Raw genomic sequence first — 57671 nt, 5'->3', positions numbered from 1 at the left:
GGGGACCTCTGCGAGGGCGTCCGTGCCGGGGAGCGCTCCTCCCTGGCCTAGGGCCTTGGCTGTCCGACTCGCCCGTCCCGTACCGCCCGCGCGCATCGTGCCGGGCGGTACTTCGTGATGCTCTGCAAATGTGGGGAGTTGTCGCCCGGTTGTTGCGTTCAAGGCGCGAAATTGATCGCTGTTGACCGGTCCGGCGTCACACAAAATCCTTATAGTGAACATGCGTTGATCGCATGATCATGACGCGTGCAGCTGTCGCCACAGGAGTCAGGACTCATGACGCGCCCTTCTTCCACAGAGCCCGCGCCGCCCTCTCCGTCTCCTCCTCCCGGCTGTCCGGCGCACGCCGCCTCCGGAGCCGTGCCGCTCAGCGGGCCCGGCTTCCAGACCGAGCCGCAGGCCGTCTACCGCGGCATGCGGCGGGATCACGGGCCCGTCGTCCCGGTGGAACTGCCCGGCGGGTTCCCCGCCTGGCTGGTCATCGGGTACCGCGAGCTCCACCAAGTCACCAGCGACGGCGAGCTGTTCCCCCGCGACGTCGGTCTGTGGAACCAGTGGCCGCACATCCCCGACGACTGGCCGCTGCTGCCGATGGTGGGGCGGCCCCTGCCGTCCATCTACTTCAGTGCGGGGGAGGAGCACCGGCGGCACGCGCGCATGGTGGGGCCGGCCCTCGAAGCCGCCGATCCGTTCGAGATCCGGCGCCACTGCGAGGAGTTGGCGGACCGTCTGATCGACGACGTGTGCAGCAGGGGGACCGCCGACCTCGTCTCCGACTTCTGTGAACCCCTGCCCGTCCTCGTCCTCGCCCGCCTCGTCGGCTTCCCCGACGACGAAGGCGCCGACATCGCCCAGGTGTTGAGGGACCTCGCCGACGGCGGACCGGGTGCGCAGAGCGCCCATCTGCGGTTCGGGGAGCACATGGCGCGGCTGGTGGCCGCGAAGCGGGCCGTGCCGGGGGACGACGTGACCTCCCGCATGCTCGCGTTCCCCGAGGTGTTCACCGACGAGGAGTACATGCTCGACCTGATGGCCATCACGGCCGCCGGGCACCTCACCACCGCCGACTGGATCAGCAACTCCCTGCGGCTGATGCTCACCGAGGACGAGTTCGCCGACTCCATGGCCCGCGGCCGGCGCAGCATCGGCGAGGCCATGAACGAGGTGCTCTGGGAGGACACGCCCACCCAGATCCTCTCCGGCCGCTGGGCCGTACGGGACACCCAGCTCGGCGGACAGCGGATCAAGGCAGGCGACATGCTGCTGCTCGGGCTCGGCGCCGCCAACACCGATCCGCTGATCCGGCAGAGCATGTCCGGCAGCGGCGCCCCGGCCCAGGGCGGCAACGGCGCGCACCTGGCCTTCAGCCACGGCGAGTACCGGTGCCCGTTCGCCGCCCAGGAGATCGCCGAGATCATCGCCCGTACCGGCATCGAGGTGCTGCTCGACCGGCTGCCCGACCTCCAGCTCGGCGTCGCCGTCCAGGACCTCGTACGGCGGCCCTCCGCCTTTCTGCGGGGCACCACCTCGCTCCCCGTCCGGTTCACCCCCGTTCGCACGACAGGAGACTTCTAGTGAACTGCCCTCACGCCGCCGCCCAGGAAGCCGCCCAGGCCGCCGCTCAGGACGGCGGGACCGTCGTCGTCATCGACCCGATGGTCCAGGACCTCGACGGTGAGACGGCACGGCTGCGCGACGCCGGGCCGCTGGCCCGTATCGAGCTGCTCGGGGTTCCCGCCTGGACCCTCACCCGGCACGCCGACGCCCGGCAGCTCCTCGTCGACCCGCGGCTGGTGAAGGACCTCGACGCCTGGAGCCTGTGGCAGAGCGGCGAGGTGACGCACGCGTGGCCGCTCATCGGGATGATCGACGCCGGCCGGTCGATGTTCACCGTCGACGGTGCCGAGCACCGCCGGCTCCGCACCAAGACCTCCCAGGCGCTCACGCCCCGCCGCCTGGAGGCGATACGCCCCGACATCGAGAAGTTCACCTCGGAACTGCTGGACGCGCTCGCCGAGGGCGGGCGGGACGGGGCCGTCGTCGACCTGAAGTCCGTGTTCGCGCAGCCGCTGCCCATGCGGGTCGTCGGCATGCTGATGGGCGTGGACCCCGCCGAGAACGCCATGCTGACCCGTCAGTACAAGGCCTTCTTCTCCATGCTCACGCCGCAGGACGAGCGGCTGGCCCTCCTCGCCGACCTGGACGTCTTCTACGCCGGGCTCGTACGCGAGAAGACCGCGCGGCCCACCGACGACCTGACGTCCGCGCTGATCCTCGCCGACGAGGGCGGCGAGCCGCTGACCGAGGAAGAGGTGGTCGGCAACCTGAAGGCGATGGTCGCGGCCGGGCACGAGACCACGATCGGGCTCATCCTCAACGCCGTGCGCGCCCTCCTGTCCCACCCCGAGCAGCTGCGGATGGTCCTCGACGGGGAGGTCTCCTGGGAGACCGTGATCGAGGAGACCCTGCGGTGGGACACCCCGACCACCCATCTGCTGATGCGGTTCGCCACCGAGGACATCCAGGTCGGTGACGGGGTCATCGCCAAGGGCGAAGGTGTCGTCATCTCCTACCGGGTGATCGGCCGGGACACCGAGCAGCACGGCCCGGACGCGGACGCGTTCGACATCACCCGCGCCACCCCGATCCGGCACATGACGTTCGGCCACGGACCGCACATCTGCCCCGGCGCGGCGCTCTCCCGGGTCGAGGCGGGGATCGCCCTGCCCGCCCTCTTCGCGCGCTTCCCCGGTCTGCGGCTCGCGGTGCCGGACGCGGACATCCGCAAGCTGCCCGTGATGACGCAGAACGACATGGAGGCCTTTCCCGTACTGCTCGGTGCCTGAGGCAGGCTGACGGACCGCCAGTTCACCGCGCGCGGGTGCTCCGCGCGTATCGTGGGAGCCATGAAGATCCGTTTCGGAGTAGGGCTCGGAGCCGGTCCGTCCTTGTCGGACTTCAGCCGCACCGTCGACCGTCTCGAAGGCGCCGGGATCGATTCGCTGTGGCTGTCCGAGCAGGTGTACTCCGACGCGGTCGACCCCTTCATCGGCATGGCCCACGCGCTGTCGCGGACCAGCCGGCTGAAGGTCGGGACGTCCGTCGCGGTCCTCCCGGGGCGGCACCCGGTCCTGGTCGCCAAGCAACTGGCTTCCCTGGCCGCGCTGTCGCCCCGGCGCGTGCTTCCCGTGTTCGGGCTCCAGCCCGCCCGGCCCGGCGAGCGTGAGCTGTTCCCGGCACCGGAGGGCCGGCGCGGGGCGCTGTTCGACGAGTCGCTGGAGCTGCTGCGGGCCTCGCTCAGGGGGGAGGCCGCCGGATTCGACGGTGAGTTCCACACGGTCGGATCCGCGCGCATCGGGCCGCTGCCCGCCAGGCCCCTGGACATCTGGCTCGGGGGCAGCGCGCCCGCGGGGCTGCGCAGGGCCGGGCGGTACGGGGACGGGTGGCTCGGCTCCTTCCTCACGCCCGAGGCCGCCGGGCGCGCCCGGGAGACGATTCAGGCCGCGGCGGCGCAGGCGGGGCGGGAGATCGAACCCGACCACTTCGGGATCAGCCTCGTCCTCGCCCAGGACGGCATTCCGGATGACCTCGCCCTGACGATGCGCCGGCGCGACCCGGAGAGCGACCCGCGCGATCTCGTCGCCACGGACTGGCCCGGCCTCCACCGGCTGCTCGACGCCCACATCGAGGCCGGGCTCACCAAATTCGTGATCTACTCCGCCGGGTCCCAGCCCTTCGACACCTTCCTCGACCGGTTCGAGGCGGAGCTGCTGCCCCGGCAGAACTGACCTGCCGGGGCCTGCGTTGCGGTGCGGTCCGTGGCGGTGAGGTCCGGGGTACGCCCGGCCGGCCCCCGGACCGGAGGCCCCGGACGGCGGGCCCCCGGACCGGTGGTCAGTGGGTGCGGTGGACGGCGAACTCGCCCAGTGCCGCCAGGGCGGCGGCGGCCGGACCGTCGACCGCTGTCCGGTGGATGAGGCTCTGTGCCCGGCACAGATGGCGCTGCGCGGAGTCGGCGGCGAGGGCGCGCCCGCCCGCCTCCTCGATCAGGTCGGCGGCCTTGCGCAGGTCCTCCTCGGAGCGCACACCGTCGGCCTCCGGACCGTCCGGGGTGCCGGGGGCGGCCGCCAGCAGCTCGACCAGCCGGCGGGCGGCCGGGGTGTCCTCGGCGAGCACCGAGACGATCGGCAGGGTCTTCTTGCGCTGCCGGAGGTCGCTGTAGACCGGCTTGCCGGTGACCGACGGGTCGCCCCAGATCCCGAGCAGGTCGTCCACCGCCTGGAACGCCAGGCCCAGATGGCGCCCCATCGCGGTCAGGTCCGCCACCGCGGCCGGGCCCGCCCCGCCGAGCAGCGCGCCGAGGCCGGTCGCGCAGCCGAGCAGCGAGCCCGTCTTGCGGCCCGCCATGGCCGTGTACTGCGCGACGGTGACGGCCTGCGGGCCCGTCCACGGCCGCAGTTCGAAGGAGACGTCCTCGGCCTGGCCGTTGACCAGCTCCACCAGAGCGGTCGAGAGGGCCTTCATGGCCGCCGCGCCGGTGTCTCCCGAGGCCGCCCGGGACAGGGCGTCCAGCGCGAGCGCCAGCAGCGCGTCGCCCGCGAGGACGGCCGTGCCGACTCCGTACGCCTTCCACACCGTGTCACGGTGTCTGCGCTGTTCGTCGCCGTCGATGATGTCGTCGTGCACCAGCGAGAAGGTGTGCACCAGTTCGACGGCGAGGGCGCCGGCGACCGCCGACTCCGGGGCGGCGCCCACGGCCTGCGCGGTCAGCATGGCGAGCGCGGGGCGCAGCCCCTTGCCGCTGCCGCCGCTGCGGGGACTGCCGTCGGCGTCGCGCCAGCCGAGGGTGAACTCGACCGTGGTGCCGATCTCCGGCGGAAGCCTGCGCACGGTCTCCCGCAGGGCCGGGGTGACCAGTTCACGGAAGTGGGCGAGGGTCGCCAGGACGTCCGTCGTCCCGGCCGCCTCGGCGGCGGGCCGCACGGGGGCCCCGGTGGACTGCTGTGTCATCGGATGCTCTCCTGGCGTGAGGTCCTGCGTCCGGTGCTCACCGGGCGCTCGACAGCGTGAGGCCGGCCGGACCGGAGACCCGGTCGCGGCGCTCGGGCACCATGGGCAGCGGGCCGGTCCCGAGCGAGGCCCGGGGGACCGCGGTGCCCGCCTTGGTGCCGGGGACGGTCCGCAGCCGCCAGCGGGCGGCGATGCCCGCGAGCGTGATGGTGGTCTCCGCGGCGCCCAGCGTGTCGCCGATGCACTTGCGGCTGCCGCCGCCGAAGGGCAGGTTGAAGCCGCGCGGCAGACCCTCGGCGCGCTCGGGCAGCCAGCGGTCCGGGTCGAAGGTGTCCGGGTCGGCGTATATCGCCGGGTTGTGCCCCAGCGCGTACGGGCTGTACAGGACGATGGTCCCCGCGTCGATGGACCGCCCCGCCAGCTCGGTCGCCCGCGTCGTGGCCCGGGTCAGCAGCCACGCCGGCGGGTACATGCGCAGGGTCTCGGTGATGACCCGGCCCGTGTACGGCAGCCGGTGCAGGTCCCCGAATCCGGGCACCCGGCCCGCCAGCACGGTGTCGAGCTCCTCGTGGAGCCGCTCCTCGATGTGCGGGTGGGTCGCGAGCGTGTGGAAGACCCAGGCCATGGTGTTGCCGGTGGTCTCGGTGCCCCCGATGAGCAGGGTCATGACCTGGTCGTGGATCTCCTCGTCGCTCAGCCCCTCCCCGGTCTCCTCGTCGCGGGTGTTGACGAGGATGGACATCAGGTCGCCGGTGTCCTCGGAGTCCCCGGTGCGGTACGCCTCGACGGTCTCCCGGATCAGCCGGCGCATCCGTACCCGCACCTGCTCGAAGTCCCGGTTGTGGGCGGTGGGCAGCTTCTCCTGGAGTCCGGTCGGGGCGATCATCCGCTTGTAGACGCCGCGCATGATGACCGGCATGCAGTACGCGACCTCGTCGATCGCCCGCCGGTCCGCGGTGGTCGCGAACATGGTCCGCGCGGTGATCTTGAGGGTGAGCCCGTGCATCGTGTCGCTGACGTCCAGCGCCTTTCCGGGCTCCCACGCGGCGAGCTCCTCCTCCAGCTCCTCGCCCATCAGGCCGATGTAGCCCGGCACCCGGCTCGGGTGGAACGCGGGCTGGAGCAGCCGGCGCTGACGCTTGTGCGGCGCCCACTCGGAGCTCACGAGGCCGTTGCCGACGAGCAGCCTGGCCTTCTCGAAGAGCGGACCGCCCTTGTCGAACGTGCGCGAGTCGGTGAGCACCTGCTGGGCGAGTTCGGGGCTGTGCGCGAGGTAGGCCTTCTTCGGGCCGAGCCTGATCTCGACGAGGTCGGCGTCGGTGGGCAGCCCGCCGAGGAACTCCAGCGGCCGCCTCCAGAGCGGGAGCGCGTGGCCGAGCACCGGCAGGGCGCCGGGCGCGGTGACCACCTTCCAGGGCTCGGTGCGGGTGGCGCCCCGGGCGGGGCGCCGGGCCGGTCCGCCGGCCTCGGAGGCGTCCGGCTCCTGGCCGTCGCCCCCGGACCTGCGCTCGGTCCCCGGCGAGACGATCGACCGCAGTCGCGCGATGGCCGCCCGGTCGTCGGCCGTGGGCTGCGCGGCGGCGGCTCCGGAGTCCGGAGCTGCGTCCTCGGCGACGGCGTTGACGCCCTCCGGTTCCGGGGCCGTCGCGTGGCCGGTGTCGCCCGGGCCGGCTGTCCCGGCGCCGTCGGCGTCCTCCGCCGGGGTGTGCGGGCGGTCCCGGAAGCGGGTGACCTCCGCGTTCAGGTCCACCCAGCCGGACGTCGTACCGTCCCAGACCGATCCGTCGCCGAAGTAGCGGGGCGTCAGGTACTCGAACTCCTGGCTGCCGCCCATCAGATGGTCGAGGCCGCGCAGATAGCGCCGTACGTCCTCGCGCTCCCCGAGCGCTCCGCCGAGGATCTCGTCGCGGGCGGCGATGTACGCCTTCTCGTGCTCCTCCACCAGATCGCAGAGGCGGTCCACCGCCTGCTGCAGACTGAGGCCCTCGCCCTCGGTGAGGACCCTGACCACCGTCATCTTGTCGTCCTGGGCGTGCTCCTTGCGCCAGGACAGCAGGTCGTTGATGATGATCATCTGGCGGCGGCAGTGCAGATGGACCTCGGTGAACTCCGGGATCAGCTCCGTCATGTCGACCTCGGCGCCGTACTCCGTCATCAGCTCGATGAAGTCGCACCCGAAGCTCTCCAGACGTACCGTCAGGCAGTCCTCGTAGTCCGGCACCCGGTCGGTCAGCTTGGCGTGGATCTCGGTGGCGCAGCCGCGGAGGAAGGCCTCCAGGCTCGCTCCGAAGCGGCCGATCTGCGCGGGGCTCAGCCCGGGGCTGATGCGCCGCCACAGGTCCTGGCCCGCCCGGCCGTAGGGGAACGCCTCGTCCGCCTCGACGTCGGTGTCGAAGTCACCGAGGATGCGGGCGAACACGGCCCGTGCGGCGTCCGCGCTCGCACCCAGGGCGGAGCGGTCCGAGACGAAGCTGTCGATCACCGTGACGTACTGGTACCAGTCGGCGATGTCGAGCGCCCGCTGGTCCGTGGCCTCCGGCACGGTGAGGGGCCCGTAGATGCCGTTGCGCTGGCGCAGGAAGTACAGCAGGTCCTCCTCGCCGGCGAAGGTGTCGCCCAGCTGGCGGCGTACCCAGCCGTTCGAGGCGATCTCCAGCTTGGCCGCCTGGGGGTGGTAGACGTAGGGGAGGAGGCGGGGGAGTTCCGGCAGGAAGAACTCGGTGATCTCCGGATCCGATGACTCCGGCACAGTGAATCCTTTCTTCGGGCGCACTGGACGTCAGCGCGCCGGTGGAACCGGCGCAGGCGTTCGCGGGCGACGAGCAGGCGGCGGCGTGGGAGGAGGGATGGCGGGAGCCTCCCCGGTGGCCCGCAGCGGCCGGGGGAGCGAAGAAGGACAGGAGGACCGGCAGGGACGCGGACGGCACGGCGGTACGGAAGGCACGGAGGCGCGGATCGTCCGGCCCGTGCGAGGGGCGTCGTGGAGCGGCGGGATCAGCGGGCGGTGCAACACCGGCGACGGCCGCGGACGGCCGTCCGGCACGGGCTCTGAGCTGTCAAGGAATGCGCCAGCATGATCCGAACTCCCCCTTCGCGGAACCTTCCGACGTCCGGGATGCTAAGTGCGATGCTCGGCGGCTGTACACGCGCGCGTCCCGCCGGGCGGAACGGCCGGGCCGGTGCGGCGACCCGGCGCCCGGCACCTGATCACGGCGCTGTCCGGGCGGGGGCGCCCCGGACGCGGACGCGAGGCGTGCGGCAACCTCCCGCCCCGCGGCGGCAACTGCCTTACGCGTGCACGCACTCCACTTCCCCCGGTGCACGGTCCGCTCCGAGCCGAACGCAGGAGGCCCCCCCATGAGCCGCACCTTCCGCCGCAGGACCCTCGCCGCCCTCCCCGCCGCGCTCCTCCTGGCCCTGGTGCCGGGCAGCGCGTCCGCCTACCCCAACCCCGGGACCGTCACCGGCGACGTCGTCGTCCACGACCCCTCGATGGTCCGGACGGCCTCCGGGCAGTACCTGCTCTACTCGACGGGCGACGGCCTCCAGCTGCGCACCTCCACGGACCGCACCGCCTTCGGCCGCTCCGGATCGGCCTTCGCCACCCCGCCGGCCTGGTGGAGGAACTACTCCGCGGACTCCGATCCCTGGGCGCCGGACATCTCGTTCCACGGCGGCAAGTACCTGATGTACTACGCGGTCTCGTCCTTCGGCTCGAACACCTCGGCCATCGGGCTGGCCGGCTCCGCCACCGGGCAGCCGGGCAGCTGGACCGACTACGGCACGGTGTACACCTCCACCGCGTCGAGCGACTACAACGCCATCGACCCCAGCCTCTTCGTGGACGACGACGGGAAGTGGTGGCTGTCCTTCGGTTCTTGGTGGACCGGGATCAAGATGATCCGGATCGACCCGTCCACCGGCAAACAGGACGCCGGTGACACCGCCCGCCGCTCGCTGGCCTCCCGCCCCACGGGGACCAAGGCCGTCGAGGCACCGACCGTGGTGAAGCGGAACGGCTCCTACTACCTGTTCGCCTCGTACGACACCTGCTGCGCGGGCACGAGCTCCACGTACAAGGTCAGGGTCGGCCGCGCCACGAGCGTGACGGGGCCGTACTACGACCGCGACGGCGTGAACATGCTCAACAACGGCGGGACCGCGGTGCTGGAGTCGCACGGCCGCTACATCGGACCGGGCGGACAGTCGGTGCTGGCCGACTCCGACGGCGACCTGCTCGTCTACCACTACTACGACGGTCAGGACGGCGGGACCCCGAAGCTCGGCGTCAACCTCCTGAACTGGAGCAGCGGCTGGCCCGTCGCGTACTGACCACCCGCGCGCACCGGGTGCCCGGCCCCGGCAACCCCGCGGTCTCCGGCGGCAACCAGTACCTGAACGCCACAACTCCTCAACGGGAACGGTTCAGGTCATGACAGCGGATCGCCGAACGGCACAGCACGCCCCCCACAGGCCGGCAGGCAGCGGCCACCGCAGAACCCGACTGGCGCTTGCGGCAGCGGTAGCCACCGCCCTCGTGGCCGGATTCACCGCCACCTCGGCGGCCGGCCGGCCCGTGGCGCAGAGCGCTCCGGGTCCCGCCGCGGCCGCCTCCACGGTCCGGGCAGACGAGGCGGCCGACGGATTCGCCTCGGTCGACGCCCTGGGACAGGACGGCACGTACGGCGGGCGCGGCGGTGCGACCGTCACCGTGCGCACCCTCGCTGACCTGGAGAAGTACGCGACGGCGGCGCAGCCGTACGTCATCGTCGTCGCGGCGGCCATCACCATGGACCCCAAGGGCAAGGAGATCAAGGTCGCATCGGACAAGACGATCATCGGCTCCGGCACCTCCGGACACATCGTCGGCGGCGGGTTCTTCCTCGGCCAGGGGGTGCACAACGTCATCATCCGCAATCTGACGATCCGGGACTCCTACGCCGGCACCTGGAACGACAAGGACCACGACTGGGACGCCATCCAGATGGACGGCGCCCACCACGTGTGGATCGACCACAACGACCTGCGGAACATGGCCGACGGCCTGATCGACAGCCGCAAGGACACCACGTACCTCACCGTGTCCTGGAACCGCCTCCAGCACGACAACAAGGCCTTCGGCATCGGCTGGACCGAGAACACCACCGCCGACATCACGATCCACCACAACTGGTTCCACGAGACCGAGCAGCGCAACCCGTCCACCGACAACGTGGCCCACGCCCACCTCTACAACAACCTCCTCCAGGACGACCCGGGCACCGACATCACCAGCAGCTACGGCAACTACGCCCGGGGCCGCACGAACATGGTCCTGGAGAACAGCTGGTTCGAGGGGCTGAACAACCCCGTCACCCGGGACGGCACCGCGACCCTCGTCCAGCGCGGCAGCGTCTTCAGCGGCACGAGCGGACGCAACGAGAGCGGCGGCGGCACCTCCTTCGACCCGCACACCTTCTACCCGTACGCCCTCGACAGTGCCGCCGACGTGCCCGCGCTGGTGAAGGCGGGGGCGGGGCCGCGCGCCACGACCGCGGCCGCCGCGGCGGCCGCCGCGGCCACGCTCACCGTCGCCCAGGACGGCAGTGGTCAGTACCGCACCGTGCAGGCCGCAGTGAACGCGGTGCCCGCCGGCAACACCTCCCGGGTCGTCATCGCCATCGCGCCCGGCACCTACCGCGAACTTGTCAAGATCCCCTCGACCAAGAAGAACGTCACCCTCCAGGGCACCGGCCCCAGCCGCAGGAGCACCGTCATCGTGTACGACAACGCCTCCGGTACCCAGAAGCCCGACGGATCGGGGACGTACGGAACGAGCGGCAGCGCGACCGTGGCCGCCGAGGCGGACGGCTTCCAGGCCCGCAACCTCACCATCGCCAACGACTTCGACGAGGCCGCCCACCAGGACCTGAACGGACTGCAGGCGGTCGCGCTGCGCACCGCGGCCGACCAGGTGTTCCTCGACTCGATCATCACCGAGGGCGACCAGGACACGCTGCTGCTCGACACCGCGGCCAAGGACAGGCTGGGCCGGGTCTACATGACCGACTCCTATGTCGTCGGCAACGTCGACTTCGTCTTCGGCAGGGCGAGCGCCGTCATCGACGCCTCGGTCATCACCCTGAAGAAGCGCTGGGACGGCAGTTCCGCGGGATACATCACCGCCCCGAGCACCGCCGCAGGCCGCAAGGGCTTCCTCATCAACGACTCCACGGTCAACGGCGACGTCTCCGCGGCCACCTTCTACCTCGGGCGTCCCTGGCACGCCGGGGGCGACGCCACGCTCGACCCGATGACCACCGTCCGCGACACCACCCTGAGCGCCGCGATCCGGCCGGCGCCCTGGACGGACATGAGCGGCTTCTCCTGGAAGGACGACCGGTTCGCGGAGTACCGCAACGACGGACCGGGCGCCGGGACGGCAGGCAGCGACCGGCCGCAGCTCGGCGACGGCGAAGCGGCCGGGCAGGAGATCGCCGACTGGCTGGGCGGCTGGACCCCTTCGGCCTCCTGAGCCGGGGAAACCTCCGGTCCCGCCGATGTTGCGGGCGGGGCGGCGGGCATATCGTGGCGGTAGCCGGGACGGTTGCCGCCACTGCCGTCCCCGGGCGGCCGACGGTCGGGACTCCCAGTGAGTCGAAGCGCTTCGACAGTGCTCTGGACACGCTGTGCGAGCAGGTCTAGGCTCGCATCATCCGTGCATGTCACAGGCGGATCGAGCGAAGTCGAAGCGCTTCGCCACATCTGACCGAGATTGCCGGTGCAGGCCGATTTCCGCGCCGGTGTCCCCGCCGGTGTCCGACGACGTCCCTTGATGGAGAGCTGAATGGTCACCCTTGCCGAGGTCGCCCAGCACGCCGGAGTCTCCGCGAGCACGGTGAGCTACGTCCTCAGCGGGAAGCGGTCCATCTCGGTGTCCACCCGGGAGCGGGTGGAGCTGAGCATCCAGCAGCTCGGCTACCACCCGAACGCGGGCGCGCGGGCGCTCGCGAGCAGCCGGTCGAACATCATCGCGCTCATGGTGCCGCTGCGGACCGACATGTACGTCCCCGTGATGATGGAGATCGCCATCGCGGTCGCCACCACGGCCCGCACCCACGGCTACGACGTCCTGCTCCTCACCGGCGAGGAGGGCCCCGCGGCGGTGCGGCGCATCGCCGGCAGCTCGCTGGCCGACGCGATGATCCTCATGGACGTCGAACTGCACGACGAGCGGCTGCCGTTGCTGCGCGAGACGGACCGGGCCGCCGTGCTCATCGGGCTGCCCGCCGACACCGACGGGCTGACCTGTGTGGACCTCGACTTCGAGGCGACCGGCGCCCTGTGCGTGGAACACCTCGCGGACCTCGGCCACCGGGAGGTCGCCGTGATCGGCGAGGCCGCCGCGGTGTACGAGCGGCACACCGGGTTCGCCGAGCGGACGGTCGACGGCATACGCGCCAAGGCGCGGGAGACCGGAGTGCGCGTGCTGCACCGCCCCTGCGAGGGCGGCTATCCCGCGATGGCGCAGACCCTGGCGCGGATCTTCGACGAGCGCCCCGGCACCACCGGGTTCATCGTGCAGAACGAGTCGGCGGTGGAACCCCTGCTCAACCTGTTGCGCCAGCAGGGCCGGGCGGTGCCCGAGGATGTGTCGGTGGTCGCGATCTGCCCCGAACAGGTGGCCTCGCAGGCCTCCGTGCGGCTCACCTCCGTCGCCATTCCCGCGCAGGAGATGGGGCGCCGCTCGGTCGAGCAGGTCGTCGCCAAGCTCTCCGGCCGCGGAACGGACGAAGTCGAGCTGCTGGCACCGGAACTGACGGTGCGCGAGAGCACGGGACCCGCACCGAAGTAGCCCCGGTACACGTGTGCGCGTGAGCCGGTCCCCGCGCGGGGACCGGCTCACGCGCGCGTACGGATCAGCTGGAGGAGACACCGAATCCGTTGGTCGTGAAGTCGAGGCCGCCCGGTGACGAGGTGATCTCGTAGCCGAACTGGACGTCACCGATGGTCTCGTCGCCCCACCAGCCCTTGGTGTCCTTGATCCACTTCAGGATCGGCAGGATGTCCACTGTGCCCGCGGTGGAGTCCGAGGTGCGCAGGAACGAGAAGACCTGGTTGGCCCCGTTGTCGCCCTTGTAGACGGTCCAGGTGTGACCGCCGAGCGTGAGGTTCCCCTGCGGGGTGCCGAGCGGGCCCACGGCGCCGTTGTAGTTGACCCAGAGCATGACCTCGTAGTCGTAGTCGCTGTCCCAGATGTCGTACGAGGTGTTGTAGGCACCCGTCGACGGGACGGTGACGTTGTACGTGCTGGTGAGCGACGACAGCGAGGTGAGGGACTTGCCGACGACCTTCTTGGCGTTGGGGTACGACTTGATGCCGCCGGTGTCCGGGTGGTTCGCCGACACCCCCCAGTTCGCCGCTGAGTTGGCCCAGATGGACTGCGAACCCGCGCCGGATCCCCAGATGTTGTTGTAGAGGGTGTAGCCGTCGGAGGTGGTGTAGTTGCCCCACTGGTCCGACGAGGACCAGATCGCGGCCTGGGCGGGGGCGGCGGCGAAACCGATGAGGGCGGCCACCGCAGTGGCCGGGGCCAGTACGAACCTGCTGAGTGTGCGGGTACGTCGTGCCATGGTTGTCCCTTTCCATGGTGGGGGGATGGGGTGGGGGGAGTGCTACCGCGGCCCCAGTTCGAGGACGCGGTCCACGCCGGCCGTCAGCTCCAGCGGGGCCGAGGGGGTTCCGGCGGAGGAACCGGTGAGGGTGCTGCCATGGCCCGTACGGACGTCCACGCGGGCGTCACGGGTGGGGTGGAGCACCGCGGTCGCGGTGCCGTCGGCGGACCAGCGCAGGTCCAGTCCGGCGCCGAACCGTGTCCGCACACCGCGCAGTTCGCCGCTCGGGCAGCCGGCCGGAGGGGCCGGGAGCAGGACCAGCCGGTGCGGTGTCGACTGGACCAGCGACTCGATCACCGCGGCGGGCAGGGCGTGAGCCGCGTCCGCGTTGTAGACGTTGCGGGACGGATAGTGCGCGCTCATCAGCGAGTCGTGGAAGAAGTCGCCCGCGAGCACGGCGTCCAGGGCCGCCGAGGCCCGGGCGCCGTCCCGCAGCCGTGCGGCGATCAGCGCATGGTGCAGATGGCCGTGGGCGGAGTCGTTCTCCGACCCGCGCAGCTCCAGTGCGCGGTGCGCGGCGGCCGAGAGTTCCGGGGTGTCGTACGGATTGATCGCGTCCAGCGGCCACACCGGGTAGAGGTGGCTGAGATGACGGTGGTCGTAGGTCTCCGCCAGGCCCGGCCACGCCCACTCGGCGAGCGCCCCGTCCTCGTTGACCCGGTACGCCGGGAGCCGGGCGGCGAGCGCCCGCCGCCGTGCGGAGGCCGGATGGGTGGGGGAGCGGCCGGCCGACGCGGTGAGCGCGTGCCGGGCCGCCGCGATGTCCATCGTCGCGTTCACCGTCCCCCAGCTCGCGTTGGCCGGACGGTTCTCCGGCGAGTACGACGGCACGACGGCCACCGTGCCGTCCGGGGCGGTACGGGTCAGGAAGTCCTCGTAGAACAGGGCGGCTTCGTGCAGCGCGTCGACCAGCCGCGGGTCCGTCACCCCGCTCGTCTCGGCGTCCTCGATCAGCGGTTCCAGGAGCCAGTCCGCGCCCGCCGTCCACAGATGCAGCGGGTAGGCGCGCTGGTAGTGACGGGTGTGCCCGGACTCGCCGTCGGTGTGGGAGGGGGCGACGATGCCCCGCGCCCCGAAGATCGCCCGGGCGTTGTCCCGCCAGTCGGCCAGCTGCCCGTACACCAGGGCGGCATGGGCCCGGGACACCTCGGGCAGCGCGGCAGCGGCCGCCGAGGCGATCTGGAGGTTGAGGTTGGCGTTGGTGGTGAACGCCCCCGACCAGGCGGTGTTCCAGTCACCCGTCCACAGACCGGTCAGCCGGGGCGGCAGCACACCCGAAGAAGAGAGCAGGTGGTAGCGCCCCGCCGCGAACAGCCGCTCCAGAAGGGCGGGGCTGCCGGGCCGGCGCAGCAACTCGCTCCCGGGCAAGGCGCGTTCGGCCGGATCGGCGTCCAGGGTCAGGGTGGACCGCTCGAAGGCCGGGCGGTGCAGGGCGCGGTGCCGGGCGAGCAGCGCCGGGTAGTCGTCCTGCGGCAGCGCGGCGGACTTCGCGGCCGGGTCAGGCCCGCTCGCGTGACGGTGCACCCGGGTGAGGAGCAGCAGACTGCGGGCCCCCTCGATCCGGATGCCCTCGCCCGCGACCGTCACCCGGCCGCCGTCCGCCCGCACCACCGTCTCCCCGGTGTAGGCGAGGTCGCTGTCCGGGTAGCCCACCCGCAGCGCCAGCCGGCCGCCGCCCGGCGTCAGCGCGGTGCCGCGCCCGATGGCCAGCCGGGGCGGGGCGCCGGGCAGCGTGTGGTCCAGGGTCAGATCCACCGCGAGGCCGGGGCCGGTGACCCGCTGGACGATGACGTCGTCGGCGCGGGAGACGAAGACCTGGCTGCGCCGGCCCTCGCACACGGCCGTGATCTCGCCCGTAGTGAAGTCGACCGTGCGCCGGTAGCCCGCCGGCGGACCCCCGTCCTCGGACCCGGCCGACGCGCCGGGTGTGGGGCGGATCCGGGTCTGGAACGCCGGGTGGAAGGGCTGGACCCACACCAGCGGCCGCCCCGCCCCGAACCGTTCGGCGGCCGTGGTGTCCCCGGTGAGCAGGGCGCTCTGCATCTGGTGCAGCCGGTCCGCGAGCTCCGGCGGGCGGGCGTGTTCGCTGCCGTTGGGCCGGACCAGCGAGTGGTGGTTGACGATGACCCGGTCGTCGGCCGGATCCCCGTACACCATCGCGCCGTGCCGGCCGTTGCCGCCGAGGAAGGCGTCCTCCCAGCGGGTCGCGGGGCTCGGCTCCCACGTGCCGTCGATGTCCGCGCGCAGGGTCATGGCGCGGCGCTCCGCAGCACGGCCACGCCGTAGCGGCCCAGCTCGACCCGGTCCTCGACGGTCCGTCCCGTCAGCAGGTCCTCGTGCGTGCCCGGCACCTCCACGGTGACGGTCTCGCGGCCGTGGTGCAGCAGGAAGAGGAGACCGCCGCGGCGCACCGCCTCCACGCCCGCGGGCAGACCGGCGAGCACCGGCTCCGCGCCGGCCTCCCGCACCACGTCACCGAGCAGCGCCCGCAGCGCCGCCGGTTCCGGCAGCGTCGACAGGTAGTGGGCCCGGCCCCTGCGCAGCACCGCGGGCAGCCCGGCCAGCTCGCCGTCACGGTAGGAGGCGACCACCTCGGTGCCCTCCGACGCCTCCAGTTCCTCCGACCACAGGCTGCCCTCGAAGCCGTCGCAGGCCACGGTCGCACCGGCGTCCAGCGGCCACCACTCGTGCAGGGTGCGGATGCCGAACAGCTCACGCAGCCGGACGTCCATGCCGCCCGGCCTGATGCGGTCGTCCACGTCCGCGATCCCGCTGAAGAAGCCGCAGACCAGCCGCCCGCCGCCCTGCGCGTACGCGACCAGGTTGTCGACCGCGGCGTCGTCGAGCAGGTACAGGTGCGGGACGGCGACCGCCTTGAACCGGCTCAGGTCCGCGTCGGGGCGGGCGAACTCCGTGACCACGCCGTTCTCCCACAGCGCCCGGTGCCAGCGCTGCACCACCTCGGTGTAGTCCAGCAGCGAGGACGGCCTGCCCTCCTGGGCGCCCGCCCACCAGGAGTCCCAGTCGTGCAGGACGGCCACATCGGCGGGCACGTCGCCGCCGCCGACGGCCGGTCCGAGCAGGGCGAGTTCCGCCCCCAGCCGCCTGATCTCGCGGAACGTGCGGCCGTGTTCACCGGCGTGGGTGAGCATCCCGGAGTGGAACTTCTCGGAGCCCTGCCGGGACTGCCGCCACTGGAAGTAGCAGACGGCGTCGGCGCCGCGCGCCACGGACTGCAGCGACCAGAGCCGGTTCAGGCCCTCGGGCTTGGGGTGGTTGACGCCCCGCCAGTTGACGGGCCCCGCCGCCTGCTCCATCAGCATCCACGGACCGCCGGCCTGCGAGCGCGTCATGTCGGCGAGCATCGCGTTGTACTGACCGGCCTGCGGGTCCCGGGGGTCCGGATAGATGTCGACGGAGACGATGTCCTCCTGCGCCGACCAGGCCCAGGCGTCCTGACCCGACCACAGCGGCATGAAGTTCGTCGTGACCGGGATGTGCGGGGTGTGCCGGGCGACGATGTCCCGCTCGGCGACGTAGCACTCCATCAGCGCGTCGGAGGTGAACCGCTTGAAGTCCAGCACCTGCGCCGGGTTCTTCATGTACTGCGCCTTGCGCGGCGGCAGGATCTCCGTCCAGGAGTCGTAGCGCTGGCTCCAGAAGGCGGTGCCCCAGGCCTCGTTGAGCGCGTCCACCGTGCCGTACCTGCTGCGCAGCCAGCGGCGGAAGTGGGCGCCCGTCTCGTCGCACCAGCAGTGCGTGCAGTACTCGTTGTTGATGTGCCACACGGTGAGCGCCGGATGGTCCGCGTACCGTGCGGCGAGGTCCTCGGTGAGCGCGGCGGCGTAGCGCCGGTAGACGGGTGAGCTGGCGCAGAACTGCTGGCGCGAGCCGTACCAGACGACCGAGCCGTCCTCCGCGCGCGGCAGCGTCTCCGGGTGCCGCGCCCCCATCCAGGGCGGCGGGGACGCGGTGGGGGTGGCGAGCACCACGCCGATGCCGTTCGCGTGCATCAGGTCCATCAGCCGGTCCAGCCAGCCGAACTCCCTCGCTCCCGGGCGCGGTTCGATCTTGGCCCAGGAGAAGACGCCGAGGGTGACGGAGTTGACCCCGGCCTCCTTCATCAGCCGGGCATCGTCCTCCCACACCTCCTCGGGCCACTGCTCGGGGTTGTAGTCGCCTCCGAAGAGGATGCGGCCACGGGCCGCGTCGCGCAGGGACGGCATGGCGTCTCTCGTTCCTTCGTGCCTATTCGGGTTCTGCGTACTGGATGCCGCGGCCGTTGGTGCCCAGGTGGACACGGCCGTGGACGCGGGGGTCGCCGGTGATCACCTCACCGGTCCACCCCCACTGGTGGGAGTCGTCGTTGATCCGGACCCAGGTGGCGCCCGCATCGTCCGAACGCAGCACGGCCACGCCGTCGTGCGTCGCGGAGACCCGTCCCGTCTGGAAGACCGCCGGATAGCCGGCACCGGCCCGCTTTCGCCCCTTCACCGGCGCCGCCCTGCCGAATCCCAGCGCGTGCGAGGCCTGGCAGCCGGCCACCGCCGTGAACGTGAGCCCGCCGTCCGTCGAGCGGAACAGTCCGTTGTCCTTCGCGGAGAGCCACAGGTCACCGCTGCGGCCGGGCGCCGCCGCCACCTTGAACTGCACGTCCCCGGAGGGGAGTCCGGACGCGCCGCGGGCGAAGGTCGCACCGGCGTCGGCGGAGTGGAAGACCGCGCCGGTGTCGGTGTCGTAGACGTAGAAGCGCCGCGGGTCGAGCGGATCGGCGACCGGGGCGGCGCCCTTCGGGAAGGTGGCGACCTCGGTCCAGGTCGCTCCGCCGTCCGTGGACCGGTGGGCCGGGTACTTGGTGCCGTCCCAGTGGACGAACGACCAGAGCAGCACCGAACCGTCCGCCGAGACCGCGACCGGCCCGGGGGCCGACGCGGCGATCTCCGGCTGGGCCGCGAACGGCCGCCAGGTCCTGCCGCCGTCGTCCGAGGACGCCCCGGCCGCCGTGGAGCCCGACGGCCAGCCCGTCCGTACGACGTACGAGGGTTTCAGCGCGGCGAGCGCGAGACCCGTGGCCGTGCCGAAGACCGGGTTCGACGCCATGCCCCGCGACGGGGACGCGGTCAGCGAGTCGTGGTACATCACCCCGATGTCGCCCAGGCCGCTCAGCAGCCGGGCGCCCTTGCCCGGCGGGGCGATCAGGAACCGTACGGACGACTCCTCGAGACCCCGGATCTCCGGGGCCCAGTGGACCAGGTCCCGCGTCCCGAAGACCGTCGCGCCCGTCCCGAAGACGATGTGGCGCGAGTCGAACGGGTCGACGGCCACGGTCTGGATCCACCAGCCGAACTTCGCCGAATCCCCGCCCCAGCGCAGATAGGGGGTCTCCGCGACATCGAGGACCGCGGTGTCCTTGAGCGACGCCCAGGTGGCGCCGGCGTCGGTGGAGCGGAACACCGTGTCGATCCGCGACCAGCGGTTGTTCGTCGTGACGACGAGCGTCCCGGCCCGGCGCGCGTCGACGGCGACACCGCCGTAGCCGAAGCCGTCACCGGCCGCCGCGTCCGGAGCCACCGGGGTGACCTCGCGCCAGGTGTCCGTCACGGTGTCGAGCCGGTGCACCGAACCGTCGGACTGGCCGTTGGGGCCCGGGGCGTCCGCGTAAGTGACGTACAGCGCCCGGTCGCGGGCGTCGTACGCCGCCCGGACCGGCACCTTCACCGCCGCGCTCCCGGACGGCTGCCCGGGCACGGCCTCCCAGCCGCCTGAACCGTCCGTACGGTGCAGCGCGGCGCCCCCGTCGCCCCAGCCCGCGTAGACCACCCGGCCCGCGGCGGCGAGGAACATCACGCCCTGCCCGTTCGCGGACGCGGTGGCCGGGAAGTCGACGGGCGCCCAGGTCGCACCCCGGTCGGCGGAGCGCAGCAGCCCGTCGTGCCGGGTGCCGAGCCACAGCGTGTCGCTGTCCCGCGGATCGACGAGCAGCCGCTCGCCGGCCCCGCGCCCGTCCTCGTTGGCGCCCAGCCGCACCGTCAGGTCGCTCCGCCGCCAGGTCGCGCCCCGGTCCTCGGAGCGGAGCACCGCGCCGGGGCCGGCCCAGTCCTGGGCGTACGTACCGCAGGCCAGGTAGAGACGGTCCGGGTGCGCCGGGTCGACGGCGAGCGCCTCGATGCCGAGGAGGTTCCAGTCGTCCCAGCCGAGGTGGTCGGTGAGCGCGGTCCACCGGGCCTTCGCCCCGTCCCAGCGGTAGGCGCCGCCGATGTCGGTGCGGGCGTACGCCAGTCCCTTCACGGAGGGGTGGAACAGCAGCCCGGTGACGAAACCCGTCCCGCCGATCGCCGCGGTCCGCCAGCGGTGCGGTTCGGCGCCGCCGTCCGCGTGGTGGTGCCCCGCCGAGGCCGAGGCGGGGCCGGCGGCCGGCAGGGCGGCCGCGGCCGCGGCGACGGCCGCCCCCGCGAGCACGGTTCTGCGACGGGGCGTGGGCGCGCTGGAATCGCGCATGGCGAGAACACCTTCCGGACGGGGGGAGGGGAGACAGGGGGGGGGCCGGGGCCGCGGGGCGGATCAGCCCTTCACGGCGCCGGTGAGCATGCCCTTCTGGAAGTGCTTCTGGACGAACGGCGACAGGATCGCGACCGGGATCAGGGCGAGGATCATGACGGCCATCTGCACGGCCAGGCTGTTGATCGACCCGTTGCTGACCGCCGCGCCCATGGCACCCGGCGGCACCTGGTGCTGGAGGACCAGCTGACGCAGGATCATCTGCAGCGGGTACTTCTCGCTGTCCTGGATGTAGAGCATCGCGTTGAACCACTGGCTCCAGTAACCCACCGCGTAGAAAAGCGAGATCACGGCGATCACCGCACGCGACAGCGGCATGATGATCTGGAGCAGGATCCGCCACTCGCCGGCCCCGTCGATGCGGGCCGCGTCGATGAGTTCGGGCGCGGTGTCCATGAAGAAGCCGCGCAGGACCAGCACGTTGAAGACGCTGATCGCGCTGGGCAGGATCATCGACCAGTAGCTGTCGCTCAGCCCGATGCCGGTGACCAGCAGATAGGTCGGGATGAGGCCGGCGCCGAAGAACATCGTCGCCATCAGCGTCATCAGCAGCGGCCGGTGGGCGTAAGAGTCGCGGCGGCTCAGCCCGTACGCGCACAGGATCGAGACCACCATGCTGACCGCGGTGCCGACGACGGTGAGGCCCACGCTCACGGCCGCCGCACGCGTCACCGCACCCCCGCTGAGGAGCTCCTTGTACGCGACGAAGGTGATGCTCCTGGGCCAGACGACCAGTCCGCCCGCGTCGTTGATGGCCTTGGTGTCGGAGAGGCTGGTGACGAGCACCACCCAGATCGGGACGATCACGACCGCGCAGATCGCGACGAGGCCGAAGCCCTTGAAGGCGAGGCCCGCCTTGGTGGGCTCCTCCTCCCACACCGGACGCGGCTCCGTCCGGAGGGCACGCTGGAGCGGGGTCTCCGCGCGCGGCGCGGGTCCGGCCGGGTCCTTCTCGAGTTCCAGGAGAGTTGTCATTTCTTGGAGTACACCCCCTGCTCGCCCAGCATGTGGGCGACCTTGTTGGCACCCAGCACCATGGCGACGCTGAACAGCCCCTTGAAGATGCCGGCGGCGGCCGCGTAGCCGAAGTCGCCGGTCTTGATGCCCGTCCACCAGATGTAGGTGTCGAGGATCTCGGACGCTCCGGCGCCGACCTGGTCGCGCTGGAGCAGGATCTGCTCGAAGTCGAGGTTGAGCGCGCTGCCGACCCGCAGGACGAGCAGGAGCGCGATGACCGGACGCAGCGCGGGCAGCGTGACGTGCCACATGCGGCGCCACCGGCCGGCGCCGTCCACGGCCGCGGCCTCGTACAGATCGGTGTTGACGGCGGCGAGCGCGGCGAGGAAGACGATCACACCCCAGCCCGCGTCCTTCCAGACCGCCTGGGCGGAGACCAGGAACTTGAAGAACCCTGGGTTGGTCATCAGGTCGAAGCCTTCGTGGCCGTGCTCGCGCAGCCACTGGGCGACCAGCCCGGCGCCGCCGAACATCTGCTGGAAGACGGTGACGACGAGCACCCAGGAGAAGAAGTGCGGCAGATAGACGACCGCCTGGACCCAGGCCCGCACCCGTGCGCTCATGATCGTGTTGACCAGCAGTGCGATGGCGATCGGGATGGGGAAGAACAGGACGAGCTGGGTGACGAAGATGACCAGGGTGTTGATGAGGACTTCCCAGAAGCGGTAGTCCTCGAAGATCCGGGTGAAGTTGTCGAAGCCGACGAAGGGACTGCCGGTGATGCCCAGGTCGTACACGTCGTAGTCCTGGAAGGCCACGATGTTCCCGAGCAGCGGGATGTAGTTGAAGATCAGCAGCAGGGCGATGGCCGGCAGGGTCATCAGCACCAGGGTGCGGTCGCGCCGCAGCCGTTGCCGCCAGGTGATGCCGCCCGCCTGCGGTCCGGATCCGGTCCCGGCCCTCGCCGGTCCGCTCCTCGGCGAACGGGTACGGCGGCTGCGGGTCGTCCGCGCCCCGCCCGCCCTTCCGACGCTGTCTTCCCTGCCGCTTTTTCCGTCTCCGTCACCGCCGCCGCCGGCCGGGGCGTCGGCCCCGTCGGCGGTGCGGTCCGGGTCGGTCGCGACCGTGGCCCGTGGCTTCACCGTGTGCTCCCCATGTCGTGCTCTCCGCCCTGGCCGCCGGGGGTCGTGCGCCCGGCGGCCCTCGTGCTGTCCTGCGTACGGCTGCTGTGCCTGGTACGCGTCAGTTGCCGGAGCCGTTCTTGTCGAGGATGTCCTGGTACCAGTCGCGCAGCTTGTCGCCGCCGCTCTTCTTCCAGGTATTGACGGCCTCGTCGATGTCGCTGACCTTCTTGCGCCCCCGGCGGATGTCCTTCTGGAGGTCGTCGAAGGGGGTGTACAGGGAGGCGTACCGCTGAGGTTCGACGACCTGCATGCCGAAGAAGAGCGGCTTCTTGATGTTCGGGGCCTGGCGCGCCATCCAGCCCGCGTAGTCCTTGGCCAGCTGCGGCTGGTCCGGGTAGGCGATGGAGGTCGGGGGCGAGGCGAGGAAGAGGAAGGTGGAGGGCTGCGCCTCCTGGACACCCTGCGGGGTGAAGGTCGGCGCACCGTCCTTCAGCGTGTAGTGGGTGCCCTTCACGCCGTAGTTGGTGAGCATGAACTCCTCGGTGCCGTACGGCGCCGCCGCGTAGTCGGCGATCGCGAGGAACTCCTCGATCTGCGCCTTGGAGAGCTTCTTGCTGAGGAAGGTGAAGATGCCGGCAGGGTCGTCCTGCCACAGGACCGGCTTGCCGCCGTCCTGGTTGAAGAAGTCCAGTGCCTGCATGTCGAACTTCGGGTTGGCGGTGGCCTGTTCGGTGACCATGCCCTTCCAGCCGCCGGTGCCGTCGTTGTACATGACCACGTGGCCGCTGGTGAAGCGGATCTTGGCGTCGGCGTCCTTGTTGGCCTCGGCGTCCGGGTGGACGTACCCGCCGTCGTGGAGCTTGCGGGCGAAGGCGAGTGCCTCGCGGTACTCCTTCGTCTCGATCTTGTGGACCAGCTTGCCGTTCTCCAGCTGCCAGTAGTGCGGCGCGTCGGGCAGCAGGCCGTAGATCTTCTGGATGCAGGTCCAGAGGTCGTCGAAGGCCCACACCTTCTTCTTGGGAGCGGTGTACTCCTTGCCGAAGGCCAGCAGGTCGTCCGCGCTGGCCGGCACGGGGCCGGAGCCGATCAGGTCCTTGCGGTAGAAGATCGCGTTGCCGATGACCGGCGTCGGCATGGGCAGGCCGCGCAGCTTGCCGCCGAAGACGGAGTACTGCCAGGCGCCCGTCGGGATGTTCGCCAGGTTCGGGTACTTCTTGACGGCGTCGCCCGCCAGGAAGGGGGACAGGTCCGCGAACTTGGCGCTGATCGCGTTGCGGATCTGGCCCACCATGTTCCAGCCCGGGATGGTCATGACGTCCGGGATGTCGGAACCGGCGAGGACCGCGCCGATCTTGTCCTGGTAGGTGTTGCCGTCCTGCGGGTCGAAGTCGAGCGTGGCGCCGACGGCCTTGTTCACGGCCGTGTAGTACGGGTTGTTCTTCTTCGGGACCGTTCCCCACAGCGGCGTCATGACCCGGAACTTCGAGCCCTTGCCGGGGACCGACTTCACCGAGACGACCAGCGGGTCGGGCAGCTTGGTGAAGCCGGGGCTCGAACCGTTGACGCTCGCGACATCGGGCTGGACCAGGTTCAGCGGGGCGTAGGACGGCACAACCTTCTTGAGGGCCTTGCCCGTTGTCGCGCCCTCCTTGCTCCCGGAACCGGAGCCGGAGCCGCCGCACGCGGCGAGCAGCGGTACCCCGCCGGCCACGGCGACGGCGGCGACCGCGCCCGTGGCGAGGAAGCTTCTCCGGCTCGGAGCCGTGGAGGAGGGGGAGGAATTCGGCGTCATTGCGTCAACCCTTCGAGGCGCACCAGGACGACACGTGGCGGGCGACCGCCGTTCGGTTCCTGTGTCTGAGGTGGGGCGTTGCTGGCTGGGCCGGTGTGACCGGCCCCAGGTGAAGCGGTTCAACAGCCGGGCGGCAGAACCTGTCGCCGTCCCGGGAAATCACGGGCGCCGGGCGCCCCATCGAAACTCTGTCGAAGCGCTTCGATGTTGCAGCGAGGTTAAGTGAAGGTCCCTTGCCGCACAAGAGTCCGTTTCGAGATTCCTCCGACCTGTTTCCGAACCGTTTCCCGGCGCAATGGGGGCGTGCGGCGTACGGAGGTCAGGTGCGAGGCCTTGACACGTGCGGGGTTGGCCACAGAGCATCGAAGCGCTTCGAAAGATCTTCCGAGGCTCCTCGGCCGCTCGCACGAGGCACTGGCACCGGAAAACCTCCCACCTCTCCAAGGGGACCCGCACGTGACGGAACAACCGCAGCCCTTCCGCGACCCGCAGCTGCCCTTCGCCAAGCGCGTCGACGATCTGCTTCAGCGGCTCACGCTCGACGAGCGCATCGCGATGCTGCACCAGTTCGCACCCGCGGTCGGCCGGCTCGGGCTCGGCGCCTTCCGGACCGGGCAGGAGGCCCTGCACGGCGTCGCCTGGATGGGGCCGGCGACGATGTTCCCGCAGGCCGTCGGGCTGGGCGCCACCTGGAACGGCGAACTGGTGCGCCGCGTCGGCGAGGCGGTCGGCAACGAGGTCCGCGCCAAGCGCGCCCAGGACGACCGCGTCGGCCTCAACGTCTGGGCCCCTACCGTGAATCTGCTGCGCCACCCGCTGTGGGGGCGCGGCGAGGAGGGGTACTCGGAGGACGCCGGACTGACCTCCGCCATCGCGGTCGCGTACACCCGGGGACTGCGCGGCGACCATCCGCTCTACTGGCGGACCGCCCCCGTCCTCAAGCACTGGCTCGCCCACAACAACGAGACCGACCGCGACACCGCCTCGTCCTCCGTCCGCCCGCGGGTCCTGCACGAGTACGACCTCAAGGCCTTCCGCGACGCCGTGCGGGCGGGCGCGGTGGCCGGGGTCATGCCGGCGTACAACCTGGTCAACGGGCGGCCCAACCACCTCTCGCCGCTCCTGTCCCAGCAGCTGCGCGCCTGGACCGACCGGTCCCTCGTGGTCTGCTCGGACGCCGGGGCGCCGTCCAACCTCGTCGACTCCGAGCACTACTTCGACACCCACGAGGAGGCCACGGCCGCCTCGCTGCGCGCGGGTGTCGACAGCTTCACCGACCACGGCCAGGACTCGTCCGTCATGACCGGCCGCGTCAAGGGCGCCCTGGAACGCGGACTCCTCGACGAGCACGACATCGACACCGCCGTCCGCCGGCTGCTCGAACTGCGCTTCTCGCTCGGCGAGTTCGACCCGGAGCTCGACCCGTACGCGGACACCGCCGACTTCGACACCGAGGAGCACCGGGCGCTCGCCCTGGAGGCCGCCGAGCAGGCCGTCGTACTGCTCAGGAACGAGGGCCTGCTGCCGCTCGACCCCGCAGCAGGCGAGACCGTCGCCGTCGTCGGACTCCTCGCGGACGCCTGCAAACTCGACTGGTACAGCGGCACGCTGATCCACCGCTCCACCCCGCTGGACGGCCTCCGGGAACGCTTCGGCGCGGAGCACGTCGTCTTCGAGGAGGGCACCGACCTGGTCCGGCTGAGGTGCGCGGACGGCTGGCTGCGGATTCCCGAGGCGGCGGCGGGCGCGGAACCGGTGCGCGGCGCGGAAGGCGCCCTCGACCCGGCGCTGCTCGCGGGCCGTACCGACCTGCCCCCGCTGACCTGCGGCGACACCCCGTCCGAGCTGGCGCTCGTCGACTGGGGCGACGGCGTGATCACCCTGCGGGAACCGGCCGGCCGCTATCTCTCGGTCGCCGAGGACGGGTACGTACGCGCCTCCGCGGACGAGCCGGGCGGCTGGATCGTCCAGGAGACGTTCCGTCTGGAGGCGGCGGAGGGGCATGCGGGCGGGCACCGCCTTCTGCACGTGGGAACGGGTAGGTATGTCTCTGTCGCCGCCGACGGCGTAAAGGTTGCCGCGCCGGGCGAAGAAGTTTCCGGCCCCGGCGAAGGAGCCTCCGGCTCGGTTCCGGCTGCCGGGACGGTCTTCGAGCTGGAGGTGACCCAGCGGGGCGAGGACGCCGTCTCCCGCGCCGCGGCCGCCGCCGACACGGTGATCGTGGTCGCCGGCAACGACCCGCACATCAACGGCCGCGAGACCGAGGACCGCACCACCCTCGACCTCCCGGCCCAGCAGGAACGCCTCTGGCGCGCCGCCCACGCCGCCAACCCGCGCACCGTGCTCGCGGTCACCTCCGCCTACCCGTACGCCCTCACCGACGCGGCGGCCACGCTCCCCGCCCTGCTGTGGACCGCGCACGGCGGCCAGTCCGCCGGAACCGCGCTCGCCCGCGTCCTGGCGGGCGACGTCTCCCCGGCCGGCCGGCTGCCGCAGACCTGGTACACCTCCGACGCGGAGCTGCCCGGCCTGCTGGACTACGACATCATCGGCTCCCGGCAGACGTACCTCTACTACGAGGGCACCCCGCTCTACCCGTTCGGCCACGGCCTCTCCTACAGCGAGTTCACCTACAGCTCCCTGACCGCCGACCGCGAGGGCGACCGGCTGAGCGTCTCGCTCACCGTCACCAACACCGGCACCGTCGCCGCCGACGAGGTCGCCCAGCTGTACGTACGGGCGGTGGCCCCGTCCGTCGTCCGGCCGCTGCGCCAGCTGGCCGGCCACCGCCGGCTGCACCTGGCACCCGGCGCCGCCGAGCGCGTGGACTTCACCGTCCCGGTCACCGAGCTCGGTCACTGGGACGTCGCGCACGGCCGCTGGACGGTCGAGCCCGGCGCGTACGAGATCCAGGCGGGCGCCTCCAGCACCGACATCAGGACCGTCGCCGTCGTCACCGTCGACGGCGAACCCTCCGGACCGCGGCCGGTCCTGGCCCGCGGTCTGGACGCGGCCGACTACGACGAGCAGCTGGGCACCGAGATCACCGACCGGACGAGGACGGACGGCGACGCCGTCACCGCCGTCGCGGAGAGCAACGAACTCCTCTACCGCCGCTGCGACTTCGCTGCCGGAGTGCGGGGGATCGAGGTGTCCGCCGCGGGGGAGGGGGAGGTCCTGGTCACCGTCGGCGGGACCACGGTCACCGTCCCCGTCGCCGCCACGTCCGGACCGTACGACCACCGCACCGTGCCGGCCGCGCTGAGCGCCCGTGGCACCGGCGATCTGCGCGTCACGCTGCGCGGCACGGTCCGCCTCGCCCGGATCGGCTTCACCGGGGACGACGAGTGAACCCGGCCGCTCCACGCACCCCTGTTCCCGTCCCGCCGGCTGCCCCCGGCAAGGAGTCCGCATGAAGTTCACCGACGGCTTCTGGCTCATGCGTGAGGGCGTACGCGCCTCCTACGCGACCGAGATCCGCGATCTGCGCGTCGGCGACGACCGGTTCACCGCCCACGCGGCGGTCAAGCGTGTCGCCGAGCGCGGCGACACCCTCAACACCCCGCTCATCACGGTCGACTGCTTCTCCCCGGCCGAGGGCGTCATCGGCGTGCGGGCCACCCATCACGCCGGACGGGTCCACCGCGGACCGGACTTCGCGCTGCCCGGCCTCGACCCGGCGGCCGCCGGGGCCCGCACCCGGCGGGACGGGGCGGTCACCGAACTCACCAGCGGCCCGCTGACCCTGCGCATGGACGGCGACGGACCCTGGGGCCTGAGCTTCCTCGACGCCGAGGGCCACCGGCTGACCGGCGTCGACGCCAAGGGCACCGCCTTCGCCACCACACCGGACGGCAGCCACCACATGGTCGCCCAACTCGCCCTGGACGTGGGCGAGAACGTCTACGGACTCGGCGAGCGCTTCACGCCGTACGTCAAGAACGGCCAGACCGTCGACATCTGGCAGGCCGACGGCGGCACCAGCAGTGAACTGGCCTACAAGAACATCCCGTTCTACCTCTCCTCGCGCGGCTACGGCGTCTTCGTCAACCATCCCGGCAAGGTCTCCTTCGAGATCGGCTCGGAGTCGGTCGGCCAGGTGCAGTTCAGCGTCGAGGACCAGTCGCTGGAGTACTACATCGTCGCCGGGCCGACGCCCAAGGAGGTGCTGGCCCGCTACACCGCACTGACCGGCCGCCCCGCCCTGCCGCCGGCCTGGTCGTTCGGACTGTGGCTCACCACGTCCTTCTGCACCTCGTACGACGAGGAGACCGTCACCTCCTTCGTCGACGGGATGGCCGAACGCGACATCCCGCTGTCCGTCTTCCACTTCGACTGCTTCTGGATGCGGGAGTACCAGTGGTCGGACTTCCTGTGGGACCCCGAGGTCTTCCCCGATCCGGAGGGCATGCTGGCCCGGCTCAAGGAACGCGGCCTGCGGATCAGCATGTGGATCAACCCGTACATCGCCCAGAAGTCCGCGCTCTTCGCCGAGGGCGCCGAACTGGGCCACCTGGTGCGCCGGCCCAATGGCGACATCTGGCAGTGGGACCTCTGGCAGCCGGGCATGGCCCTGGTCGACTTCACCAACCCCGCCGCGTGCGAGTGGTACAACAGCAAACTGCGGGTCCTGCTCGACCAGGGCGTCGACTGCTTCAAGACGGACTTCGGCGAGCGCATCCCCACGGACGTCGTCTGGCACGACGGCTCCGACCCGGAGCGGATGCACAACTACTACGCACAGATCTACAACCGCACGGTCTTCGAACTCCTGGAGAAGGAGCGCGGCCACGGCGAGGCGGTCCTCTTCGCCCGCTCGGCGACGGCGGGCGGCCAGCAGTACCCGGTGCACTGGGGCGGCGACTGCTTCGCCTCCTTCACCGCGATGGCCGAGTCACTGCGCGGCGGGCTCTCCCTCTCGCTGTCCGGCTTCGGCTTCTGGAGCCATGACATCGGCGGCTTCGAGGGCACCCCCGACCCGGCCGTCTTCAAGCGCTGGCTCGCCTTCGGCCTGATGTCCTCGCACAGCCGGCTGCACGGCAACGTGTCCTACCGGGTGCCGTGGGCGTTCGGCGAGGAGGCGGTGGACGTCGCCCGGAAGTTCACCCTGCTCAAGCACCGGCTGATGCCGTACCTGTACGGGGCGGCGGCCACCGCCCACCGCACCGGCATCCCGATGATGCGCCCCATGCTGCTGGAGTTCCCCGGGGACCCGACGACCCGGATGCTGGACCGCCAGTACATGCTCGGCCCCGACCTTCTGGTCGCGCCCGTCTTCACGGAGGACGGACAGGTCGAGTACTACGTCCCCGAGGGCACCTGGACGGTCCTGCTGACCGGCGAGACGGTCACCGGGCCGGTGTGGCGCCACGAGACCCACGGCTTCGACAGCCTGCCGGTCCTGGTGCGCCCCGGCGCGGTGCTCCCCTGGGGCGCGGACGACCAGCGCCCCGACAGCGACTGGCTGGACGGGCTCACGCTGCGCGTCTTCGGCGCCGGCGACGACAGCCGGCCGGTCGTGGTGCCGGACCTGACGGGCGAGACCGCCGCCGTGTTCCGGATCGTCCGGGACGGGGAGAGCCTGACCGTCACCGCCGAGGGCACGGACCGCCCGTACCGCGTGGTCGCGGAGACGACGGGAGCCACGGGGGAGGGAACGGGCACGGTGACGCTTTAGCGCGTCGCCCTGGCGGGGACCCACGGCCGCTGGCGGCTCCGGGTCCCCGCCTCCGCGGGGTCAGTGCGTCGCGCGGGCCAGGGCCCGGTCCGCCGCGCCCCGCGAGGTGTGCCACAGCGTGGTCACCGGCTCCCACACCCGGATGCCCCGGTCCATGCCCACGGCGGCCGCGCCGAACGTGACCCCGTAGTGCGCGGGGTCCGCCGCCACCGACAGGCTGCGGACGACGTGTCCGTGACGGGTGCCCCGCTCCGCCGTGCGGACGGCGGCGTACCCGCGCTCGCCCGGCGAGAGCACGTACGAGCCGCTGGTGGCGGGCGGGACCGGCTGGGCCGAGCCGTCGAGACCCCGGAACGTGATCGTCGGGATGCGGTCCACGACGCAGGTGCGGCCGCCCCGGTTGGTGACGGCGATGCGCGCCACGTTGTGCTGCCCGCCGGGCGATGCGGAGATCCTGAGGGCCTTCTCCTGGCAGTGGGCCGGGCGGCCCGACGGCCCGTGGGTGGCCGCGCCGGCCGTGGCCGACGCCCCGGTGGCGGTCAGGGCCAGGGCGGCCGCCGCGGTGAGGGCGGCGGTGAGAGCGGAACTCGGACGCATGATGTGTCTCCCCTGGATCGGCATGGATCGACAGCGTGTGGTCGTGGCCCGGGGGCCACGGTGGCCGCTACGGCCGACACGCACATTCTGAACGGTATGCCCGGTTCATGGCGATAGATCGGACATATCGGTTCAGCATCTGTGTCGCCCGGTGCCCGCCTGCTCGGCCGCCGCCCGGCCCTAGCGCGCCCGGACCGTGGCCATCACCTCGCGGTCGGGCTGGAGCGTCAGGGTCGGCACCGGGTTGACCGTGCCCGGATCGACGTCCAGGTCGAAGCGCCGCGCGAGCACCGCCAGGATCAGCACCGCCTCGACCATCGCGAACCGGGTGCCCAGGCAGACCCGCGGGCCGCCGCCGAACGGGAACCAGGCGTACTCCGCGATCTCGTCGCCCGTCTCCGGGTCCCAGCGCTCGGGGCGGAACTCCTCCGGCTCCGGGAACCACCGCTCGTCCCGGTGGGTGGCCCACTGGCTGCTCCACACCCTGGTGCCCTCCGGGATCGGCAGCCCGCCGATCCGGGCGCCCTCCTTCGCGACCCCGGTGACCAGCCAGATCGTCGGGTAGAGCCGCAGCGTCTCCTTGACCACCGCCTGGGTGTACGGGAGCTGTGCGTAGTCGTCGAAGCCCGGCTCGCGGTCGCCGAGCACCCGGTCCAGCTCCTCGGAGAGCGCCGCCCGCGCCCCGGGGTTGCGGGACAGGAGGTACCAGGCCCACACCAGCGTCGAACTCGTCGTCTCGTGGCCGCCGATGTAGAGGGTGACGGTCTCGTCGCGGATCTCCCGGTCGTCGAGCTTCGCCCCGGTCTCGTCGACGGCGGTGAGGAGCCGGCTCAGCAGGTCGGGGCGGTCGTCCGTGCCCTCGCGGTGCCGGGCGACCACCCGGCCCACCTCGGCGTCGATGACCGCGGCGGCCTTCTTGATCCTGGCCCGGCCCGGGGTCGGGACCCAGTCCGGCAGCAGTGCGCCGATCCCCGCGAACTCCTTGCCGATCTCCGCCTGCGCCACATCCATCGCCCGGCCCATCGCCTCGGCGTCGGCGGGGGTGTCGACGCCGAAGATGGTGCGGACGGCGATCTTCTGTGTCAGCGCCGCCATCTCCCGCTTGATGTCGATGCGCCGGCCGCCCGACCAGGTGTCCGCGAGCTCCACCGTGCTGCCCGCCATGGTCGCCGCGTACGACCGGACCTGCTTGGGGCGCACCGACGGCTGCACGAGCGAGCGCTTGCGCCGCCAGTCGGCCCCGCGCGCGACCACTACTCCGTTGCCCATCACGGTACGGAAGGCGATGCCGAGCGCGGGCTGGTCGAAGGTGCGTTCCGTCTCGGTGAGCAGTTCGCCTATGCACTCCGGATCGGCTATGAACACGCATGAGTTGGGGCCGAAACGCCACTGGACCAGGTCTCCGTGGCCGCGCAGCCGCTCGAAGAACGCGAGGGGGTTCTTGCCGAACTGCGGCATGTTCCCGAGGAAGGGCAGCCCCTTGGGGCCCGGGACGATCCTGTGGCCGCGCGGTCCGGCATCGACGGCCGGGCCGGTCTCCGTGGACATGAAAGGTCTCCGCTCTGAATGTCCGGCCGGGCTGGGTCGCGCGTCACCGGCCTTGTGGAGTACGTGAGTTGTCGAGAGTAGCCCGGACATGTCGCGGATGGCGCCGCCGCCCCGAGGCGTGATCGGCAAGGCGGATCCGGCCCGTCGGCGCCCCTAAATGTCGATCCCATTTGCCTAAAGGTATTAGGCAAATGCATGATGGGTGATGCCGAGAACGAGGAGAAGCCGATGGTGCGTGCAGGACTGACCCCGGACCGCCTGGCGCAGGCCGGTGCGGAGCTGGCCGACGAGGTCGGCTTCGAGCAGGTGACCGTGTCGGCGCTCGCCCGCAGGTTCGACGTCAAGGTCGCCAGCCTCTACTCGCACCTGAGGAACTCCCACGACCTGAGGACGAGGATCGCGCTGCTCGCGCTGGAGGAGCTCGCCGACCGGGGTGCCGCCGCACTGGCCGGCCGGGCCGGCAAGGACGCCCTGAGCGCCTTCGCGAACGTCTACCGCGACTACGCCCGGGAATACCCCGGCCGCTATGCCGCGGCACAGTTCAGGCTCGACCCGGAGACGGCCGTCGCCAGCGCCGGGGTCCGACACGCGCAGATGACGCGCGCGATCCTGCGCGGCTACGACCTGACCGAACCGGACCAGACGCACGCGGTCCGGCTGCTGGGCAGCGTCTTCCACGGCTACGTCAGCCTGGAACTGCAGGGCGGGTTCAGCCACAGCGCCCCCGACTCGCAGGAGTCCTGGACGCGCGTCGTGGACGCCCTCGACGCCCTGCTGCGCAACTGGCCGGCCCCCTGACCTCCCGTACCGCCCCGGCGCCACCGCCGCGACCTCACCCCCACCGAGCAACAGGCAGAGACACATGGACACCGGAACCGAACTGATCACCACACCCCTCACCGCCGGCCTCCTGCGCGGCGCCCTCGACCTGGAGCGGACCGAGCACGGCCTGCGCCCGCACCGGCTGCCCGCCCGTGCCCGCGCCCAGTACCCCGACGGCCAGGTGGCCATGACGGAGGCCCAGCCCTCCGGCGTACGGCTGGTGTTCCGCACCCGGGCCGGTGTCATCGAGCTGGACGCGCTGCGGACCAAGACGGAGTACACCGGCGCACCGTCCCGCCCCGACGGTGTCTACGACCTCGTCGTCGACGGACGTCTCGCCGCCCAGGCCGACGCGAGCGGAGGCCACGTCCTCACGGTCGACATGACCACCGGCTCCGTCGACTTCCGGCCCGGCCCGGTGGGCACCGTCCGGTTCGACGGTCTGGGCGATGAGGACAAGGACGTCGAGCTCTGGCTGCCGTACAACGAGGGCACCGAACTCGTCGCGCTGCGCACCGACGCCCCGGTCGAGCCCGCCCCGGACCGGGGGCGCCGGACCTGGCTGCACCACGGCAGCTCGATCAGCCACGGTTCGAACGCGGCGAGCGCCACCACCACCTGGCCCGCCCTCGCCGCCTCCCTCGGCGGAGTGGAGCTGATCAACCTGGGCCTGGGCGGCGGCGCGCTGCTCGACCCGTTCACCGCCCGCGCGATGCGTGACACCCCCGCGGACCTGATCAGCGTCAAGATCGGCATCAACGTCGTCAACAGCGACCTGATGCGGCTGCGCGCCTTCACCCCGGCCGTGCACGGATTCCTCGACACCCTGCGCGAGGGCCACCCCGACACCCCGCTCCTGGTCGTCTCGCCGATCCTGTGCCCCATCCACGAGGACACCCCGGGCCCCAGCGCGCCCGACTTCTCCGGCCTCGCCGAGGGAAAGCTCAGCTTCCGTGCCATGGGCGACCCGGCGGAGCGCGCGGCCGGGAAGCTGACGCTCCAGGTCATCCGGGAGGAACTGGACCGGGTGGTGCGGCAGCGCGCCGCCGACGACCCGCACCTGTACTACCTCGACGGCCGCGGTCTCTACGGCGAGCAGGACGTCGCGGAACTGCCCCTGCCGGACGCGCTCCACCCGGACGCGGCGACCCACCGCCGCATGGGCGAGCGCTTCGCCGGCCAGGTCTTCAGCGGCGACGGGCCTTTCGCCGCTGACGGCGTCTGAGAGCAGAGACCCGGAAAACCAGGAGGAGTTCACCGTCGCCCGATGGCAGGATCCGGCCATGGACACCGACCGCGGCACAGGCACCGACCCCCTCATGGCACGGGCCCGTCTCCTGTGGGAGTCACTGGCCGGAGTGCCGGTCTCGTTCGCGTCCCGCGGCGGTCCGACGGTGGTCACGGCGCCCGCGTCGGCCCTGGCCCCGCCGGGCTGGGTGGGCACCGTGCTGCTGGGGGACGCGGCCGTCGTCACCGCGCCCTCCGACGGCGTGGCGCACACGGTCCGCCGGGCCCTGACGGGTGTCGCGACGCCCTCGCTCACCGACCCCGGTGCGGTGGCCGGGGTCCTGCCGGTCGCCGAGGTGCTCGGCCCCGCCACCCTCGCCTACCTGTCCGGCGACGCCTTCCGCCCGTCGCCACCGGGAGCCGGCGCGACCGACCGCCTGCCCCCGGGCCACGGAGACCTCGTGCGGCTGCTCGCCTCGGTGAGCGAGGAGGACGCGGGGGAGTGCGGGCTGGACGAGATCACCTCCCCGGCGTTCGCCGTACGGGACGGGGACACGGTCGTCGCGGCCGCGGGATACCGGGACTGGCCGCACGGCACGGCGCACCTGTGCGTCCTGACCGCCCCTCATGCGCGGGGCCGCGGTCTGGCCCGCCGGGTGGCCTCCGCAGCGACCGCGCACGCCCTCGCCGCCGGGCGGCTGCCGCAGTGGCGCGCGAGGCCGGCCGCGTCGCGCCGGGTGGCCGGGGCCCTGGGCTTCCGGGAGCTGGGCAGCCAGCTGAGCGTGCGCGGGGTTCAGAGTCCGACGATCAGCTGAATGCAGACGATCTTCACGAGGATGGCGAGCGCGAACAGCGTCGAGTAGCCGTTGTTGACGCGGCTGTCCGTGACCCGGCTGTTGGCGTACGCGGTGATCGCGGGGTTGCCGACGTACCCCGACAGCAGGCCCATCGTCCGCTCCCTGCTCTGCCCGAGCGCCTTCGCGACCAGCACCATCAGCGTGTAGCTGACCACCGCGCCGATCACCAGCACGGCCACCAGCTTCAGACCGAACAGCGAGAACGCGTTCTGGCGGAAGGAGTAGCCGGAGGTGAGGCCGACGACCGCGAGGAAGAGCAGCAGACCGATCTGGCGCAGAGTGAGGTTGGCCCGGGTCGGCAGGGTCCACACCAGCGGGCCGGTGCGCCGTCGCCAGCCCAGGACCATGCCCATCACCAGCGGTCCGGCGCCCGTGCCGAGCGCCAGGGTGGTGGAGCCGAAGGTGACCGAGGGGATGGCGATCAGGAAGCCGAGCGTGAGTCCGAGCCCCAGGCTCACCGCGCTCACCTCGCTGACCTTCGTCTCCGTGTCGCCGAGATACGTGGAGACCTCGGTGATCCGTTCGCGCGGCATCACCACACGCACCCGGTCGTCCAGTTGGAGCACCAGGTCGTCGTGGGCGAGCATGTCGACGTCGCCGCGGCGGACCCGGCTGACGGCGGCCCCGTACCGGGGGCCGAGACCGAGTTCGGCGACGGTGTGGCCGGCGAGCTCGGGGTTGGTGAGCAGGACCCGGCGGTAGTCGACCGTGCGGCGGTTGTCGAGGAGGTGGACCGGCGCGGTCGAGCCCAGCCGCTCGGTCGCGACGCGTACGTCGTCCTCGCCGCCCACCAGAACGATGAGGTCACCGGGGCGCAGCCGGTCCAGGCCGTGCGCCACCTGGACGTCGCCGCCCTCGGGGCGGTACTCGCTGGCCAGCACCCGGTGGTCCGCGACGCCCGGTACCGCGTTCCACTCCGTGTCGTGGTCCACCTGGACCGTACGGGTGACGAGCACGGGCGGCAGTCCGGAGCCGGGGTCCCGGCGTGCCGCCCAGTGGCGGCGGGCCGCGATCGCGGAGATGAACAGGATGGTGATGACGACGGCGAGCGGATAGCCGATCGCGTACCCCACGGCGGGCTGCGTCGGATCGGCGGAGGCCTCCTGCGCGGCGGCCAGACCGGGTGTCGTCGTCCCGATCCCGGCGTACCCGCCGGCCAGGAACGGTCCGCTGATGCCGAACGCGCTGTGGCCCACGTACCCGACCACGACCGCGGTGAGCGCGAGCGCCACCACCGCACCGGCCATCACCGGCAGCTGGCTGCGCAGTTCGCGGAAGAACGCGGGCCCCGACTCCAGGCCCACGGTGTACACGTACAGCGCCAGGCCCAGGGCCGAAACACCGGTGGGCACGGCGGGCGCGATGTCCTTGTCGAGCGCGCCGACCAGCAGGCCGACGAACAGGACACCGGCCGCACCGAGTTTCACCGGGCCGAACCGGACCATTCCGAGCAGGGCGCCGACGGTGATGACGGCGAACACGGCCACCCAGGGATTGTCCGCGAAGAACTGCCACACGGGGTGGGCCTCCCGTAGCGAGGAGCGAGGCGATCCTGACGGGGCCATGATCTTCGAGGTGCCGGGAGGCTGCCACTCAGGACCGTCCGGCCGAGCGCCCGCACCGCCGGGCGGGCCGGTCGCCCGGCCCGCCCGACGGTTTCGTGCCGTCAGACGCCGGACGGGACCCGGGACGGGCGGCCGCGGCCACGCGTCAGGGAGTAGCCGAAGACGGCCGCGAGCGCGCCCAGCACGCCGCCGCCGACGGTCCACAGCCAGCGGTCGGTCCACCAGCCGGAGGACCAGCCGTCCTCGGGCTCGGTGCCGAGCGCGACCGGAGCGGCCGACGCGTCGGCCGAGGCCGGCTCGGCCGAGGACACTCCGGGAACCAGCGGCTGGGAGAGGGTGCCGTCGACGTCCGAGGCACCTCCCTTGTCGGCCGACGTGACCGCGACCTCGGTGCTCACCGGCAGTCCGAGATCCGCCGACGGCAGGTCCACGACCGTGAGGCGGACGTAGTAGCTGCCGGGCAGCGGGTCGTCGGCCCACGGTTCGGACCAGGCCCGGACTGTCCGCAGGACGCAGGTCAGCTCGACCGCGCCGGCGTCGGCCGCGACCTTGCCGGTCTGCTTCCCGTACATGCAGGCCTGACGGCGGCGCAGTCCGTCGTACACGTCGACCTGCCAGGTCGAGGCGCCGTGCCGGGTGGCGGACTCGGGCAGGGTGACCTTCGCCCTGACCGTGGCCCGCTGACCGGCGTCGGCCGGGAAGACCCAGTACAGGTAGTCGCCGGTGGAGGCGCCCGCGGTGGCGGTCTGGCCCTGTTGGAGCGCCGTGGCGGTACGGAAGGTGGTGCCCGCCTCCGTGGGGCCGGAGCCCTCGGCGGAGGCGCTCGGGTCCGGGCTCGGCGACGGGTCGTCGGCGACGGCGGCACCCGCCCCGGTCAGCAGTGCGAAACCGGTCAGCAGCGTGCCCGCGAGCACGCGTCTCGTACGGAACATCAGCTGGTCCTCCAGACGGCGACGCGCCAGCGCGAGATCCAGCCGGTCAGCAGACCCGCGATCAGTCCGGTCAGGACGAGCACGCCCAGCAGCCACCAGCCGTGGCCGAGGCCGAACGCGGCGGCGTCGGCCGCCTCGTCGGGGCCGTCCACCAGGTCGACGGTCAGCTCGACCGGCATGCCGGGAGCGGTCTTCACCGAGGCGGGCGCGGAGAAGGAGTGGGAGACCTGGAGGCAGACGGTCTCGGCGGCCGGCTTCTCGTCGCCGTCCGTGTCCTGTTCGGGCTTCGGATAGCGCAGCCCGGACGAGATCGCGTCGGTGCGTCCGGTGCCGGACTCCGAACCCCGGACGATCTCCCGGCCGTGCACGGTCACCGCGCGCAGCAGTGTGCCGTAGTCGTTGTTGACGGCCCGGTCGGCGAACACGCTGACGGAGGCGCGCAGTTCCTGGCCGGGCAGCACGTCGACCCGGTACCAGCGGTGCTCGCCGAACTTCGACCGGTCGGTGTAGAGACCGGGCTGCAGCTGCGGGGCGCCGGTGCAGCTGTCCGCACCCTTCGTCGCGACCGGGGTGACGACGGGCTCGGCCGCGCGGTCCACCAACTGCTTGACACGGCCCGAGAGTTCGTCGGTGTGCTGGACGGCGGTGTAGGTGCCGCCGGTGGCCTCCGCGATGCAGGTGAGCTGCTGACGGATCTTCGCGTTCGGCACCAGGCCGAGGGTGTCGATGACCAGGTGGATGCCGCGGGCCGCGATGTCCCGGGCGACCTCGCACGGGTCGAGCGGACCGCAGGTGTCCTCGCCGTCGCTGATCAGCACGATCCGGCGGGTGGAGTCGCCGCCCTCCAGATCGTCGGCGGCGCCCAGCAGGGCCGGGCCGATCGGGGTCCAGCCGGTGGGGGCGAGGGTGGCGACCGCGGTCTTGGCCTCGGTGCGGTCCAGCGGGCCGACCGGGTACAGCTGCCTGGTGTCCTTGCAGCCGACCTTCCGGTCGTCGCCCGGGTAGTCGGCGCCGAGGGTGCGGATGCCGAGCTGCACCTGCTCGGGCACCGCGTCCAGGACCTCGTTGAACGCCTGCTTGGCCGCGGTCATCCGGGACTGGCCGTCGATGTCGCGGGTCCGCATGGAGCCACTGACGTCGAGCACCAGCTCGACCTTGGGGGAGGCTTTGGCGGGGGGTTCATCGGCCGCGGCGGGGAGCGCCGCGCCGAGCCCGGCGGTCAGGGTGGCGAGCAGGATGCCCACCCCGACCGTCAGCCTTCTTCTTATGATCATCGCCGGATAGTAGTGAACATCAGTTCGCTATCCAAAACGGCTGGTGACCGCCGCACGCGCTTGTGCGCGGCGTGCGACGGGACATGACTGCCGGTCAGCTCGACCGGGCCGCTCCCAGCAGGGGGCCGGCCGCCCGCTCCAGTACGGAACCGACCCGGTCCCAGGTCGTCAGATCCCGTTCCACCGCCGCCAGGCGGACGTCATCGCCGGTGTCCCAGCCGGTGGCGATCGCGACCGGATCCGCGCCCGTGGCCGCCGCGGCGGCGAGCGCGGCCGCGCCGAGTGCGACCAGTTCGCCGCTCGCGGGCACCGTCACCGGCCGTCCGGAGAGGCGGCGCACGGTCTCCACCCACACCCTCCCCTGGGCGCCGCCGCCGATCAGCCGCAGCGGGCGGGCCGCCACCTCGGGGTCGTCGGGGTCCAGCCCACAGGCCCGCAGCAGTTCGTCGAGCGCGCGGAGCACGGTGACGACGGCCCCCTCGTAGGCGGCGCCGAGGAGCTGCTGCGGGGTGGTGTCGTGGCGCAGGCCGGTGAGGAGTCCGGCGGCGGTGGGCAGGTCGGGGGTGCGTTCGCCGTCCAGGTAGGGGAGGAGTACGGCTTCGCCGCCGGGGGCCGCGTCATCGCGGTCCAGGCCGAGCAGGGCGGCCACCTTGTCCACGGCGAGCGTGCAGTTGAGGGTGCAGCCCAGCGGCAGGTATGTACCGTCCGCCGCCGCGAACCCGGCGAGTGCGGGCGAGGCGGGGCGGGCCCGGGAGGCGGTGAAGACCGTGCCCGATGTGCCCAGGCTGAGGACGGGGTGGTCGAGGAGGCCGGCGCCGCCGAGCCCGAGGCCGACGGCGGCGCTCATGTTGTCGCCGGTGCCGGCCGCGACCGCGATGCCCGCGGCCAGCCCGAGTTCCCCTGCCGCCTGCGCGGTGAGTGAACCGACGCGGGCGGCACCGCTCGACGCCACTTCCGGAAGCATCGCCGGGTCGATGGCGAGCAGGGCCAGCAGCTCGGGGTCGTAGGCGCCGGTCGCGGTGGAGTACCAGCAGGTGCCGGACGCGTCGCCGGGGTCGGTGACGGCCCTGCCGGAGAGGCGCTCGGTGAGGAAGTCGTGGGGGAGCCGGATCGCGGCGGCCGCGGCGGCGGTCTCCGGCTCGTTCTCCCGCAGCCACTGCCACTTCGACGCGGTCATCGAGGCCACGGGCACCGAACCGGTGCGCGCGGTCCAGGCGTCGGCCCCGCCCAGTGCCTCGGTCAGCGCGGCGGCCTGCGGCGCGGAACGGGTGTCGTTCCACAGGAGGGCCGGGCGCAGTGGGCGGCCCGCGCCGTCGAGGACGACCAGTCCGTGCTGCTGCCCGGCCACGGCGATCCCGATGACGTCGGAAGCGGCGGCGCCGGATTCCTTCAGCCCTGCGGCCACCGCGTCGCGCAGCGCCTGCCACCACACCTCCGGATCGCTCTCACGGGCCCCGCCCTCGCCGGTGACGACGTGCGGGGCCCGGCCGACGGCGAGCAGCCGGCCGGTTGCGGTGTCGACGAACGCCGCCTTGGTGGACTGGGTGGAGCTGTCCACACCGATGACGACCGAGTGCGTCGGCATGGCTGACCTCATTCTCTGGTTGACGGGGATTTGATCGTACGAAAAACAAATTACGCGATCGCGCACGCCCCGAACAGGGCTGGACCGGGCCCGCTCCGGATTTCCCGGGACGGGGGGTTACGTCGCGAGGGTGGTCCGTGCATGATTAGTCATGACAGTGAACAAATCGTGGTTCGGCCGCTCGACCGGCTGCGGACCCATGGCACCGAAGGCGGCTGGACCATGACGGAACGCTTCACGCCCACCCCGCAGGACAAGTTCACCTTCGGCCTGTGGACCGTGGGCTGGCAGGGCCGGGACCCGTTCGGTGACGCGACCCGGGCGGCGATCGACCCGGTCGACTCCGTCCAGCGCCTCGCGGAGCTGGGGGCGTACGGCGTGACCTTCCACGACGACGACCTGATCCCGTTCGGCTCCACGGACGCCGAGCGCGAGGGCATCGTGAAGCGGTTCCGCCAGTCGCTGGACGCGGCCGGGCTCGTGGTCCCGATGGCCACGACGAACCTCTTCACCCACCCCGTCTTCAAGGACGGCGCCTTCACCTCCAACGACCGCGACGTCCGCCGTTACGCGCTGCGCAAGGTCATCCGCAACATCGACCTCGCCGTCGAGCTCGGCGCCACCACCTACGTGGCCTGGGGCGGCCGCGAGGGCTCCGAGTCGGGCGCGGCCAAGGACATCCGCGTCGCGCTCGACCGCATGAAGGAGGCCTTCGACCTGCTGGGCGACTACGTCACCGAACAGGGCTACGATCTCCGGTTCGCCATCGAGCCCAAGCCGAACGAGCCGCGCGGCGACATCCTGCTCCCCACCATCGGCCACGCCCTCGCCTTCATCGAGCGCCTGGAGCGCCCGGAGATGGTGGGCGTCAACCCGGAGACGGGCCACGAGCAGATGGCCGGGCTGAACTTCCCGCACGGCATCGCACAGGCCATCTGGGCGGGCAAGCTCTTCCACATCGACCTCAACGGCCAGTCCGGCATCAAGTACGACCAGGACCTCCGCTTCGGCGCCGGCGACCTGCGCCAGGCCTTCTGGCTCGTCGACCTGCTGGAGACGGCCGGCTACGAGGGCCCGCGCCACTTCGACTTCAAGCCGCCGCGGACCGAGGACTACGACGGCGTCTGGGCCTCGGCCGCGGGCTGCATGCGCAACTACCTGATCCTCAAGGAGCGCGCCGCCGCATTCCGCGCCGACCCGGCGGTGCAGGAGGCGCTGCGCGCGTCCCGGCTCGACGAGCTGGCGCAGCGCACCGCCGAGGACGGCGTGGCGGGCCTGCTCGCCGACCGCTCGGCCTACGAGGACTTCGACGTGACCGCGGCGGCCGAGCGCGGCATGGCGTTCGAGGCCCTGGACCAGCTGGCGATGGACCACCTGCTCGGCGTCCGCTGACGCCGCCGGCCGCACCGCGGCGGTGACACGAGGGGGACGGACGCACCGTGCGTCCGTCCCCCTCCGTCGTTCACGCCCCGGGTCCGCCGGGGCCGTCCGCTCAGGCCGGTGTCCGCCCCGCGTACGCCACCGGGTCGGCCAGCACATCCGTCATCACCAGCGCCGCCGCACCCCGTGCCGCGTCGCCGGCGACGGACGAGGCCCGCAGCCGGCCGCCGCCCGGGGTCCACAGCCCCGACACCACCCGGTCCGTCAGCTCCTCGTCGGCGGGCGGCGCCAGCCACGGCATCAGATTCCGGTAGATCCCGCCGAGCACCACCGCGTCCGGGTCCAGCAGGTTCACCGCCCCCGACAGCACCCGCCCCAGCATCCGCCCCGCGTCGGCGACCGCGGCCACCGCCCGCTCGTCCCCGGCCCGGGTGCGCCGCTCCAGTTCCTCGACCCCGGTCCCGCTGCCGCTCTCCTCGATCCCCGCCGACCGCAGCAGCGCCGCCTGTCCCGCGTACTGCTCCAGGCAGCCGCGCGACCCGCACCGGCACTGCGGCCCCTCGGAGTCCACCACCACGTGCCCGATCTCCCCGGCGAAACCGTGCGCGCCGCGCAGCAGTTCCCCGTTGATCACCAGGGCACCGCCGACACCGATCTCACCGGTCAGATAGAGGAAGGTCCGGATCCGGCCAAGACCGCCGAACCAGAGCTCGGCCAGCGCCGCCAGATTCGCCTCGTTCTCCGAACTCACCGTCAGCGCCCCGTGGCCCGGGCGCTCGGCGGCCAGTGCGGCGGCGAACAGCTCCTCGGCCGGCACCTGGTTCCAGCCCAGGTTCGGCGCCTGCCGCACCGAGCCGCCGGAGACCAGACCGGGCAGGGCCAGGGCCACCCCGACCGGGAACAGCTCCTGCTCGCGCGCCGACTCCAGGGTGCGCGCGGCGATCCTGGCCGCCCTGGCCAGTACCTCGGCGGGCGGCGCGCCCCGGTTGTCGAGGTGCTCGGTGAGCCGGACGCGGCCGGTTCCGGCCAGGTCGACGACGCACACCGAGACGTAGTCGATGTTGACCTCGACACCGAGGCCCGCCGGACCGGTGCGGGCCGTCTTCAGCGCGGTCCCCGGCCGGCCCGCCTGCCCGCTGAACGTCTTGCCGGACTCGGTGAGGAACCCGCTGTCGATCAGCTGCTCGACGAGCGAGGACACGGCGGCCCGGGTCAGTCCCACCCGCGCGGCGACCCCGGCCCGGGTCGCCTCGCCCTCGCCCTCGTCACGGACGGCCCGCAGCACGAGGCTGAGGTTGCTGCGCCGGACGGTGTCCTTGTCGGCCTTGGGCCCCAGCGGCGTGAGGTTGCTCTTCATATCGGTCCCGAGCCTATGCGATTCCGTACGCGCGTACGGTCCCGATGCGGCAGGACCGGGGCCGGGTCCTCGGATGCGGCCCGGCCCCGGCCACCGCTCAGTCGGTGGCGCCGCGCTCCTTGAGCATGTCCGCCATGAGCGCGATCTCCGACCGCTGGCCCAGCACCATGCCCGAGGCCAGATTCCGGATCTCCTCGGTGCCCGCCGCGTCGGCGGCCGCCTGCGCCATCTCCGCCCCGGCCCGGTGGTGCGCGGTCATCAGTCTCAGGAACCGCACCTCGGCGTCCCGGCCCTTCGCCGCACGCAGCGCGTCGAGCTCCGCGTCGGTCGCCATGCCGGGCATCAGCGCCCCGTCACCGCGCGAGGTGAAGGCGTGCCCCATCCAGGCCATGGGCGGACCGGGGGAGCTCTTCGACCGGCCCCAGGTCTCCAGCCAGCCCAGCATCATGCCGCGCTGGTTGGCCTGGGTGTTGATGATGTCGTACGCCAGCCGGCGCACCGCCACGTCCGCGGTGCGGTCCCGGACGACGAACGCCATCTCGACCGCCTGCTGATGGTGGACGGCCATGTCGCGCGCGAACCCGACATCGGCCGAGGTCTCGGCGGGGGCGGACGTGGACGACGCGGCGCCGGTGTCCGAGGGGGAGGAGGACGAGGGCCGCGCCAGCATCAGCACGACCAGGCCGGCCGCCACCAGCAGGACCGCGCCGCCGGCCAGCACCATCGGCCGCGACGTACGGGCCGAGGGCGTCGCCCGACCGCCCTGAGCCGCCTGGCTTGCCTGGCTCACTTGGCGATCCCGCCCGAGCAGGCGGCACCCGGCTCCGGCGTCTGCGGACCCTGGACGTACTTCGTGAAGAACTGCGCGACGCGGGCGTCGGACGCGCTCTTGACGGCCAGCTGCTTGCCCCAGGCGCTGAGCATCAGCGGGGAGCCCTGGTCCTCCAGCGGGCTCATCAGGGAGTACGGGGTGGCCGAGACCTTGTCCTGGAGCTTCTTCACGTCGGCCGCGCTCGCCTTGCTCGTGTACGTGACCCAGACGGCGCCGTGCTCCAGCGAGTGGACGGCGTTCTCCTTCGGTATCTCCTTGCTGTAGACGTCGGCGTCGCAGTTCATCCACACCGGGTTGTGGTCGCCGCCGACCGGCGGGTTCATCGGGTAGTCGACCTTCTTCTCGACGTGGTTCTGCGTGAGCTTGTCCCAGCTCTTCTCGCCCTCGACGGGCGAGGCCTTGGCGGCCGTCTCGGCCTTGTCCTGCTCGTCGGCCGCGTTCATCAGATAGCCGCCGCCGGCGACGAGACCCGCGACGACGAGCACGGCCGCGCCGATCGTGATGACGCGGCTGCGGCGCTCGCGGGCCCGCTCCTGGCGGCGGGCCTCCTCCAGCTTGGCGCGGCGGGCGTTGGCAGGGGTGTTCTGCTTCTTGGCGGAAGCCATGACGGGTCCTCGGTTTCGGTGGAACGGACGGGTTGCGGGCATGCGGGAGCGTCCCGGGTGGTCCGGGACGTGCGCGGCTGCTAGATCCGTTGAACCTGGAGGAGGAGATGGTCGACGTCGGCCACGGTGTCGTTGGACGGGCCGCGGATGACGGCTCCGCCGGTGAGCGGGGCCGCGGGCAGCGTCGCGGCGGCCGAGGGCGGCGAGGCGGGGGCGGGCTGTCCGGGCAGCAGGACCGGGGCCGAGTGCTCCGAGGCGCCGTGGCAGGAACTCCCCGACCCGCGGTCGTCGGGGGCGACGGCCACCACGGCCCGTACCGCGGACGCCGGGGCGGCGGGGGTGATCCGGGGAGCCGTCGCGGCGGCGGCCGCCGCGTGGTGCGCGGAGGCCGGCCGGCCGGACGTCAGCGGGCAGCACACCACCATGGCGACGAGGACGAACACCCAGCCGAGCACCACCGGCACGCGGATGCTCCGCCGCCGGTCGGGGTGCTCGCTCAGCCAGTTCACCCCGGCATCGTACTGGTCTGTGAACTTTCAATGAGTGCCGGACCGGCAGGAACGCCGGCGGTGAAGCTGTGGATCCCGGGGGAAAGGGTTCCGCCGCGGGCGCGCCGGGATAGTGTGCCCCGGTGACAACGCACTCGAACGTATCTGCGGGCTGGTATCCGGATCCGCACGGCGCCCCCCAGCTGCTGCGCTACTGGGACGGTTCCCAGTGGACCGAGCACACCAACCCGGCGGGCGGACAGCAGCAGGCGCAGGCTCCCGCGCAGGCCCCGGCCCAGCCGGCCCAGGTTCCGCAGCAGCAGCACCAGCCGCAGGCGGCCCAGCAGCAGTACCAGCAGCAGGCGCCTGCCCAGCAGCAGCCCGCCGCGGTGCCGCAGCAGGGCATGCCGCAGCAGCAGGGCGGCGTCCCGGGCGGCGCCTCGCTCTTCAACCAGCAGGTCCTGGTCGTGAACCAGAAGGCCAAGCTGATCGAGGTGACGAACGAGTACAGCGTCTTCGATCAGAACGGCAACACCATCGGTTCGGTCGTGCAGGTGGGCCAGAGCGCGCTCCGCAAGGTGCTGCGCTTCCTGACCAGCATCGACCAGTACCTGACCCACCGGCTCGAGATCCGCGACGCCTACGGCCAGCCGCAGCTGCTGCTGACCCGGCCGGCGAAGTTCATCAAGTCCAAGGTCATCGTGCAGCGCGCGGACGGACAGCCGGTCGGCGAGATCGTCCAGCAGAACGCCATCGGCAAGATCAACTTCGCGATCATGGTCGACGGTCAGCAGATCGGCGCGATCAAGGCCGAGAACTGGCGCGCCTGGAACTTCGCGATCGTCGACCACAACGACGCCGAGATAGCCCGGATCACCAAGACCTGGGAAGGCCTCGCGAAGACGCTCTTCACCACGGCGGACAACTACGTGCTGCAGATCCACTACCAGCTGCCCGAGCCGCTGCTGAGCCTCGTGGTGGCGACGGCGCTGACCGTGGACACGGCCCTCAAGCAGGACGCCCGCGGCCTCGGCTGAGCCGGCACCCGCGTACGCGAGGACGCCCGCACCCCCCGAAGGGTGCGGGCGTCCTCATGTGTTCACTCCGGTGTGCGGCCGGGCGGCCCGGTGTCGGGCGGACCCAGCCGGGAGAACACCGCCGCGAGGATCACCGCGGCCAGTGCCCCGGCGGCCACACCGCTGCCGAAGACGGTCCGCGCCCACACCGGAAGCCCCGCGTACATCTCGGGCGCGAAGACCGGCAGCAGGCCGACGCACAGGGCCAGGGCGACCACGATGCCGTTCGTGCCGTGGCTGAGGTTCTCGCGGCTGAGCATGCCGAACCCCATCGTGGCGATCACCGCGTAGATGATCAGCCCCGCGGCCCCGACCACCGGCTCCGGGATGGCGGCGAGCAGCCGGGTGAGCGGCGTGATCAGGCCGCACAGGATCAGCAGCACGCCCGCGCCCGCCGTGACGAACCGGCTCCGCACCCGGGTGAGCTGGACGATGCCGATGTTCTCGGCGCTGGTCACCATCAGCGACGTACCGAAGACGCCCGCGCCCAGCGAGGTCACGGCGTCCGCGCGGGAGATCCGCGGCACGTCACGGGCCGCGTCCGGAGTACGTCCCACCGCCTCGCTGTTGAGCACGGTCTGGCCGGTCGCCTCCGCCAGCGAGGCGAGCGCGAAGACCAGCAGCGGCACGGCGGCCAGCAGATCGAAGTGCGGTGTGCCGTACGGGAACGGGTCGGGCAGCGCGAAGGTGCTGCCGTGCGCCATGTGGAACGCCGTACCGCTCACCGCCGCCACGAGCGTGCCGCCCGCGAGGCCGAAGAGCACCGACATCTGCCGCCAGACACCGCGCATGAACAGGAAGAACAGGGCGGTGATGCCGAGTGTGGCGAAGCCGAGCCCCGGTCCCGAGGCGATCATCGGCGCGGTGATCTTGATCATGTTGATCCCGATCAGGACCACCGTGGTGCCCATGACCAGCGGCGGGAAGAACCGCACCAGCCGCCCGTACAGGGGCAGTACGGCGATCAGGAAGACCGCCGCGATGAGCACCGAACCGGAGGCGGTGGCCGGCCCGTGCTCCTTGGCGACCTGGAGGAAGATCGCCACCGCGGCGCCGCCCGGCAGCATCAGGAACGGCAGCCGGGCGCCGATGCGCAGCGCCTTCACTCCCAGCGACTGGAGCAGCGCGCCGATGCCGCAGAGCACGAGGGTGGCGCTCAGCAGCGACGCCGTCTGCGACGCCGACAGCGACAGCGTGGTGCCGATCAGGATGACCGAGGAGACGGGGGCCGCCACCCCGGCCAGCAGGTGCTGGAACGCGAGCGGGACCAGCCGGGGGAGCGGAAGCCGCTCGTCGACCGGTGCGACGGACGGGGCCGGAGCGGCGGGGGCGGCCGTGCCGGGGACGGTCGTGTCGGGGACGGGGGAGGCCATGGTCCGGCTCAGCCCTTCGGGACGTCGAGCCAGGGGAGCTCCCGGTCCGAGTAGCGGTAGGAGCGGAACACGGCGTTGGGCTCGGACGGGAACAGCTTGCGCACTTCTTCTTCCTGGTAGCCGCCGAAGAACGGCACGACGTACTCCCAGCAGAGATAGCCCTCGGCGGTCACCTCGAAGAGGCGCCCCGCCGGGGAGTCCGTCACGAGCGTGTTCCCGTTCGGCAGGCGCTGGGCGCTGCCCATGAACGGGGCGAAGAACGACTCGCGTGCCGGGTCGTGGTACTCCCAGACAATGGTGCCACTCGACCGTTCGATCTCGATGACCCGGCTGAACGGCACGTCCCAGTGCGGCCGGAAGACGCCGTTGTCGAAGACCAGGAAGTTGCCGTTCTCCAGCTCGGTCGGGCAGTGCTGCTGCGATACGGCACCGGGCTCGCTGCGCCAGATGATCTCGCCGGTCTCCCGGCTGATGACGACGACGGCGGAGACGGAACGGAAGCTCGCCAGGATGTTGCCGTCGCTGGTCGGCAGCACGCTGTTGATCAGCGGGTAGTGCTCGCGCGAGTAGTCGGGGTGCAGCGGGAAGGCCTCGCGGTCGAGGTGCTCGGAGACCTTCCACTCCCAGACCGTGTTCCCCTCGGCGTCCACCTCGACGATGGTGTCCGCCCAGACCGTCCCGCCGGGCTCCGAGCCGGGCACCCCGCCCCGGACGGCGGCCGCGGCCTCGCCGGTCAGCGGCTCCAGCGCGGCGTAGAGCAGCCGGCCGTCGCCGTAGTGGTACGCGTCGTGGTGCTGGAAACGGTCGCGGTGCTCGCGCACCACCGTGCCGTCGGGGGTGATCTCCTGCATGATCCCGCCGCGGTACTTGTGCCACATCGGGAAGAGCGCCGGCTCGTCCGGCAGGACTCCGCTGTAGGCGAGGTTGCCGTTGGGCAGGATCCGGGCGTGCCGGCCGGGGCGGTACGGGAGGTCCCACCGGTGGACCACCTCACCGCGCATGTCGATGAGATACACCTCGCCGCCGCCGGTCAGCGGGGCGAACAGGGTGTACCCGCCGTAGCTGGCGTCCTCGTCCAGGGCTATGAGCCCGGTGCCGCGGCGCCGTCGCTGGTTCTGGTCCACGAGGGGCATGGATCGGTCCTCCCGGTTAACTTTATTAGGTGGGACTTAAAAGGTTAACCGGCCCGGTAGGCTGCTCCCTGCCCCGCCGGCTGTGGTGTGCGGCACGCGGGACACGGAGTGGATGAGATGAGCGAGGCGGACACACCGCTGGTCGGGCCGGGAATCCGCCGACGGCGCCGCGCACTTGAACTGACCCTCGCGGAGGTCGCGCGACGGGCCGGGCTCTCCGTCCCCTTCCTCAGCCAGATCGAGAACGGCCGCTCCCGGCCGAGCATGGGATCGCTCCAGCGCATCGCCGACGCGCTCGACACGACCGCGGTCCAGCTGCTGTCCACGGCCGAGGCGCCCCGCCCCGTCGACGTGGTGCGCGGCAGCTCCGCCTCCGTCCGGGAGACGGGTGCGGAGGGCGACGGTGACGGCCGGATGCGTCCGCTGGTCCGCGGCCATCAGCGGCTGCACGCGCTGGAGTTCACCGGGGACCACGACTGGGGCCGCGAGTTCCGGCACCGCAACGACGAGATCCTGTACGTCGCCGACGGCTCGGCGGAGGTCGAGGCGGACGGCAGCTTCTACCGTCTGGAGCGGGGCGACACGCTCTACTGCGCGGGCGGCCTGGTGCACCGCTGGCGCCCGATCGAAGCGGGCACCCGGGTCCTCGTCGTCGGCATCGGGGACCACGTCCAGGTGACGGACGAGCAGACCGGCTGACGGGCGGCCCGCGCGCCTGTGCCCAGCCGTGACGGCTCAGCCGTACCGGACGAACAGCTCCCGCAGGTACTCCTCCAGCCGCCCGGTCAGCAGTCCGGGCGTCAGGTCCTCCCGTCCCAGTTCGCGCCAGGGGCCGGCCACCTTCTCCGCGTCGGGGGCGAAGGCGAGCGCGTCCAGCAGGCGCCAGTAGAGGTGGTCGCCCGGGTCCCGGGCGAGCGCGCCGCCCGCCGCGAGATAGGCGTCGGCGAAGGCCATGCCGGACCGGGGTCCGTGCAGCAGGGCCAGGGCCGTGGAGCAGTGGGCCACGTCCAGGTCCGCCGGCCCCCAGGAGGTCTCCACCCAGTCGACGACGCCCGTGACGCGCACGGATTCGCCCTCGCCGTCGAACAGCACGTTGCCCGGATGGAAGTCCCGGTGGAGGAAGCGGGGCCGGTAGGCCGGTGCGTCGCGGCGGATGACGTCGACGGCCCGCCGCCACAGCCCGGGCCTCGTGGTGGTCTCCGGGACGCGCACCCGGTCGGCGGCGGTCCACGCCTCGTACGTGCGGGGACGGTTCTCCGCGGTGACGTCGACGCCGTGGATACGCACCAGCTGAGCGGCCAGCAGCCCGGCCCGGCGTTCCGCGCCCGCGTCGGACAGCCGGACGCCTCCCGGCAGCAGGGACATCAGCAGCGACGGATGGTCGCAGTGCTCCGCCGTCGCGTCCACCGCGTGCAGGGCCGCCGCGGGCACGTCCGTACCGCCGAGCAGTGCCAGCACGTCGGCCTCGCGCGTGAGCAGGCCCGGGGCGTGCCGGACGAAGAACGGCTTGACGAAGGAGCGCAGCACCAGCTGCCCGGGCGCCCCGCCGCCGGTCACGCTCAGCCGCCGCATCTGCGAGGTCCAGCCCCCGCGCAGCCGCTCCGCGCCGACGATCGTGGCGCCCTCGGGCAGCCCGTTCTCCACCCAGGTGCGGGTGCGGCCCCATTCGGTGCCCCGGTCGTCCCTGTCCTGCTCGCCCACCGCTGCCTCCCCGCCTCGTGCCGGAAGGCTATCGAGGCGGGTCCTACCCCTCGTCACCTGCCCGGTGGATACCGAACGCGGCGCCCTGCGGATCGCGGACCACGGCGATCCTGCGGCCGTGCGCGATGTCCGTCGGAGGCATCAGCAGATCACCGCCGCCGCTCTGGGCGGTAGCCGCCGTCGCGTCGACGTCGGAGACGGCGATGTACGGCAGCCAGTGCGGCGGCACCTCGGGCGGGATGTTCCCCTCCATCGCCAGCAGGCCGCCGAAGTCCGCCCCGTCGACACCCCACTGCGGGTACGTGTCCGACGGCGTGACCGACCACCCGAAGACGTCGTCGTAGAAGGTGAGCGCCGTATCGCGGTCTCGGGTGGCGAGCTCGGTCCAGCCCAGGGCGCCGGGCTCGTTGAACAGGTCGGCGCCGGCGAAGGCGCGCCCCTGCCACAGCGAGAACACCGCACCGGACGGGTCCGCCAGGACGGCGAACCTGCCCTCCTCGAAGACGTCCATCGGACCGACCAGCAGGGTCCCGCCCGCCGCCTTCGCCTTCTCGGCCACGGCGTCCGTGTCCTCGGCGGCGAACGAGACCGTCCAGGCGGGCGGCTGTCCGGGCTGGTAGACGGGGCTGAGCGCCGCGACCCGGGCGTCCCCCAGCCGCGCCATGGTGTAACCGCCCGCCTCCTCGCGCGGATCGGTCTCGCACCGCCAGCCGAAGAGGGCCGTGTAGAAGGACTTGGCCGCCGGTACGTCGGACGTGCTCAGCTCGATCCAGCAGGGACCGCCGGGCACCGGTGCGGTGAGCTTCATTCGGGACTCCTCGATGCGGGGGTGGACGGGTGAGGGGCACGTTCTGTCGCGGCCTCCTGGCACAGCTGAACGCTATGACCGCGGACCCGGGAGAGCCATCGGGGAGCGGCACGACACGAAGTCTTTTACAGGTGTAATACCTGTTAAAGTATGTGGGTGAGCGATACAACTGTTCGGACCCGGCAGCCCTCCGTCCGCAGAATCCCGCTGGCCGCCCCGCTGCGCCTGGCCCGGCCCTCGGACATGTGGTTCAAGCCGGCGACCAGCGTGGTCGTGTCCACGGCGATCCCCAACCTGGTGCTCTACTCCCTGGACCGCCTCGACCTCGTGATGTACACGATGGCCGGATCGCTCTGTGCCCTGTACGGCCACAACCTGCCGTACGCCCGCCGCGCCAGGGCCGTCGCCGGCGTCGTGCTCGGCATGCTCGCCGGCCTCGCCGTCTCCCTGCTCACGGCCTCGCTGACCGGCTCCACCGCCGTGCTGATCGCGGCCGGCGCGCTCCTGGCCGCCGGACAGAAGCTGCTCTGCGACGCCACCCGCATCGGGCCGCCGGGACCGGTGATCTTCACCTTCGTCAGCTCCGCCGCCCTGTTCTCCCCGCAGGAGCTCCACCAGGTGCCGGGCCACCTCGCCCTGACCCTCGGCGCGGGCGCGGTGTCCTGGCTCGTGACCGTCGCCCCGGCCCTGGTCCGCCGGGAGGGGCCCGAGCGCCGCGCGACCGCCCGCGCGTTGAACGCCGCGGCCGGCTACGCCGCCGACCCCGGCCACCGCACCCGTCACGCCGCGGTCACCGCCGTCCACGGGGCCTGGCAGACCCTCATCGCCGCCGGCCGCCCCACCCCGGTCCGCACGGCGCTGGAACGCCTCGTCGTCCACGCCGAAGCCGCGCTCGCCGACGCTCCGCGCACCGCGGCCGAGGGCGCCGCCGACGCGGCGCGGCTCTCCGACTGGGCCCGGCGGACCCGCGCCCGCGGCCCCGTGCCCACCCCGCCGCCCGCCCCCGGAACCGCCGCCGAACTCTTCGGCGTCGAGGCCGAACGCACCGCCCGCGGCGGAGCCGTGCGCGCCCTGCTCCACCGGCTCGCCCCCGGCTCCCCGCTGCTGCCGATCGCGGCCCGCACCCTCATCGGCTGCGCCCTGGCCGGATACATCTGCTCGGCCGCCGGCGTCGGCCGCCCCTACTGGGCGATCGTGACCGCCGCCTCGCTCTACCAGGCCAACGTCACCCTGTCCTGGAACCGCACGCTCCAGCGCACCGTCGGCAACCTCATCGGTGTCCTGGTCTTCGCCGCGGTGCTCCCGCTCACCCGGACGGACCCGCTGGTCCTGATCGGCTTCTGCCTCTTCTTCGGCTTCGCGGCCGAGGCGCTGATCACCCGCAACTACTGGCTCGGCTCCGTGGCCGTCACGCCGATGGCCCTGCTCGTCCTGGAGTACGCGGGCAGCCACCCGGCCGGCGAACTCATCGGGGACAGGGCCCTGGACACCGTCATCGGCGCCGCCGTCGGCTTCCTCGCCGCGGTGCTCGTCACCAACCGCCGCGCGGGCGGCCGCGTCGAACAGGCCCTCGCCGCCGCCGAACAGGCCCGCGCCCACGCCGTACGGACCCTCGCGGCCCCCGCCGTCACCCCCGCAGCCCTGGACGCGGCCCGCCGCGGGCTCACCGGGGCCCTGGTCGAACTGCGCGAGGCGGACGACACCGCCGCCGGTGAGTGGTGGCAGCGCGACCTGCCCCAGGAGGCGGTACTCGCCGCCGAGCAGGCCGGACACCGTACGCTCGCGGCGACAGCGACACGGCGGGGGACGATCGCCCCGGCCCAGGAGAACGGAGCGGTGTGACCGACGACATCGTCGCCTCGGTGGTACGGCAGTGGCAGGCCGTCAATCCGGAACTCGACACCGGGCCGATGGAACTCATCGGCCGGATCAACCGCTGCTCCGCCCTGCTCCAGCAGGCCGAGGACGCACCGCTGCGGGCCGCCGGGCTGACCCGCCCCGAGTTCGACCTGCTGGGTGCCGTGCGCCGGACCGACCGTGAACTCACCCCGGGCGAACTGGCCAGGGAGACGTTCTCCTCCGGAGCCGCCGTCACCAAGCGGCTGCGGGTCCTCCAGGAGCGCGGTCTCATCGGCCGGCGCGGTGACGCCCGGGACCGCAGGGTCGCACTCGTCCGTCTCACCGACGAGGGCCGGGCCCTGGTCGACGGACTGCTGCCCCGCCAGCTGGCGTACGAACGCGCGGTGCTCTCCGGCCTCGACGCGGAGTCCCGCGAGCGGCTCAGCGCCCAGCTCAGCGAACTGCTGGTCCAGCTGGAGGGCCGGATCGGCGGCGCCCGCCACTGACCGCCGCGCCGCCGGCCCGTCGCCCGTCCGTCAGGACCGGTCCGCGGGCCGCTGCCCGGCCGGGTCCGGCCGCGCGGCCGACTGCCGGAGTTCCCCCGCGCGGCGCGACAGCGCGGTGTCGTCGCCGCGGTCGGCCGGCGCGCACGCCGTCAGCGCCAGCCGGTCGCGCCAGGTGGAACCGGTCAGCGGCACGGCGACCGTGTACACGCCCGGCACCGACTCGCCGCGGCCGAACGCGCAGCCCCGGTCACGGATCTCCGCCAGTTCCGCGAGAAGCGCCGAACGGGAGTCGTGCGTACGGGGAGTGACCTCCTCCAGCCGCTCCCGCGGATACAGCGCACGGATCTGCTCGGTGGTCATCCAGGACAGCAGCAGCTTGCCGCCCGCCGTGGCGTGCGCGGGCCGGCTGCGGCCCCGCTCCAGCACCACCCGTACCGCGTGCGCGGACTCCCGGCCGTCCGTGACGAGGACCCGGTCGCCGATCAGCGCCACGCTCTGCACGGTCTCGCCGGTCCGCCGTACGGCGTCGTCCAGCACCGCGCCGACCCGCTCCCGCACAGCGGTGCCGAAGCCGGCGGGGCGGCCCAGCCGCACCAGTTCGGGACCGGCGCAGTAGCCCCGCCCCGACGCGTCCCGGACCGCGAAACCGCGCCCCTCCAGGGTGCTGAGGACCCGGTGGGCGGTGGAGCGGCCGATGTCGAGCAGCGCGGCCGCCTCGGAGACGGTCAGCGCGTCATGGGTGAGGAACAGCCGCATCAGCCGGAGGCCGGTGTCGAGCGATTCGATGGTGTAGTCCCGCGCCGGCCCCATGAGAAGTCTGTTCCCCTTCGTGCCCCGGATTGCCCTGCACCCTTGCGGTGGTCATGAATCTGCTCCTTTCGATCCGCTTCGATCGCATGTGCGCTTGTCCTTCCGTGCGGGACGAGCGGCAGCGGCAAAGGGTCTGATTCCGCGGAGACTTGAGTGCCGACCGTACCCCGCGTCCCGCTGTGCGGGATGCCGCCGGGTGATTCATCCGCATCCGGCCCCGTCGTCACTCCCCGCTTACGCGCGTTGGCGGTGCGTGCAAAAACTCGTGAGTGTATTACCGCCCGAGTGCTCGCGCAGGGGGTTGGGTGAATGTGCCGAAGCACTGTTTCGATCTGACTAAGCTCACGCGCAGTGAAGTCGAGTTGAGATGAATTCGAGCACTTGTTCCTCACTGCCCTGCAAGTGCCGTATCTCCTGAATACTCCCCCCGAATCAACCGCCAGAGGTTTTAGATGGTTCGTGTTGAATCACCGCCGACCGACCGGGAAACACCTGTTGCCCGCGCCGTGTTGCTGCCCGTCGTCGTGACGGCCGGAGCGACCGCGGCCGCCGTGGCACTGGTCGCCGAGGCCGCGCGGATACCAGTCGTCTGGTGCGGCGTCGTCGCCACCGTCGTGATCGCCGCACTCTCCGCCCAACTCGCCCGCCGCGGCCGCGCGGCCCGCCGGCAGCGCGCCAATTACGAGCAGCGCATCACCGCGCTGGAACGGCGCATCGCCAGTCACGACGAAGAGACCGTGCGCATCAGCAAGGAGCTGCTGCCGGCCGCCATCCACCGGCTGCGCGTGGGCAATTCGCCCGACGAGGTGCTCCGGGACGTCGTGGACGCCGACGAGGTCTACCGCCATCTCCCCGACGCCCAGCGCGCCCTCGTCTACACGGTGCTGGACATCATCGACAACGAGGAGGCGACGCGTGACTCCGCGCAGCGCGCCTTCGTCAACGTCGCCCGCCGCGTCCAGGCGATCGTCCACCGCCAGGCCAGTGAACTGCGCGAGATGGAGGAGCACCACGGGCGCAACCCCGACGTCTTCGACGACCTCCTCCGCATCGACCACGGCACCGCGCTGATCGGCCGCCTCGCCGACTCCATCGCGGTCCTCGGCGGCGCCCGCCCCAGCCGTCAGTGGCCCAAGCCCGTACCGCTGTTCAGCGTGCTGCGCGGTGCCATGTCGCGCATCCTGGAGTACCCGCGCGTCGATCTGCACTCGATCGCCAAGGTCGCCATCATCGGCACCGCGGTCGAACCCCTCATCCACGCCTGCGCCGAACTCCTCGACAACGCCACCCGGTACTCACCGCCGCAGACCCGGGTGCACGTCACCGCGGTCGAGGTGCAGACCGGCATCGCCATCGAGATCGAGGACGGCGGCGTCAGCCTCAGCGAGGAGGCCCGCGCACGGGCCGAGAACATGCTGGCCAGGGCCCAGGCCGGGTCCAGCATGAACGACCTCGGCGAGTCCCCGCGCCTCGGCATGGCGGTCGTCGGCCGGCTGTCGCGGATGTACGACCTCCAGGTCTCGCTGCGGCAGTCCGCGTACGGCGGCGTCCGCGCCGTGCTCATCGTGCCCCGCGCCATGATCACCACCGGGCCCGCTCCCGGTATCGCCCACGGCATCGGCGCCACGTCGCGGCCCACCAGCGACATCGACCTCGCGGACATGAAGCACGTCGTCCCGGCCCGCAGCACCCACCGCAAGCCGCGCACCGTCACCTCCCGTCCGGTCAGCGGACCCGTATCGCCCGAACCCCGCCCCGTCACCCCGGCCGTCGCCATGGAGGACGACGTCCCCGTGGTCACCGAGTGGACCGCGGGCGGACTCCCGCAGCGCCGCAGCCGCGGCCGTGCACCCCTCGGTTCGCACAACCTCCCCGCGCAGTCCACCGACACCGGCGCGGGCCGGACCAACGGCCACGGCAACGGACACGACAACGGCAAGGAACCGCCTCCCGGGATCTGGCTGGAGGCGTTCACCAAGGCCGCCAACGGCGTGCCCCAGGACCCCAGGGCGGACGAAGACTCTGACGATGCGTGGGACAAGGGAGACCTGAAGTGATCCAGCAACGGGGCAACATGGACTGGATGCTCAAAGAGCTCGCCGACGACGTCCCCGACATCCACCAGATCGTGGTCCTCTCCGCGGACGGCCTGCGCATCGCCCGGCACGGCGGCGACCCCGACGTCGCCGACCGGCTCGCGGCGGCCTGTGCCGGACTGCAGAGCCTGGCCGCCGCCGTCGCCTCCGAGATCCCGTACAGCGACGGCAGGATGCGGCTCGTCGTCATCGAGGTCACCGGCGGCTTCTTCTACCTGATGGCCGCGGGTGCCGGCGCCTATCTCGCGGTGCTCGCCGGCGAGACGGTGGACGCGGGACTCGTCGGTTCACGGATGCGCGACATGGTCGTGCGCATCGGCGCCCATCTCACGAGCCCGCCCCGACATGACGGGCAGGCCGGATGAGTTCTTCCCGGCGAGAACGCCGCAAGGCCGACCCGGCACTGAGCGATCCGGAGCGGCTGTACGTCATCACCGGCGATCCCGACGGCAGCGAGCGGGCAGCGCTCGACCTGGTCACGATGGTGGTCTCGAAGTCGGATCCGTCACCGACGGTCCAGCCCGAGCAGGCCGTGATCCTGCGGCTCTGCCAGGCACCGTTGTCCGTCGCCGAGATCTCCGCCTACCTCAGCCTGCCCTTCAGCGTGGTGACCTCGCTCCTCACCGAACTCCTCGCGACCGAACTGATCGAATCGCGCGCACCGATCGTCCGCGCAACCCTCCCGGACAGGTCCCTCCTCGAAGCGGTGATGCATGGACTTCAGAAACTCTGACACGATCACGGGCCCCCGGAGCGAGGACGTCCTTCCCACCACGGCCACCGCCGCGGTGAAGGTCGTGATCGTCGGCGGGTTCGGGGTCGGAAAGACGACCATGGTCGGCTCGGTCAGCGAGATCCGGCCGCTGACCACCGAAGAGACCATGACGCAGGCCGGCGTCGGCGTGGACGACAACTTCGGGGTGGAGAGCAAGACCGCCACCACCGTCGCCATGGACTTCGGCCGGATCAGCATCAGCGAGGAGCTGATCCTCTACCTGTTCGGCACCCCGGGCCAGGAACGCTTCTGGTTCCTGTGGAACGGCCTGTTCGAAGGCGCACTCGGCGCGGTCGTCCTCATCGACACCCGCCGGCTCGAAGTCAGCTTCGACGTCATCGGACGGCTGGAGGAGCGCGGCGTGCCGTTCGTCGTCGCCGTCAACACCTTCCCGGATGCGCCGAAACACCCCGTCGAGGCGCTGCGCAGCGCCCTGGACCTCCCGGACGAGGTCCCGATGATCGACTGCGACGCCCGGCTGCGCGCCTCCAGCCGCGATGTGCTGATGACCCTCATGCGCTATCTGCACAGTCTGGCCGTCCCGCTCGGCTGACGTCGCCCGCCCGCGTCGCCCGCACCCGTTCCGCGCGCCCCCACGCGTACCCCCATTCGTCCGGCCCTTGGCAGCCTGATCCCTGGAGCGATCGTGACAACCCCATTCCACTACGAGCCCGGCGAGGCCCCGGGGCCGGTTCCGCCCCCCGAGTGCCCGG

At 72.2% G+C, this 57671-nt stretch carries 46 protein-coding genes (2 of these 46 only partly in view); 22 read left to right on the top strand and 24 right to left on the bottom strand.

All coding sequences use genetic code 11. The features are described from left to right. The 4 genes from OG521_05975 to OG521_05960 form a co-directional block, all read left to right on the top strand. A protein-coding gene (locus tag OG521_05975) for a hypothetical protein (GenBank protein ID WUW20361.1) crosses the window boundary here: on the top strand, positions 1 to 51 show its final stretch. The gene continues 384 nt to the left of window position 1, outside the view; the window shows 51 of its 435 coding nt (coding positions 385-435); its start codon lies beyond the left edge, outside the window; its stop codon occupies positions 49 to 51. Between the two features lie 225 nt (positions 52 to 276). Further along, positions 277 to 1575 carry a cytochrome P450 gene (locus OG521_05970; protein ID WUW20360.1) on the top strand — a complete coding sequence of 433 codons (1299 nt, stop codon included), beginning with the start codon at positions 277 to 279 and terminating at the stop codon, positions 1573 to 1575. An 80-nt stretch (positions 1576 to 1655) separates the two neighbouring features. Continuing rightward, positions 1656 to 2846, top strand: a complete 1191-nt coding sequence (locus OG521_05965) for a cytochrome P450 (protein ID WUW26585.1) — start codon at positions 1656 to 1658, stop codon at positions 2844 to 2846. Between the two features lie 60 nt (positions 2847 to 2906). Then, positions 2907 to 3788: a TIGR03854 family LLM class F420-dependent oxidoreductase gene (locus OG521_05960; GenBank protein WUW20359.1), complete on the top strand. Its 882-nt coding sequence runs from the start codon at positions 2907 to 2909 to the stop codon at positions 3786 to 3788. A 106-nt stretch (positions 3789 to 3894) separates the two neighbouring features. Here OG521_05960 and OG521_05955 read toward each other — a convergent pair whose 3' ends face one another. Beyond that, entirely contained in the window at positions 3895 to 5010 is a 1116-nt protein-coding gene (locus tag OG521_05955; protein WUW20358.1) for a polyprenyl synthetase family protein, read from the bottom strand. Positions 5011 to 5047: 37 nt separating this feature from the next. Continuing rightward, the gene (locus tag OG521_05950) at positions 5048 to 7759 is read right to left on the bottom strand and encodes a cytochrome P450 (protein WUW20357.1); all 2712 of its coding nucleotides are present in this window, start codon (positions 7757 to 7759) and stop codon (positions 5048 to 5050) included. A gap of 608 nt (positions 7760 to 8367) precedes the next feature. Here OG521_05950 and OG521_05945 point away from each other — a divergent pair. From OG521_05945 to OG521_05935, 3 genes are all read left to right on the top strand, one after another. Further along, positions 8368 to 9342 (top strand): arabinan endo-1,5-alpha-L-arabinosidase, encoded by a 975-nt coding sequence (locus OG521_05945; GenBank protein WUW20356.1) that lies wholly within the window; start codon positions 8368 to 8370, stop codon positions 9340 to 9342. 100 nt (positions 9343 to 9442) lie between these two features. Then, positions 9443 to 11524: a pectinesterase family protein gene (locus OG521_05940; GenBank protein ID WUW20355.1), complete on the top strand. Its 2082-nt coding sequence runs from the start codon at positions 9443 to 9445 to the stop codon at positions 11522 to 11524. Between the two features lie 312 nt (positions 11525 to 11836). After that, positions 11837 to 12844, top strand: a complete 1008-nt coding sequence (locus tag OG521_05935; GenBank protein WUW20354.1) for a LacI family transcriptional regulator — start codon at positions 11837 to 11839, stop codon at positions 12842 to 12844. Positions 12845 to 12908: 64 nt separating this feature from the next. On the opposite strand, the gene OG521_05930 is transcribed toward OG521_05935, so the two are convergent. From OG521_05930 to OG521_05900, 7 genes are all read right to left on the bottom strand, one after another. Beyond that, positions 12909 to 13622, bottom strand: a complete 714-nt coding sequence (locus tag OG521_05930; protein ID WUW20353.1) for a hypothetical protein — start codon at positions 13620 to 13622, stop codon at positions 12909 to 12911. Positions 13623 to 13664: 42 nt separating this feature from the next. Beyond that, a complete protein-coding gene (locus tag OG521_05925; GenBank protein ID WUW20352.1) occupies positions 13665 to 15917 on the bottom strand; it encodes a glycoside hydrolase family 95 protein in 2253 nt (750 codons plus the stop codon). Next, positions 15914 to 17890: a beta-galactosidase gene (locus OG521_05920; GenBank protein ID WUW20351.1), complete on the bottom strand. Its 1977-nt coding sequence runs from the start codon at positions 17888 to 17890 to the stop codon at positions 15914 to 15916. The genes OG521_05925 and OG521_05920 overlap by 4 nt, the downstream gene beginning before the upstream one ends. Before the next feature lie 22 nt (positions 17891 to 17912). Next, positions 17913 to 20162: a 1,4-beta-glucanase gene (locus OG521_05915; GenBank protein ID WUW20350.1), complete on the bottom strand. Its 2250-nt coding sequence runs from the start codon at positions 20160 to 20162 to the stop codon at positions 17913 to 17915. Between the two features lie 63 nt (positions 20163 to 20225). Next, the gene (locus OG521_05910; GenBank protein WUW20349.1) at positions 20226 to 21197 is read right to left on the bottom strand and encodes a carbohydrate ABC transporter permease; all 972 of its coding nucleotides are present in this window, start codon (positions 21195 to 21197) and stop codon (positions 20226 to 20228) included. Beyond that, positions 21194 to 22321: an ABC transporter permease subunit gene (locus OG521_05905; GenBank protein ID WUW20348.1), complete on the bottom strand. Its 1128-nt coding sequence runs from the start codon at positions 22319 to 22321 to the stop codon at positions 21194 to 21196. Before OG521_05905 ends, OG521_05910 begins: the two co-directional genes overlap by 4 nt. Before the next feature lie 100 nt (positions 22322 to 22421). Next, positions 22422 to 24095, bottom strand: coding sequence for an extracellular solute-binding protein (locus OG521_05900; protein WUW20347.1), 1674 nt, complete (start codon positions 24093 to 24095; stop codon positions 22422 to 22424). 456 nt (positions 24096 to 24551) lie between these two features. Between OG521_05900 and OG521_05895 the strand changes: the two genes are divergently transcribed. Continuing rightward, entirely contained in the window at positions 24552 to 27446 is a 2895-nt protein-coding gene (locus OG521_05895; protein WUW20346.1) for a glycoside hydrolase family 3 C-terminal domain-containing protein, read from the top strand. Positions 27447 to 27507: 61 nt separating this feature from the next. Continuing rightward, positions 27508 to 29772, top strand: coding sequence for an alpha-xylosidase (gene yicI, locus OG521_05890; GenBank protein ID WUW20345.1), 2265 nt, complete (start codon positions 27508 to 27510; stop codon positions 29770 to 29772). A 60-nt stretch (positions 29773 to 29832) separates the two neighbouring features. On the opposite strand, the gene OG521_05885 is transcribed toward yicI, so the two are convergent. Next, positions 29833 to 30369, bottom strand: coding sequence for a DUF4232 domain-containing protein (locus tag OG521_05885; protein ID WUW20344.1), 537 nt, complete (start codon positions 30367 to 30369; stop codon positions 29833 to 29835). A 180-nt stretch (positions 30370 to 30549) separates the two neighbouring features. After that, positions 30550 to 31917, bottom strand: a complete 1368-nt coding sequence (locus OG521_05880; protein ID WUW20343.1) for a cytochrome P450 — start codon at positions 31915 to 31917, stop codon at positions 30550 to 30552. Between the two features lie 228 nt (positions 31918 to 32145). Here OG521_05880 and OG521_05875 point away from each other — a divergent pair, with 228 nt between their 5' ends. The 3 genes from OG521_05875 (at position 32146) to OG521_05865 (ending at position 34781) form a co-directional block, all read left to right on the top strand. Beyond that, positions 32146 to 32715 carry a TetR/AcrR family transcriptional regulator gene (locus OG521_05875; protein WUW20342.1) on the top strand — a complete coding sequence of 190 codons (570 nt, stop codon included), beginning with the start codon at positions 32146 to 32148 and terminating at the stop codon, positions 32713 to 32715. A 64-nt stretch (positions 32716 to 32779) separates the two neighbouring features. Beyond that, positions 32780 to 33964: a GDSL-type esterase/lipase family protein gene (locus OG521_05870; GenBank protein ID WUW20341.1), complete on the top strand. Its 1185-nt coding sequence runs from the start codon at positions 32780 to 32782 to the stop codon at positions 33962 to 33964. Positions 33965 to 34022: 58 nt separating this feature from the next. Further along, complete coding sequence (locus OG521_05865; GenBank protein WUW20340.1) at positions 34023 to 34781, top strand: GNAT family N-acetyltransferase; 759 nt, start codon at positions 34023 to 34025, stop codon at positions 34779 to 34781. On the opposite strand, the gene OG521_05860 is transcribed toward OG521_05865, so the two are convergent. The 4 genes from OG521_05860 to xylB all read right to left on the bottom strand — a co-directional run bounded on the left by OG521_05860 (position 34760) and on the right by xylB (position 40179). Beyond that, on the bottom strand, positions 34760 to 36310 hold the full coding sequence (locus OG521_05860) for a transporter (GenBank protein ID WUW20339.1): 1551 nt from the start codon (positions 36308 to 36310) through the stop codon (positions 34760 to 34762). The two genes, OG521_05865 and OG521_05860, sit on opposite strands and share 22 nt — an antisense overlap. Positions 36311 to 36489: 179 nt before the next feature. Next, positions 36490 to 37320 (bottom strand): hypothetical protein, encoded by an 831-nt coding sequence (locus tag OG521_05855; protein ID WUW20338.1) that lies wholly within the window; start codon positions 37318 to 37320, stop codon positions 36490 to 36492. Next, complete coding sequence (locus tag OG521_05850) at positions 37320 to 38594, bottom strand: VWA domain-containing protein (protein ID WUW20337.1); 1275 nt, start codon at positions 38592 to 38594, stop codon at positions 37320 to 37322. The genes OG521_05855 and OG521_05850 overlap by 1 nt, the downstream gene beginning before the upstream one ends. Positions 38595 to 38688: 94 nt before the next feature. Next, positions 38689 to 40179, bottom strand: coding sequence for a xylulokinase (gene xylB, locus OG521_05845; protein WUW20336.1), 1491 nt, complete (start codon positions 40177 to 40179; stop codon positions 38689 to 38691). Positions 40180 to 40401: 222 nt separating this feature from the next. Between xylB and xylA the strand changes: the two genes are divergently transcribed. Then, complete coding sequence (xylA, locus tag OG521_05840) at positions 40402 to 41571, top strand: xylose isomerase (GenBank protein ID WUW20335.1); 1170 nt, start codon at positions 40402 to 40404, stop codon at positions 41569 to 41571. Positions 41572 to 41671: 100 nt separating this feature from the next. Here the strand turns inward: xylA and OG521_05835 are convergent, their stop codons facing one another. From OG521_05835 to OG521_05820, 4 genes are all read right to left on the bottom strand, one after another. Continuing rightward, positions 41672 to 42916 (bottom strand): ROK family protein, encoded by a 1245-nt coding sequence (locus tag OG521_05835; protein WUW20334.1) that lies wholly within the window; start codon positions 42914 to 42916, stop codon positions 41672 to 41674. Positions 42917 to 43013: 97 nt separating this feature from the next. Next, positions 43014 to 43640, bottom strand: coding sequence for a DUF305 domain-containing protein (locus OG521_05830; protein ID WUW26584.1), 627 nt, complete (start codon positions 43638 to 43640; stop codon positions 43014 to 43016). A 62-nt stretch (positions 43641 to 43702) separates the two neighbouring features. Beyond that, entirely contained in the window at positions 43703 to 44353 is a 651-nt protein-coding gene (locus OG521_05825; protein WUW20333.1) for a DUF3105 domain-containing protein, read from the bottom strand. Between the two features lie 80 nt (positions 44354 to 44433). Beyond that, positions 44434 to 44862, bottom strand: a complete 429-nt coding sequence (locus tag OG521_05820) for a hypothetical protein (protein WUW20332.1) — start codon at positions 44860 to 44862, stop codon at positions 44434 to 44436. Between the two features lie 122 nt (positions 44863 to 44984). Between OG521_05820 and OG521_05815 the strand changes: the two genes are divergently transcribed. Beyond that, positions 44985 to 45878 (top strand): phospholipid scramblase-related protein, encoded by an 894-nt coding sequence (locus tag OG521_05815; protein WUW20331.1) that lies wholly within the window; start codon positions 44985 to 44987, stop codon positions 45876 to 45878. A gap of 62 nt (positions 45879 to 45940) precedes the next feature. On the opposite strand, the gene OG521_05810 is transcribed toward OG521_05815, so the two are convergent. Both OG521_05810 and OG521_05805 read right to left on the bottom strand, forming a co-directional pair. Beyond that, the gene (locus OG521_05810; protein ID WUW20330.1) at positions 45941 to 47290 is read right to left on the bottom strand and encodes a purine/pyrimidine permease; all 1350 of its coding nucleotides are present in this window, start codon (positions 47288 to 47290) and stop codon (positions 45941 to 45943) included. A gap of 8 nt (positions 47291 to 47298) precedes the next feature. Further along, complete coding sequence (locus OG521_05805; protein WUW20329.1) at positions 47299 to 48423, bottom strand: aryl-sulfate sulfotransferase; 1125 nt, start codon at positions 48421 to 48423, stop codon at positions 47299 to 47301. 117 nt (positions 48424 to 48540) lie between these two features. On the opposite strand from OG521_05805, the gene OG521_05800 reads away from it, so the two are divergent. After that, on the top strand, positions 48541 to 49122 hold the full coding sequence (locus OG521_05800; GenBank protein ID WUW20328.1) for a helix-turn-helix domain-containing protein: 582 nt from the start codon (positions 48541 to 48543) through the stop codon (positions 49120 to 49122). 36 nt (positions 49123 to 49158) lie between these two features. Here the strand turns inward: OG521_05800 and OG521_05795 are convergent, their stop codons facing one another. Together OG521_05795 and OG521_05790 are read right to left on the bottom strand one after the other, a co-directional pair. After that, positions 49159 to 50067, bottom strand: coding sequence for a phosphotransferase (locus tag OG521_05795; GenBank protein ID WUW26583.1), 909 nt, complete (start codon positions 50065 to 50067; stop codon positions 49159 to 49161). 100 nt (positions 50068 to 50167) lie between these two features. Next, complete coding sequence (locus tag OG521_05790) at positions 50168 to 50932, bottom strand: VOC family protein (GenBank protein ID WUW20327.1); 765 nt, start codon at positions 50930 to 50932, stop codon at positions 50168 to 50170. A 156-nt stretch (positions 50933 to 51088) separates the two neighbouring features. On the opposite strand from OG521_05790, the gene OG521_05785 reads away from it, so the two are divergent. Then, positions 51089 to 52774 (top strand): FUSC family protein, encoded by a 1686-nt coding sequence (locus tag OG521_05785; GenBank protein WUW20326.1) that lies wholly within the window; start codon positions 51089 to 51091, stop codon positions 52772 to 52774. After that, entirely contained in the window at positions 52771 to 53277 is a 507-nt protein-coding gene (locus OG521_05780; protein ID WUW20325.1) for a MarR family transcriptional regulator, read from the top strand. The genes OG521_05785 and OG521_05780 overlap by 4 nt, the downstream gene beginning before the upstream one ends. Before the next feature lie 30 nt (positions 53278 to 53307). Here the strand turns inward: OG521_05780 and OG521_05775 are convergent, their stop codons facing one another. Continuing rightward, the gene (locus tag OG521_05775; GenBank protein WUW20324.1) at positions 53308 to 54087 is read right to left on the bottom strand and encodes an IclR family transcriptional regulator; all 780 of its coding nucleotides are present in this window, start codon (positions 54085 to 54087) and stop codon (positions 53308 to 53310) included. 452 nt (positions 54088 to 54539) lie between these two features. On the opposite strand from OG521_05775, the gene OG521_05770 reads away from it, so the two are divergent. The 5 genes from OG521_05770 to OG521_05750 all read left to right on the top strand — a co-directional run. Continuing rightward, positions 54540 to 56144: an ATP-binding protein gene (locus OG521_05770; protein ID WUW20323.1), complete on the top strand. Its 1605-nt coding sequence runs from the start codon at positions 54540 to 54542 to the stop codon at positions 56142 to 56144. Beyond that, a complete protein-coding gene (locus OG521_05765) occupies positions 56141 to 56548 on the top strand; it encodes a roadblock/LC7 domain-containing protein (protein ID WUW20322.1) in 408 nt (135 codons plus the stop codon). The genes OG521_05770 and OG521_05765 overlap by 4 nt, the downstream gene beginning before the upstream one ends. Then, on the top strand, positions 56545 to 56916 hold the full coding sequence (locus OG521_05760) for a DUF742 domain-containing protein (GenBank protein ID WUW20321.1): 372 nt from the start codon (positions 56545 to 56547) through the stop codon (positions 56914 to 56916). Before OG521_05765 ends, OG521_05760 begins: the two co-directional genes overlap by 4 nt. Continuing rightward, the gene (locus OG521_05755; GenBank protein ID WUW20320.1) at positions 56897 to 57511 is read left to right on the top strand and encodes an ATP/GTP-binding protein; all 615 of its coding nucleotides are present in this window, start codon (positions 56897 to 56899) and stop codon (positions 57509 to 57511) included. The genes OG521_05760 and OG521_05755 overlap by 20 nt, the downstream gene beginning before the upstream one ends. A gap of 93 nt (positions 57512 to 57604) precedes the next feature. Beyond that, positions 57605 to 57671, top strand: partial view of a cytochrome P450 gene (locus tag OG521_05750; GenBank protein ID WUW20319.1) — the 5' end (the start) only. Its footprint extends 1520 nt past the window's final position; the window shows 67 of its 1587 coding nt (coding positions 1-67); its start codon is at positions 57605 to 57607; the stop codon falls past the right edge of the window.

Source organism: Streptomyces sp. NBC_01463, assembly GCA_036227345.1.
Lineage (GTDB): Bacteria > Actinomycetota > Actinomycetes > Streptomycetales > Streptomycetaceae > Streptomyces.
Note: the sequence above shows the minus strand (reverse complement) of the source record. Positions and strands in the feature narration are given on the sequence as shown.

Bases quoted from the DNA above. Each gene is read 5' to 3' on its own strand.
- OG521_05930 (WUW20353.1), bottom strand. From the start codon at position 13,622: ATGGCACGACGTACCCGCACACTCAGCAGGTTCGTACTGGCCCCGGCC.
- xylB (WUW20336.1), bottom strand. From the start codon at position 40,179: ATGCCGACGCACTCGGTCGTCATCGGTGTGGACAGCTCCACCCAGTCC.
- OG521_05910 (WUW20349.1), bottom strand. From the start codon at position 21,197: ATGACAACTCTCCTGGAACTCGAGAAGGACCCGGCCGGACCCGCGCCG.
- OG521_05940 (WUW20355.1), top strand. From the start codon at position 9,443: ATGACAGCGGATCGCCGAACGGCACAGCACGCCCCCCACAGGCCGGCA.
- OG521_05855 (WUW20338.1), bottom strand. From the start codon at position 37,320: ATGTTCCGTACGAGACGCGTGCTCGCGGGCACGCTGCTGACCGGTTTC.
- OG521_05770 (WUW20323.1), top strand. From the start codon at position 54,540: ATGGTTCGTGTTGAATCACCGCCGACCGACCGGGAAACACCTGTTGCC.
- OG521_05955 (WUW20358.1), bottom strand. From the start codon at position 5,010: ATGACACAGCAGTCCACCGGGGCCCCCGTGCGGCCCGCCGCCGAGGCG.
- OG521_05875 (WUW20342.1), top strand. From the start codon at position 32,146: ATGGTGCGTGCAGGACTGACCCCGGACCGCCTGGCGCAGGCCGGTGCG.
- OG521_05900 (WUW20347.1), bottom strand. From the start codon at position 24,095: ATGACGCCGAATTCCTCCCCCTCCTCCACGGCTCCGAGCCGGAGAAGC.
- OG521_05945 (WUW20356.1), top strand. From the start codon at position 8,368: ATGAGCCGCACCTTCCGCCGCAGGACCCTCGCCGCCCTCCCCGCCGCG.
- OG521_05865 (WUW20340.1), top strand. From the start codon at position 34,023: ATGGACACCGACCGCGGCACAGGCACCGACCCCCTCATGGCACGGGCC.
- OG521_05830 (WUW26584.1), bottom strand. From the start codon at position 43,640: ATGGTGCTGGCCGGCGGCGCGGTCCTGCTGGTGGCGGCCGGCCTGGTC.
- OG521_05790 (WUW20327.1), bottom strand. From the start codon at position 50,932: ATGAAGCTCACCGCACCGGTGCCCGGCGGTCCCTGCTGGATCGAGCTG.
- OG521_05960 (WUW20359.1), top strand. From the start codon at position 2,907: ATGAAGATCCGTTTCGGAGTAGGGCTCGGAGCCGGTCCGTCCTTGTCG.
- OG521_05965 (WUW26585.1), top strand. From the start codon at position 1,656: ATGGTCCAGGACCTCGACGGTGAGACGGCACGGCTGCGCGACGCCGGG.
- OG521_05755 (WUW20320.1), top strand. From the start codon at position 56,897: ATGGACTTCAGAAACTCTGACACGATCACGGGCCCCCGGAGCGAGGAC.
- OG521_05800 (WUW20328.1), top strand. From the start codon at position 48,541: ATGAGCGAGGCGGACACACCGCTGGTCGGGCCGGGAATCCGCCGACGG.
- OG521_05915 (WUW20350.1), bottom strand. From the start codon at position 20,162: ATGCGCGATTCCAGCGCGCCCACGCCCCGTCGCAGAACCGTGCTCGCG.
- OG521_05825 (WUW20333.1), bottom strand. From the start codon at position 44,353: ATGGCTTCCGCCAAGAAGCAGAACACCCCTGCCAACGCCCGCCGCGCC.
- OG521_05760 (WUW20321.1), top strand. From the start codon at position 56,545: ATGAGTTCTTCCCGGCGAGAACGCCGCAAGGCCGACCCGGCACTGAGC.
- OG521_05870 (WUW20341.1), top strand. From the start codon at position 32,780: ATGGACACCGGAACCGAACTGATCACCACACCCCTCACCGCCGGCCTC.
- yicI (WUW20345.1), top strand. From the start codon at position 27,508: ATGAAGTTCACCGACGGCTTCTGGCTCATGCGTGAGGGCGTACGCGCC.
- OG521_05850 (WUW20337.1), bottom strand. From the start codon at position 38,594: ATGATCATAAGAAGAAGGCTGACGGTCGGGGTGGGCATCCTGCTCGCC.
- OG521_05920 (WUW20351.1), bottom strand. From the start codon at position 17,890: ATGCCGTCCCTGCGCGACGCGGCCCGTGGCCGCATCCTCTTCGGAGGC.
- OG521_05935 (WUW20354.1), top strand. From the start codon at position 11,837: ATGGTCACCCTTGCCGAGGTCGCCCAGCACGCCGGAGTCTCCGCGAGC.
- OG521_05970 (WUW20360.1), top strand. From the start codon at position 277: ATGACGCGCCCTTCTTCCACAGAGCCCGCGCCGCCCTCTCCGTCTCCT.
- OG521_05835 (WUW20334.1), bottom strand. From the start codon at position 42,916: ATGAAGAGCAACCTCACGCCGCTGGGGCCCAAGGCCGACAAGGACACC.
- OG521_05880 (WUW20343.1), bottom strand. From the start codon at position 31,917: ATGTCCACGGAGACCGGCCCGGCCGTCGATGCCGGACCGCGCGGCCAC.
- OG521_05805 (WUW20329.1), bottom strand. From the start codon at position 48,423: ATGCCCCTCGTGGACCAGAACCAGCGACGGCGCCGCGGCACCGGGCTC.
- xylA (WUW20335.1), top strand. From the start codon at position 40,402: ATGACGGAACGCTTCACGCCCACCCCGCAGGACAAGTTCACCTTCGGC.
- OG521_05810 (WUW20330.1), bottom strand. From the start codon at position 47,290: ATGGCCTCCCCCGTCCCCGACACGACCGTCCCCGGCACGGCCGCCCCC.
- OG521_05925 (WUW20352.1), bottom strand. From the start codon at position 15,917: ATGACCCTGCGCGCGGACATCGACGGCACGTGGGAGCCGAGCCCCGCG.
- OG521_05775 (WUW20324.1), bottom strand. From the start codon at position 54,087: ATGGGGCCGGCGCGGGACTACACCATCGAATCGCTCGACACCGGCCTC.
- OG521_05885 (WUW20344.1), bottom strand. From the start codon at position 30,369: ATGCGTCCGAGTTCCGCTCTCACCGCCGCCCTCACCGCGGCGGCCGCC.